This window comes from Corallincola spongiicola (assembly GCF_004284785.1).
Taxonomy (GTDB): domain Bacteria; phylum Pseudomonadota; class Gammaproteobacteria; order Enterobacterales; family Neiellaceae; genus Corallincola; species Corallincola holothuriorum.
This window is the reverse complement of sequence record NZ_SHLY01000002.1, coordinates 346,030-403,700: the sequence shown is the minus strand read 5'-3', so window position 1 is coordinate 403,700 and position 57,671 is coordinate 346,030. Positions and strand designations below refer to the sequence as shown.

Sequence of the window (57,671 nt, the reverse complement as noted above, 5' to 3'; positions counted from 1 at the left end):
ATTCGCCGACACGCCCGCCTGAACCGGTGCATGCACTGCACTCAACTCTTTCGCCAGCACGTCAACCAGCTCATTCCGCCAAGTCTCAGCTGCAGCCTCAAAATCAACATCGCAGTCTACGCGGTCAAGTAAGCGAGAGCCGCCTTGCTTGGCGATGCGCTCGTCAAAATCTTTACCTGTCTGGCAATAGAACTCGTAGCTGGAGTCGCCCAGCGCCAAAACAGAAAACTTCAAGCCATCCAGTTTCGGAGCACGTTTAGAGCCTAACAACGCGTGCAGCTCTTCCGCTTCATCCGGTGGATCGCCTTCGCCATGGGTACTCACCACGATGGCCAGGTGGGTCTCTTTCTTCAGCTGTTTCACTGGGAAGTCAGCCATGGAGACCAATTTTGTAGGTAACCCCTTGGCTTCGGCTTGCGCCTGCAGCTGACTCGCCACTGCTTTGCCGTTACCACTTTGGGTGCCATAAAGAATGGTGAGAGCGCCGCCGGCAGCAGGCGCATCAGCAGTGACCGCAGTGCCTGCGGTTGCTTGCACGCCGCCCGCATTAGCTAAGCCAGCCAAGTAGCCACTGACCCAGGTCAGTTGTGCCGGATTGAAGTCGCCTACCGCTTGTTGCAGGCGTTGCTGTTGCTCAGTACTGAGCAGTGCAGAAAGCAAATTATCCTTAGAAGCCATCGCTGGTATTTTTCCCAAAATAACAATTGGGCATAGCTTAAGCAGTCACAACGATAACTCGAAATAATAAAAACAGATTTTTTATAACCAAATGTAATAACAAATCGATTTTTAACACATTGGGGTTCTAAGCAGCTCAGGCGGCTTATCTGTAGGAAGGAAGGGCAACAAACAAAAACGGCACCAACAAAGGTGCCGTTCGCAATATCAACTCACTTTAGAAGTGCGCTTGCACACCAATAAAGCCGCCATCAAAATCGACATCAGCATAAATGTCGCTAAGGTCGTCGACGTTAAAGTGCAGTTTGCGGTAACCCAGTTGGATTTCAGCATCTATCGCCGGATTATCGAGAAACTTCCAGCTCACTCCGCCTTGCACGTCATACAGGTAGTTAGAGTCGTAGCCGATCCAGTTGGCTTCACCAAACAGCCCCAGCCCAGTAAAGGGGAATCCGACACCGCCAGCGCCATACAACATCGGGATCACGCCGTTGTATTTTTCACTGGTTGAAGTGGATACCGTCCCGCCAGCACCATCATCAATCTCGCCAGTCACTGCAACCTTGTAATCACCGTATTTGAGGTTTAACCCCAGATCCAGCCATACAGTATCGTTGTCGAGGATCTCGTAGTACATGATGATATCGAGATGATCCAGATCCAGATCGGTGGTCGCTAAACCATTGTAGGTTTCACCGCCAAACTCAAAATCAGTCACATCGGCTTCACCATCAGTGTCTAGCTGATTGTACCGAAGTTTCAGATTTGGCAACAAAGGTACCGGGTGCTCCAGCGCCAGCCAAACCGCGCCCTTGTCGTCATCGGAGAGATTGAAATCTTCCATCGTTGTATCTGAACCAACGGAGCCATCCGCACTCATATGCCAATACTGCGCACCGACATAGAGCCCGGCAATGGTGTCTGCCATCGCTGCCGGCGCAGCAATCAGTGCCCCGCCAGTCAAAAGTGTTGCGAAAATTTTATTATATCTGTGCATTGGTTGTGCCTACCCCTGCGAAAGCAGTCTGTTTAAGTCAATCACGGCGGCATTTGCGCGGGAAATATAGTTCGCCATCACTAAAGAATGGTTAGCTACCACGCCAAATCCGCCGCCATTGAGGATAATAGGGCTCCAGACGGTCTCTTGGGTACCCTCTAGTTCACGAATTATCTGTTTTAGGCTCACGGTTGCGTTCTTTTTCGCCAAAACGTCGGCGAAATCAACTTCTGCGGCATGTAAAAACTGCAGCAATGCCCAACAAGCTCCACGAGACTCATAGAACACATCATCAATTTTCCACCAACTGGTCTTGATCTGTTGGTAGTCAGGGATCGCTGTCGCACTCTTGGCATCAGGTTGGCCAGCAAGATCAATATTTAACCGTTCCCGTCCGACAGATGCTGAAAGCTGTTGTGACATGCTACCTAGACGTTTCTGCACCTCCTGTAACCACGCCTGCAGATTATCTGCCCGGGTATAGAACTGGGCACTGTAGTCGGCTGGATCGGCCAAACGACTACGGTAGCGATAAAGTGCTTCTATCCCTTTACGATACTCACCCTCGGCGCTGGGGAAGGCCCAACGGGTATGGTCAGTATTAAACTGCGGCTGAGCCACGGTCAGGTCCTGATCTTCCTGAGACTGAGTCTGTGAGCGACTGAAGTCACGACGCATCACCAATGCCAAGTCTCGGATCTGCTCCAGTACACCAAACTCCCAAGCAGGCATATTATCCATCAACACAGAGGGAGGCATCACATCATTGGCCAGATAGCCACCACTCTTGTCGAGCATGGTTTCACTGACAGCAATCAGAGCTGTCGTCGTGGTATAGCCAACCACAGGCTTTTCTGCAGCAGCCTCGGCATCGATGGTCACCCGCTCGGAGAGATCAATACTCCCCGGCTCAACGCTCCAATACACCGCAATGGCGTAATTAACGATGAGAAAAATAAAAACTACAGGCCAGATCCAACGCTTAAAACTCGTCATTGGTGAAACTCCCCTCAATGATGCTCATGGTGGTGATGTTGTTCGCGGAGGTCTCTCACCTCGGCCATCACTGTTATTTTTGTATCATCAGCAAATATAAGTGTTATCGGGATCTGCTGGCCCACTTGCGGTGAGTTTTTAATATCAAACAACATGATATGTAACCCCCCCGGTTGCAAAGTTACTTTCGATTTCGCTGGCACTTCAATCGAGTCAACCTGGCGCATCTTCATCACCCCATCTTCACTCAAATGATTGTGCAACTCTGCACGCGCTGCGATCTCTGTTTCCGCCCCCAGCAAAACGACCGATTCGGACATCGGATTCTCGATCACCAGGAATGCGGCGCTGTTCGGAACCCCGGGCGGTAGCGCCCTGATGTACGGCTTAACAATATTTGGCTGTGCTGCCACGGCGAGATTAAAAATCATGCTGCTTAGCACGATAATCACTGAAACAAAGGGTCGTATCACAATTCAGCTCCCTGCAGTTGAGGTTGTCTCATTTTAGCCTAATCTGGTTAGACCACTGTAACCCATTATAGATAAACGTGATCATGTCTAAACATATTACACAACAAGTCACTAAGGGTGTTCTCATCCTGACAATAAATAGGCCTGAAAAACGTAACGCGCTGACTCAGGATATGTATCAGGCGTTAACCGATGGCTTGGAACAAGCCAGCAAACACGATGATGTCAGAGCCGTACTTATCCAGGGAAGCAACAGTTGTTTCACTGCCGGTAATGACTTAAAGGATTTCCAGTCGATCGATCAACCACCAGAGAAGCTGCCCGTGGTACAGTTTCTGCGTTGCCTATTAGATTTTGATAAGCCATTGATTGCGGCTGCCGCTGGCGCAGCGGTAGGCATTGGTACCACGTTACTGCTGCATTGCGATCTGGTTTATGCTGGGGAAGATACGCGCTTTCAATTACCCTTTACCCATCTTGGCTTGGTACCCGAAGCAGGTTCCAGTTTGCTGTTACCACAATTAGTTGGCTACCCTCGTGCTGCAGAACTGCTCCTGTTAGGCGACGCGTTCGATGCCAAAACCGCCAAACAGATGGGTATGATCAATCAGGTTCTGACGAGCAAAGAGCTGCTCCCTTTTGCCAAGCAACAAGCACAGCGAATTGCCGCTCTTCCCACTGAAGCCATTGACGCCAGCCGTAAGCTGCTCCGCCAGCCCCGTCGTAAAGCGCTGCGCCGTACACTGGAAGCTGAACTCACCTGCTTCTTTAACGCGTTAAGCAGTAAAGAGAGTAAACGAGCGATTAAAGCCGCTTTGAAGCGTGTGAGTGGGGATTAGCCCAACGCATCGCAGCGTACGCAGCAATATAAACGCTCCCTGCCAAAAGTGGATTGGCGGCAAACAGTAGTACCGCCAGTCCTCGCATCACCCACACCGGACGCTGATATTTATCAGCCAACGCAGAAAACAGACCAAACACCCAACCATCATTTTGCTTAACCATCTTCATCAACGACTCCAAATGCAAAGATATCCGCTATCTAGATTCACCAGCCTGCCAACTGAAACACTACAAGTGTCAGGACAAGTCCCAGCAGCGGCAGCATCATCATTAAAAACAGAGGCAGAAACATGGCTTATTCTCCGCGCGCTAAACTAGCGAGATCTTCTGGCAACAATGAAGCCAGTGACGCCGCTAACGATTCCGCTATCTGCACCTGCAGCTCTGCCACGACCTGCTCGGTTTGAGCGACCACTTGCGCTTCCAGCGATTGCTCAACCACAGGTTGCAGCGCATCGGTGTCGAGCTCATTAGCGCTGACGCTCATACTGCTAACCAATAACGCCGAGCCTACGAAAAGTGTCTTAGTGATGTTTGAAATAGTCATGTCAGTTCCTTTGGTGTTGAGTATCAGTAAAATTCGCTTTGATACTTAATGACTATTCAACCTACGTGCCAACTTCAAAAATTATTTTTTAAACATTTAAAATCAATAGGTTAAATTAAAACCCAATTATTTCCAACGCTCCAGCGACCGGCCGACAACATTGGAAAAAACTAATTATTGGTTAATTTAGCCAACTCTATTTTGACAAAATTATTCACGCTCGCTTTAAAGCGAAGATGGCAAATAGAACACTAAGTTGAAGATGGTTCGACGCAACCGCGACAGAGGCGGCCAACAAGGCGACGAGCGTTAAACAAAGAGTGAGCGCAAGCAAACCAAAGCACACACAGCGAAGCTGCAGTCCTCGCCAAGCCAGAATGCAAAAAGAATACGGTAGGTTTATCTAAGCAACTGAAACACACTCATGATAGGTGGGTGATAAAAGAGGGAGAATAATCAATAAGGGAATGATACTGCGTGAATCGCTCTATTCCGTCGCGGAACAGTCATCATTCACATTCAATCCCTTTAATCTTACGTAGCCTTGCGGCACTGATACTGAGATACGTCATGGTCTGGTATCCATCTGGCTTACATCAACATCTACAAATAGCCACATAGAGAAACCTAGCGACCCGCGATTAGCACAGACTCATCTGGGTTTTGCGCTTCTCGCTCCGCCAAATCAGCTTGGTTCGCAATCGCAATGTCAGCAGGTGCCAACTCAGCCATAGATGCAGCGACAAGTGCAGCCGCTGACTGTTGTAACTCATCACCCAACTCAACAACCACACGCTGGGTTTGTTCGGCAACTTGTACAGCAAGGTAGTCGGTCACATCGTTGCTGGTATCAGCCTGAGCGGAGAAACCAGTAAATACCAGAGTGATAGCGGCGGCAGTGTTAAGTATGTTCATCATCGTCTTCCTGAAAATTGATTAAGTGACGAACTAACTGTTTCAATTGCCGTGCCAGATCAAAGAAATAAAATTATTTCTTTAAATATCAGCATATTGAAGTGAAACATAAAAGCGAGAATAACAAGAGAACAAAAGTGAAATGGTGAAATTAACCAGCGAGATAGTTAATCTCACCATGTAGTTGGTAAATATGAGTAGGTGATCAACTGAGTGCTCTGCTAGTTAAAGGCTAATCACAATTGACCTGTTGTAACGCCGCCTCAACCACTTCAACACCAGAGCCTGGTTTATGAGCATTTTCGCTCAGATAGCGCCGCCAACGACGGGCACCCGGCATTCCCTGAAATATCCCCAGCATATGTCGACTGATATGGTTGAGATAGCCGCCCCCATCCAGATGGGCCTGAATGTAGGGGTACATGGCTTCAACCACCTCACGCCTGGTTCTTGCTGGTGCGCTATCACCGAACAATAGGCGGTCGACCTCTGCCATCATATATGGATTCTGATACGCCTCTCGCCCCACCATTACGCCATCCACATGCTGCAGATGCTGCTGACACTCATCGAGAGTCTTGATACCGCCATTGATGACGATCTCTAACTCAGGATAGTCACGCTTTAGCTGGTAGACCCGTGGATAATCCAGTGGCGGGATCTCGCGATTCTCTTTGGGACTCAACCCCTGTAACCAAGCTTTGCGCGCATGAATGGTAAAGCTATCACAACCGGCACTTTTCACGGTATCAATCAACTGGGTCAGAAATTCATAGCTGTCCTGCTCATCAATACCGATGCGCGTTTTTACCGTGATCGGCAAATCAGACGCTACACGCATCTGTTCCACACATTGGGCGACCAACGCAGGCTCCGCCATCAAGCAGGCACCAAAGCGACCATTTTGCACACGATCCGAGGGGCAGCCGACATTCAGGTTCACCTCATCATAGCCCCGCTCCGCCGCCAGCTTGGCACACTTAGCGAGCGCTTCCGGATCACTCCCCCCCAGCTGCAACGCTATGGGATGCTCAGACTCATTAAATGCCAGAAAATCACCGCGTCCATGCAGGATAGCCCCCGTGGTTACCATCTCGGTGTAAAGCAGCGTGTTATTGCTGATCAAGCGCATAAAGTGGCGACAATGGCGATCGGTCCAATCGAGCATCGGGGCAACGGAGAACTTACGAGAGAATGGCTTACTAAGAGTCACGGGCACTAAAAGATCACAGTTTGGAATAAACCGCCATTGTATCACCCTCCTAACTCAAGACGTAATCAGAGCGAATAAGCGGTACGACCAAGCGCTTCTGACACACCAGCACAGGATGTGGAATCATTAGTTGACGGTCAGAAGTCGCAAAAAGCGGTTATAAAAAGTTCATATCAGCGTCATCAAATTGATCTATGTCATCTATTTGTTAGTGTAAACACTCTAATGAATAGGTGTTATTAGGAAGAACAGATGATTCAGGGTCGTATTTCAGCCATTTTATTAGCCATCACTTGTCTATTTCTCTCCAGTAAGGCGATCGCTCTCGATATCAAGGCAGCCGAGAGCTTGTGTCATGCCATCGCCAAAGATGACGCAGTAAAAGTGAAAAAAACGCTGAGAAAGCAAAGAGTGAAGCTCAAACGCATCTACCAAGATGTGATGTGCAATGGCAGAAGCTTGCTAAAGTTTGCCTTGGAACGCAGTGCAAACGAGGTCGGCCAATACTTGGTGGAGCAACTCCCGGATAAGATGCTCAATGATGCCGGCCCAGATGGTTACATGGTACTAAGTTGGGGAGAGCATAACGGCTATGAAGCCTCACCGATCATTAAGGCGATCCGCCAACGCATCTAAAACCAGCACAACAGGCAGGGGCGCTTTGTGGCAAATCGGCTACAAAGTGTCCTCTCGCCATTATTTTGCTTAGAAATATCTGAAACAAAGCCAACCCAGTGCACATTCTTCCCCGATAAGCCCTTTTCCCGCTATTGCCAAGTTGCGCCAACGCATTTAGCAGATAGAATAAAAGTAATTATCGCCAGCTATTTAGTAGCTTCAGTGAACGCTAAGGAGCAACAAGGCCTCACTTATGAATGTAGAATTTATTAATCCTTTCCTCGAGTCGCTAAATAACGTGCTCGGCACCATGGCATCTCTTGAACTTAAAGCTGGGAAGCCAAGACTTAAAAAAGATGAAAAGGCGCAGGGCGATGTCAGCGGATTAATCGGTATGGTAGGCCCACAAACCAAAGGCTCTCTCTCCATTACCTTTGAGGGCACCCTTGCCTTGGAAATCATGCAGCGGATGTTGGGTGAACGTCCCACCGAAATTAACGAAGAAGTGACCGACATGGTGGGTGAAATTACCAATATGGTCACCGGCGGCGCCAAGAACATTTTGGGTGACAAAGGCTACGACTTCGATATGGCGACTCCTGTCGTGGTTTCAGGCATGGGTCACACCATCAGTCATAAATCCGATGGACCGAAGATCCTGATCCCATTCGGCTCAGAATATGGCAATGCCAATATAGAAATCTGCTTCGACAAGTAACCATGTGGCAGCAAATATTAATTAGATTGAAGCCGCGTTGTCGCGGCTTTCATCTAATCAGCGATGAAGTGATTAGCCAACTACCACAACTGCAACAATATCAAATCGGCTTAGCTCATCTGTTTATTCAGCACACCTCCGCCTCTCTCACCATCAATGAAAATGCCGATCCCACGGTACGCTCCGATATGGAATCCCACTTCAATCATTTCGTACCAGAGCGAGCCAGCTACTATCAGCATACCTATGAAGGGGATGATGATATGCCAGCCCACATCAAGGCGAGCCTGCTGGGTAGTAGTGTTATGCTGCCCATTCGTCAGGGGCATTTAGCAATGGGCACCTGGCAGGGAATCTATTTAGGTGAACATAGGGATCAAGGTGGTAGTCGCAAGATACTGGTCACGTTACAGGGTTCAAAATGATCGCTCTGGGGAGCAAATAGCGTATCTAGAGGTCAGAGCCTCTAATCACCTTTAAACGTTGGAGAGAAAATGCCCCACCGTGTATCCAATAAACCTCGTGAAGCCCTCAGAGTTTTACTATTGCAGATCCGCAACGACAGCGTCACGCGATTAGAGGAACTCACCAGTTTCGCCACGTTTTGTGGCCTGAACGAGGAACAGTTTTCAGTACTTAACGTCTTTGATCAGCCACATTTCGAACCGGAAGTTATCGACAAATTTGACGCCGTGTTAGTTGGCGGCTCATCCGATGCCTCTGTTTTAGAGCCCATCGATTACCCATTTGTACCAGATGCAGTGGCACTGCTACGTTACTGTATCGATATCAAGATGCCCACTTTTTGCAGTTGTTTCGGTCATCAGTTAGCCGTAGTCGCACTCGGTGGTGAAGTGATCAGAGATGAAACAGATTACGAAATGGGCACGATACCCATTAGCCTCACCGCTGCCGCGCAAACCGATCCACTCTTTCACGACACAACGAACCCGTTTTATGCCGTGTCAGTGCATCGAGAAAGAGCGCCCCAGATCCCAGAAAATTGCACACTGCTCGCAGAGACCGCCCCTTGCAGTCATAGTTTCAAGGTTAACAACACGCCGTTCTGGACCACACAATTTCACCCAGAGGTGGATCGTCAGGTGCTTATCGACCGACTCAGTCTCTATGCCCATAAATACACGCAAAACTCGGCTCAACTGCTCGCGGTGTTATCGTCAGCGGTAGAAACCCCTGAATCGAACGCACTACTACGCAAGTTTATCGATCGCGTGGTTTTGGCTGCGCCGGCGGACGCGTAATGAACGACACCGGCAGTGCGAGCGTCATCGGCAGTCGCATCGGCCGATTACTGGCAGTGGCTATAATTGGTTTATCTTTTAGTTTATTCGCCGCAGCAAACAGTCAGCCGATCACGGTACCCGGAGGAGCGCTTTCACTGGCGTTAGATCCGGCATTGAGCCCTAGCCAACAAGAAAAGGTGCGACGCTGGCTACAAGAGACTGCGCTTGTCGTCAGTAAGATCTCCGGCCAATTTCCTATTCCCATCGCTCATATTGAAGTTAAAGTAGCCAGCTATGGTCAAGGCCCCGTACCTTGGGGGCAGATAACCCGTGGCACACCGAATGGCATCACCTTTTATGTCAATCCCGAACAGTCCCTACGGCAATTCCAACAAGACTGGACAGGGGTTCACGAATTCAGCCACCTACTGATCCCCTTCCCTGGTAGCGCAGATATCTGGTTATCTGAAGGGCTGGCCAGTTACTACCAGAACATACTTAGAGGCACTCAAGGCATACTGACCGAAGAGCAAGTTTGGCAAGAGATGCACGCTGGATTCTTACGGGGTCAAAAAGATGCGATCCAGAAAGATAGACCATTAAGAGAACTCAGCGGCAGCATGTGGTCTACCGGCAGTTACAAACGGGTGTATTGGTCTGGCGCCGCCTACTTTCTTCTGGCAGATGTCAGACTGCAAAAGCTGGGCAGCCCGCACTCTATGGCATCAGTAATGGCAGGCTTTCAAGCTTGCTGTCGAATGCTGCCACGAGAGTGGAACGGCCCCGAGATGATCCTGCGCTTTGACCAACTCAGCGAAAGCGATGTGTTCAGTACCCTGTATGGCGAGATCATCGACCAAGCAGTGTTTCCCGATCTCACGGAGGCATATACCTGGTTAGGCTTAGACTTGATGGGGGGCCGCTTGGAGCCAGACTCCGCGACTGAGTTCAAACAGCGGCGATTAAAACTGATCTATCCCCACAGAAACCAGTGAAATCCAATACATTGATGGTGTGGCAATTATCAGCTGTGCTTTAATCTATTCGGTAGGCCTATTCATTCAAGCCAAACAGTTCCAATGAGAGAGAAGTATTTAGATGTTCCTCAATAGCATTAACCAATTTCGCGGCATGGCTATCCTGTTTATCGTATTTGCCCATGTCTATCGCATGGCGGGGTGGCAAACAGACGGGTTTGTCAATGGCACCCTGTTTAACCTGATGATGAACGGCACCGTGTTTTTCGTGTTTATCTCCGGCTTTCTGTTCCATCATGTTTTCCATCATCGCCGCGGCTTCGCTAAGTATTTTGGCAACAAGTGTAAGTTTGTTCTGCTGCCTTACCTGCTGCTATCTCTGCCGTGGATCATATGGCATCTAACCAGTGCTGCCAGCCCACAGTTCCACCTTGAAGCGGGTATCGATAACCCAGCGCTGGCGGCTAGCTGGTATGTGATCACTGGGCGTACACTCACTGCATACTGGTATATCCCCATGGGTATGATGCTGTTTGCTTTGTGTCCGGTATTTAAGTGGCTGACCAATAAAGGCTGGGTCATGTACATGGCGATCCCACTGCTGCTGATTGCCGTTTATGTCCATCGCCCTATTGGCAACCTAAATGCACTGCAATCACTGGTCTATTTTATCCCTATCTACCTGATCGGTATCTGGGTCTCTGCCCACCGTGATATCGCGTTCCCGTGGATGGACAAATATTGGTGGTTACTACTGGTTATCGCCGTGTCATTGGCGATGATCCAAACCTACTTCTTTGAAGCGGGTCCAATGAACAAAGCCCCCTTTGAACCAGGCGCACCTGACTTGATGTTATTGCAAAAATTAGCGCTGGCTCTGATGTTTATGGCGTTGTTCAACAAACTAGGCGATCGCCAAATACCGTTGATGCCGCAATTGGCGGATACCAGTTTTGCCATCTATTTTATCCATCCATGGATCACCACCCCTTGGTGGATGATTTTTGGCGAACCGGATCTGTTCGGTATGCAGGAATACGGTAATTGGTTTACCGCGATTATCATGACCCTAGCCATCACCCTGATTAGCATGCTGATCGCGATGGGGATTAAAAAGCTACTGGATAAACGCAGTCGCTATCTAATTGGCTGGTAATAAGAGAATGATTTCAGCGGCTTTGCTAAAACAGCAAGGCCGCTGCTAACAAACTAAGCAAATACTGGCGCGTCATACCCCTCAGGCTCATCGCTGTAAACACAGACGTTGTAGTCTTCCACTAACCCGGTTTCGGCAACACACTGCGCCTCAAAAAATTCACTGATCTCTTTACGCTGACAGTGCGCTTCAAAACTGGCGCGGTCCCGCCATATTTCTTGAAACGCAATAGGAAAACTGCTTCCCGTGGCAAATGGGTTTTCAATATGGCGAGTCACCAAATACTGAATACAACCATCTTCTCGCTGGGTGTTGGGCTCTAACGCCTGTAGTACCTTAAATAGTTCATTCAACTTGCCAGGTTTAGGTTTAAACAGCGCGATACAGTAGATCTTGCTCGACATAGCGACGACTCTCCATCATCAATAATTAAAACCAATGAGATAAGCTCAAACAGCCCTGATAGTGACTTCGCCAACGTATGCAACAAACAGTTACCAGGGAATAAGCAAAACGCTAGTATGTACCAATAAACGGCCTACTGCCGCTATGATCTCGGATGATTTTTCAAAGGAATGCGTAATGCAACAGCTGCAAGTCAACGAACTCACTCCGTACCTGCAGGACTTAGTCGCACTGTTAATTGACTGTGTGGATGGCGGTGCATCGATTGGCTTTATTCCTCCCCTTGCCCGCGATGAGGCGTTACAGTATTGGCAAGCTGTTGAGCAATCTTTGGCAACGCCTGAACGCGTGATGCTAATCGCCTTAGACGACCAACAGCAGCTACTCGGCACAATACAGCTGTCGATGACTACCAAGCCCAATGGCCACCATCGTGCAGAAGTGGAAAAGCTAATGGTGCATAGCCGTGCCAGAGGGCAAGGCATAGGCAAGGCTTTGATCTTGGCAGCAGAACATCTGGCGGTTAAACATGGCCGCCATCTAATGGTACTCGATACCCGTCTCGGCGATGTCGCTTCAGCGCTGTACCGCCGAGTCGGCTACCAAGAAGCGGGACAGATCCCCGGTTTCGCCCTCAATGGCGAAGGGACTTATGATGCAACCGTGTACTTCTATAAACACTTATCGACCGCTTCTAAGGAGGCCTAATGGCAAAGATCAAGTTGCCTAATGACCAGCGCACCCCACTGCTGGACAAGCTGCAGCGCTATATCGCTGAGGAACTGGATTACGAGTTAGGCCAATTTGAAGCCGAATTCATGCTGGACTTTATCGTCGATAACCTGGGGCCTCATTTCTATAATCAGGGGCTACGGGATGCGCAGGCGGTGGTTGCTGATAGATTGGAATTAGTAACCGAAGCGATTGATGAATTAGAGCAGTAACTGTCTGCAGCAATCGGATTGCCAAGCGCAAAAGTGAGCATACATAGGCATTTATCGCCATCATAAAAACAAACGAAAACTTAATCTCTGATCACTAACGACTGACAATCTCGTCGCAGAAAAAAGCCGCTCAAATAAGCGGCTTCTGATTGACGATGCAAGCAGCTTTTACTGTTTCGGTAACTCGGTTTGTCCACAAGCGGCAGCACTAAACACCACATCAGTTGAGCTATTAAGGGCGGTCTCAGCTGAATCCTGTACCACACCAATAATAAAGCCCACCGCAACCACTTGCATGGCCACATCGTTAGAGATACCGAATAAGCTACAGGCCAATGGGATCAGCAGCAACGACCCTCCAGCCACTCCCGATGCACCACAAGCCGAGACGGCAGCGACAACACTCAGTAACAGCGCTGTTGCGATATCCACTTCAACACCAACAGTATGTACTGCAGCCAGCGTCAACACGGTGATGGTGATCGCCGCACCCGCCATATTGATGGTCGCTCCCAAGGGAATAGAAACTGAATAGGTATCTTCATGGAGCTTAAGACGCTCACACAATGCCAGATTCACCGGCACGTTGGCCGCCGAACTGCGGGTGAAGAAGGCGGTGACGCCACTTTCCCGTAAACAGAGCAACACCAGCGGATAAGGGTTCTTGCGAGTTCTGACAAACACAATCAATGGATTAACCACTAAAGCGATAAACAACATTGAGCCCAACAGCACGGCGAGTAGCTTGCCGTAGCCCGCCAACGCAACAAAGCCGGTTTCAGCGACGGTTTGCGCCACCAAGCCAAAAATACCGATCGGAGCAAAGCGGATCACCATTCTTACGATCAAAGTGACGCTCTCTGATACATCATGGAACATCTGCTTGGTCGATTTAGAGGCCTTATGCAGCGCTAAACCTAACGCCACACCCCAAGCCAGAATGCCGATAAAGTTACCCGTCATCAGCGCATTAACCGGATTGTCCACCACCTTAAACAGCAAGGTATTAAGTACCTCGCCAATGCCGCCCGGCGGTGCCATTGCCGCTTCTGGTGCCGTTAATACCAGCGTCGTGGGGAATAAAAAGCTCATACTGACGGCCACCAGCGCCGACGCCAATGTACCGATCACATAGAGCAGGAGAATCGGGCGCACATGGGTATGTTCACCTTTCTTCTGATTGGCGATAGAGGACGCCACCAAAATAAATACCAGTACAGGAGCCACCGCTTTTAACGCCGAAACAAATAGCGAGCCCAAAAAAGCAATGCTTTTTGCCGTTGACGGTGACACGCTGGCCAACACGACCCCAGCGATAATCCCGATCAGAATCTGCAAAACCAGACTGCCACTAGTCAGTCGCTTAATAAGTGAGGGCTGAGTCGTCATAAACACCTTGCTGCGGCCAACATGTGGCAACGTAAATTTTCAAGGTGCAGGTTTTAGCAACTCTTAACTAACTGTGTCCAGTGTTAAGGAGTACTAACTTGATCTCCATTCAACCAAGAGTGTAAAGCGGGGCTAGGCGTAACAAGCGCATTACAAAAGCTGCACACGAAATAAACCTAGTATAGGAATGGTTCAAGATACCCCTCACCCAATCCTCTCAACTTGGAGAGGGCTTTTTAAAAGCGTTAGAGCTTGAACCGAATGACCACCAGGGATGGCGGGAAATGTCGGAAACGGGTGGCGCAATTCTCGACCCTACGTCCTGCACACAGCGTGCCCGCGCAGCGTTTTGGGTATCGCCGCTCTTGTGCATTAGCACAACCCGCGAAGTGTATTGGGTGCCATGCACCTGCGGCAAAGCTCACCCCGCGTAGCGTAGTGGGTGTACGACCACCAGGGATGGCGGGAATGTCGGAAATGAAGGGAGCAATTTTCGACCGTACATCCTGTACACAGCGTGCCCCGCGCAGCGTTTTGGGTATAAAAAAGGTCTGCATTCTTGCTATGAAAGAATGCAGACCTTGAAGGTTACCGACAACGGTCGGCGTCTAGCCACTTAAAAACGGATCCTTAGGGCAAGGTGATCAACACCTCATCCTGTACTTTGGGATCACTCGGCTCTCCCCCGCCATACTCCCATTGACTGCCGTCAACGGAGATAGCGCGATAGCCATCGGATAAGCCATCGATATCCCAAGTGGTGACATAAATCTTCACCCCTGCAAGGCTCAGCGGGTTGCCAAGCAACTGGCTGCTGAACTGGAAGGTAACAGTGCCCGCATCTAGGTCGGTAACAACCGCTGGCGCAGGCGTCACCGGATCGCCCCACTCATCAGCGCTAGCACCATTGGCACTGTACGCCGCATTGTTCCAGCCATAAGTACGGGTCATCACTTGCCATTGCATATCTGCCGGCACGCTGCCATTCATCTTCGGCATCACAGTGGCGCCCTCACCTTCACCTAAATCGATAAAGATAGTGAAACCCACGTGATCAAAGCCGTTGCTTGGATTCCAGGTGTCAGTCACTTCAGCCATCTTCAAAGTTAGGCTGATATTGCTACCATTGGCAGTGGCACTGGCTTGCAAGATATCTTGTTGCGAGCCAAAACTTTCATCCAGCGGATAAGCGTAGGCCTCGTCATTGGCGGCGTCATCAACTCGCACACCAGCAAACGGCACTGTGATAGGAGTAATGTCATCCATGATTTTCGCCTCTGTCGTGTCGCCACCACTATATTCCCACTGACCACCGTCAGCGCTCAGTGCCCGCGGCGCATCTGATAAACCATCGATATCCCAGGTCGATGCATAGACTTTAGTGTCAGTCCAATCAGAGACCCCCAGTGCCTGGCCATCATAATTAAAGGTGATAGTCCGGGCATCGGCATCCACTTCCACGGTGGGCGCAAAACCTAAATTCTCACCGCGGGTATCGGCATCGGCACCCGTGGTGGAGTACATCAGGTTGTTCCAACCAAAGACGCGATGAGCAAGGTTCCAATCGAAGTCTGTCGGTGTCGCCGAATTCAGCTCCGGCAATACGGTCAAGCCCTCTTCGCCCGGTAGATCGAAGAACAGATGCAGGGACGCATGATCAAATCCGTTGGTCGGATTCCAAGTTTGGGTAATTTCGCGCATGGTCAGAGTTACCGCCAGATTGCTGCCGGAAGCGAGCAACTTGACGCTCTCAATGTCCTGTTGGCGGCTAAAACTGGCATCCTGTGGATAGCCATAGTTACCACTCGGTCCATTATCATCATCCAGCACATCATCTTGGGTGATTTCAACACCGGTCGGAGCGACATCAGCAGTGAAGCTCAACTGACTGCTGGCCACATTAAGAGCAACCGCAAACACTTCAACGCTGTGCTGACTCTCTCCGGCGGCAAAGCTCTCCACTGGCAATACCGTTTGCCAACCACCCTCGCTGTCCGCAGTAAAGCTGATAGCGGCGGTGAGGTTACCATCTATCACCAGCTGCAACGGCGCAAAGGCTTCCGTTACTGAGCCCGTCAACAGGATGTTTTCACTCAGCGTTTGCCCCTGAATATCCTCATTAATCAGGATCTGTTCATCACCGGCATCAATATCGCCGGTTTCTGGCGATTGCATCAGGACTAATGTTGCTCGGGGGGCCAACGGCATGGTCAACTTGCCCTCAAAGCCGACGGTGACATCTTCACTGTATTCTTCGCCCATCAGCAGGGTCAGCACAGTACCGTTAGGCAAGCCGGTGTCTAAACCATTAAGCAGGGTCTCATTGTCTGCGGAGTTAAAGATGACAAATGCATTGTTGCCTTCGTAGCTCCGCTGGAACGCCAAAACGCCAGGAGCGGCAATGTTGTCTGCCAACAGGGTCATATCACCACGGGTAAAAATTGGATTGCTGGTACGGATCTGCGACAGTTCGGCGATAAAGGTAAACATCTCCGATTCGGTATTGAACTGATCTTCTTCACTGAGATAACCACCAGCAAACATCGCCTGGCGCGGCTCAGTCAAAGCCTGCTCTGTACCTTGCCAAATCACCGGTATACCGGGGATAGTCAGGATCGTCGTTAACGCCTGCTTCAAGCCAGGTAACGATCCTTTCGAGAGAAAACGCGCCACATCATGGTTGTCAACGAAGTTCGGCACGATCCACGGGTTCTGGTACTGACTCATATGTTGCTGCAAGCGATAGCTTAGATATTGGCTAGGCTGACCTTCAGCAAAAACTCGACTCAGTTCAGAATACAGCGGGAAACCAATGAGTGATTTGAACTCTGGCTTATCAGGCGTGCCTTCATAACTTGCAAGCTTCTGCTCGCCATTGTTCATCAATGGTTCAGAAGCTTCAAACACTTCACCGAAGTAGAGAAAATCACTACGCCCGGTCGCCATTGCAGCCGCTTCAATGCCGTCGGCATCATGAAAGAACTTGTTCCAGAAATCATGATCAACAAACTTGGCAGTATCGACGCGGAATGCATCAACGCCCACTTCAGAGATCCAGTAGTTGTAACTCTGTTTGAGCGCAGCCAGGACGGCAGGATTTTCGGTGTTTAAGTCATCCAGACCGGACAGTTGGTAACCCAACTCCTGAGCGGGATCCTGATAGTCATTAATATCCGGTGTCCAGTGGTAAATGTCCGCAGCCACATGATCGGCATTGTTACGATCATTCTGGTCAAAAGGGGCTTGAATCGGCGCAGTCACCGGCACATTGTCCGGAATAATAAGGAAGTTCTCCGCCGTATCGTCAGGATTGTAAGCACCGTCATAACGGAAGAAGTTACCGGTATGGTTTGCCACGATATCCTGGATCAAATACATGCCATTTTCATGCAGCGCATGGGAGAGGTTTTTATAGTGTTCGAGATCACCATAATGCTCATCGACAGCCATAAAGTCCCGCGCCCAATAGCCGTGATAACCGGAGAACTGATTGAACGGGTCCCACCACTGGTTGGCAACTGGCGGAGTGATCCAGATAGAGGTCATGCCTAGGGCTTGAACATAATCCAGTTGCGCCTGGATCCCCTCCAGATCGCCCCCACTATAGTGACTTTCCAGCGCCGGATTATAATAGCCAGCCTGATCGTTATTTGTACTGTCACCGTCATTGAAGCGGTCAATCATTAAAAAGTAGATAATCTGATCACGCCAGTCAGGTGAAGCCACATGCAGATTTCGCCCTTCTACACATTCACTTTCGTCAGCGTTAGCCACCATAGGCCAATCACATACCAGCGGCGTATCATCATCGTCATCGGAACAACCAGACAGCAAAACTGCCGACACGGAGAGTGCAATCAAACTGGGCTTCAACCAGCGTCTATTGATAATCATTATGCTCATCCTAGCAAAGTTATTGATAGACTCCTTGTCCGTACCGGCCGACTAGCGCACAAGGAAGTATTTATTAGCAGGATGGAGAGTAAAGCAAATATGGGTCAAAACGTTGTCATATTGCGACAAAGCTGCTGTCTTTTTGCGCAACATGAAATCGCGCGTGATGAAGTTAACAATTTCGTGGACGGTAGCCCTCGCCAGCATTGTCATCCACCTCAACCCCCAACTGGCTATGGTGTTCAAACCGCACCCAAGGTGCCGCCCCCGTTGGCAGTGATAGGGTAAATTGCCAGCCAATCGCATCCGATGCTTCAAGGGGAAAGGTATCTGCACGCTGGGTATGACCGCTGATCCAATCATGACTACTGACCACTAGATGCAATTCATCGTCACCATAGCGTGGCGTTAATGCCCGTCCGGTCAATAGCTGCTGACCATCGGCCAAAGTAAACAGCTCCAACGACAATACCGCCAGTTCATGGTCACCCAGCAGGTACCGCTGAGTGGCGCTCACGGTGTAACCACTGCCATCGTTATCATCGATATAAAGCCGGTTGCCAGAGCGAAACTGCAAGCGAAACCGCAGCGGGTCAAACACCGAAATATTCACACTGCTCCAAAGCTCTCGCCCTGGTCCTAGCCAACGCTCAAAACTGGCTGGATAACCACGCCAGATGCCATCAAGATCTTCACACATCACCGAAACATCTTTAGTGAAGGTGATATTACGTACCTCCATCCACACCCGCGCCCCCCGACGACTATTACGCCAGTCGGTCTGCAACAGATTTTCCGCATAGAGAAAACGGATCGGCAGATGATCTGGCGCCACCTGATGCTGCTTGACCTGCTGGCGATAGTCACTGGGCGAACAGCCTTCAAACTGGCGAAACGCACGAATAAAGTTACTCGGCTCGGAGAAACCTAACTCCAGTGCCAGCCGCCGTACCGAGATGTTGGTATCGGCTAGCTTGGCTCGCGCTTGGCTTTGCCGTACCTCAGTCAACAAGCTGCTATAAGAGACCCCTGCCAGCTTAAGCTGGCGCTGTAAACTACGCCCAGAGATCCCCAACTCGCTAGCCAAACTGTCCACCTGCAATACGCTAGGTAATGCTCTAGACATCAAGCGCTTACACCGCTCAACCAAGTTTAACGAAGGGCCCGGATCTTTCAGTAATTGGCGACGGTAGTAATCCAGTAGGTTAGGTACGCGAGGCAGCACATCAGGGTACGCTTGCAGTTTTAATTGATGGCAGATCACCAACTGATTGTGAACGCCCCGTTCACAGCGAGTGATCCCCAAACCTTGCGCCTCCTGCCAACAGTTTCTCAGCACCCAATCCCAGTGCCAAGGATGTTGCTCAGACGATGGAAGGGTGGCAGCGAAGCGCTGCAGTCGCAGATCGACTGCCCGCAACATATGCAGTAACCACAGCGGTAAAGGACTATCACTTTCCAGCCGCATCACCATGCCGCTACCATGGGGGCGAATAGAGATAATGATGCCACTGGCTAGCAGGGTAAACAGACGAGCCCAAGAGTGCAGTCCATGCTCAAGATCTTTCCAGGCCAGCAACTGGTAGTCAGCATGTTGAAGCAAGTTATCCAGCGTGTAGCGCCCATGAGTCAGCTCCATCGAGCGCATCGGCAGATGTTGAAAAGCCAACCCTAACTGCTGCTCAACCTCACGCTCTAATCTGTCGTTTTGCTGTTCCCCGCCCACCGTTTTCTCCCGGCCTGTTAACTAAAACTTATTGATTGTTAAGGCAGTTCCTTTGCAGTTGCTAACAGAGGCTTTATAGTGGAAAAGCGATCCCACGGACAGGAACTTAACTCATGATTGTGACCTCGCTACTGCTGGCCAGTCTGATTTCGCCACAACATGCGGCGACACCACAACTAGCTTTGGTGTATGCGGCGCTGGAACGCACGCAACATCAAGTACGCTACGATGGCAGCTATATCGCCATCGACTACCCCAACGGCGATGTACCAGACAACATTGGCGTGTGTACGGATGTGGTGATTCGCGCTTATCGGGCGCTGGATATCGACCTACAACAGCGGGTTCATGAAGATATGCAGGCAGAGTTCTCTGCGTATCCATCGAAACGGATCTGGGGGCTGAACAAACCGGACAGTAATATCGACCATCGACGAGTGCCCAATCTACAAACCTTTTTCAACCGTCACGGCGAAGTTCTGAGCGTCACAGCCGATGCTGGCGATTATAACACCGGCGATCTGGTCACCTGGATGCTGCCTGGCAACCTGCCCCATATTGGTATCGTCAGTGATCAGCGCAGCGCCAACGGCCACCCTCTCATCATCCACAACATCGGCCGCGGCCCCGAAGTTGAAGATATGTTGTTTGACTACCCAATCAGTGGCCATTATCGCTATTAAACTGCGGTACAAGGAATATCAAAATCAACATGGTAGTGCTCATCATGCCTGACCCATGAACGTTTCTTGGAAAATTCAATATGGTTTGATAAATAGGCGCCGTAGGAAGTCTGGAATAGATGAGGTTGCAGTTCGGGCGCAAAAATGACGCGCCACAACCCATATCCAAGTGCGTTTGCTGCTTTATCTAAAGCCACGATATGTGCCGCCAGAGCCTCATAATCGATAACCATACCGTCATAGACTCCCAGCTGGTCGAACTCGATATTGTAGCCAAATTTATTAAACAGATTGGTTGGTAGATGCACCGAACGTCCTTCGCTATCTCGCACCGGTGTCATAAAGTCGACCGAGAGGCCGTTCATATGGGTCTTATGTGGTCGAAAGCGTCCCCCCGATGCAAAACCTGTCTCAGCATATTTGTAAACCTTACTTGGTTGCTCTGTCTCCAACATACGATAAGCAGCAACGACAATATCCCGCACCGCAGAATGAACGTAGCTCCGCCCTGCCAGCCTCGCAATGTTGCTATAAGTGACATAGTTACTTCCTTCAGCCGGAAGTTCCACACCGTTTTCTAGATAGCCATTTGCAGTGGTACCGAAGCAAACGCTCTCAGCTCCCTGCGCAGCAGAAGCGCTCAGGCAACTAACCAAGAGTAACAATCTAAGCATTCCATGCTCCATAAATAAGCAAGACTGAATCGTCTAATCTTCCCCCAAATTAACAGTGTCAGCGAGCAAGGCAACTGCCATTTAGAAGGTCAGTACTTTATCGGCTTGCATTGTCCATTGAGATAGCTCAATCAAGGTGCCGATAGCGACCCCTTCGATCAGTGGCAACTCGCTAATACCACGGGCATCGGTGCAGGTTTTGCACAATTTCACCTCTGCACCTTGCTGCACCAGGATCTCCAACGTCTGTTGTATATCATAACCTTCTACCGGTTGCTGTTTGGGCAAAGCCGCGGTCACCGCATCAGACATCATGAACAGACGAACCATCACATCTTCATCGAACTGCTCTTTTAGATTCAGTGCCAAACGCAACGCGTTAAAACACTTTTCCGATCCGTAAGGTGCATCATTAAGGATAAACAGTAGATTTTGCATACTCGTCCCAGTAATTCGATTTGATAGTCAGAATTAAACGTCAGCGCTGCCGATCCGGTCAATGAGAGTGGAGATCTCAGATCAACTGTTCCCAGAATATTGTTATGGCAGCAACATTGACCTGCTTCGCATCGCGATTACACTATTTCACCAAATACTCCTTTTCCAAATTTATTTTTGCAGGTATTGCAATGAAAGCACGCTCCGATGATCTACAACTGCTGCTTAGTGTGGTTGATTGCGGTGGTTTCTCTGCCGCTGCAGAAGCTCTGGATCTGCAGGTTGCCAAAGTCTCCCGAGCGATCAGCCGGCTGGAAAAGCAGCTAAACGTGACGTTACTCAATCGCACCACCCGTCGTGTCGAACTCACGGAGGAGGGGCGACGCTTTATCGCGATTGTGCGCAAAGGGTTGGAGCAACTGCAGATGGCTGAAGAGGAGTTGGTCACCGGCGAACAAACCCCGAAAGGTAAGCTGCGGGTAGACGCGGCCAGTCCATTTACCCTTCATCAACTGGTGCCTTTAGTTAACGCCTTTAGCCTCGCCTATCCGGAGATTGAACTGGAGCTGACCTCCCATGAGGGCTACATCGATCTGTTAGAAAATCGCACTGACTTAGCGATCCGCGTAGGTAAATTGAAAGATTCAAGCCTCCATGCCCGACACTTAGGTGACAGTCCCCTGTTTATCGTTGCTTCGCCAGACTACCTTGCCAATCATGGCACACCCAAAACCATTGCCGAGCTGAGCGAACACCAAACTCTCGGCTTTGTTGCGCCTAAAGTACTGAACCACTGGCCACTAGGAGTTGGCGTCGATATCTCGCCCAGCATTACCGCAAGCAATGGCGAGATCGTCCGGCAACTGGTGTTAGCCAGCAACGGTATAGCCTGCCTGTCACGATTTATGGTGGGGGAAGATATTGCCGCGGGGCGACTAGTGTCTCTGCTGGAGAATGAACGGATCAAGGATCACAACCGTGAGCCTATTAACGCCGTGTTTTACAAGACGTCAGCCGTGTCGAGGCGGATCTCAGTATTTCTCGATTATATTCAGCCTAGATTGACTTTATAGCTCAATCACTCAGAGCTATGAATTTTGTATAAAACAGGGCATAAAACCAATTACCAGCCCTCGCTCAAATAAAGTGAGTGTTTTTTATCCAAACTTGTTTTCTATCAATAAATTACCAAATCATAAATGTCAGTTATATTTACAAAAAACCAAAACACTCCCACCTCTGCTTTTATATCCCTTTGTAAAAAATAGAAAAAAATAAATCGGCTTGTTTTTTGCATTATTAGCAGCCAACTTTTTGCATAAAAAAATGCAAAACAATAAAACTCCAAAATAGAACATAAGGATTTGATAAAGATGAAGAAGTTCTTTGTAGCACCAGCCCTTTTGTTGGCATCACTTAGCTGCCAAGCGGAGCTTATCGGCTTCGAAGATGGTTTATCACCATTGTTTACCTACTCAGATATAACCTACTCGTCTGACTACTATGGTTACGCTGGCGAAGATGATACCGGCTATAACTCAGTGATCGATTTCACCGAAAGTAAAGCCCACGTTTACAATGGCTACGCAGCCTCGCCATCTGATTTTATCTGGTCCGATGTAGATGGCAGCTTTGATTTAGGTTCGTTTGTCATCGCTGGCGCTTGGGGCAACCAAACTCTGACCATCGAAGGTTTCAATGATGGAGCGCTACTCTACTCTGAGCTTTTGGATGTTACCCGTGAAGCATTTGAAGCGATCTTTAACTGGAGCGGTATCGATCAGTTCCGAATCAACATCGATCCTAATGGTTATGTACATACAGCAAAAGCATCTGGCAGTGGTCAGCATTGGGCACTGGACAACATCAAGGTAAATGAGTTCGTTTCTAAAGATGTACCAGCGCCAGCAGCCATTTTTCTGGCCATGCTAGCAGGTATCGGATTGCTGTCAGCTCGTCGCCGCTAGGCTAACCAGCGCCAACAGCAAAAAAGGCACCTTAACGGTGCCTTTTTTAATTAGCCATCAGCAGTCATCATATAAGACTCAAACTACTTCAGCTCAATCTTAATAGTCACAGGGCCAATAATACTTAAGTCGACCTTCTGCCCCTCCATCACAGCAGAGGTTTCCAGCTTCATGGTACCGGAAAATTCAACCATCAGATCAACATAGCGAGACAGAGAACGAAATACCCGCCCCTCACCGCCAAAACTTAATTGCATCTCATTGCCGTCGGCATCGAGCGTCGTGCCCGTCATTTCCAGTCGCTGCAGCGCAATTAAAGCAGCTTGCTCATTTTGATAATCCACCACATCTAAAAACTTCATCGTGGCACTGCCGTTAGCAGAGAGATAGCTACCGAATCCCATTAACTCTGCCAGTTCTCCGCCCGCAAATTGCCAACTGTCACCAATAGCTAGCAACCCCTCAGGATAGCTGCCAAAACCATCGGTATAGGGCAGCGCTAACTCTTTACTTTGCGCTTCATTCGGCTCCGCGCCCAGCAGCTGCTTATGCCATCGCCCCTGTTTATATTGGATTAACAGGCTGTGGCCATGAAACACGCCGTACTCTGTTGTTATTTCCTGCTCTTCGCCCAAAGATATCTCTGTTTCCACCATATCTTTTTCGACGCTGAGCTTTAGCACCGTAGGCCGCCCTTTCTCTTCGGCCAATACCTCCAACTGTGCGATCTCAACCGATTTTATCGTTGCCAAGCCATTCAGATATTGGCCATCCACATGCAACTTCAGCTGGCCATCGGCAAGGTGCACACGGGTCTCTGTTGGGATCAGCAGCCCCTCTTCAACACGATCGGCACGTAGGCGGTACTTTTCTTGCGCCGTCGTCGGGCTTACTGACGACGGCTCACCGTGCTTAGTTTTGTCCACGGCTGCGGTTAACGGCTCAGGTCTATCGGCAAAATAGAGCCCAATACCACAGATTAGTAATACACCGCCCAAACCACCTGCCACCGCACGTTTCACCTTTATCGCCGACAGGTGCGCGCCGAGTTGGCCACCAACACTAATAAACAGAAAGATGATCCCCGCCACCACGAGGATGGTGGGGAGCGGTGTTGAAGAGAGAGAGGCGAGTATTTCAGCCATCATGCAGCTCCTTTGCCAAATCAAATCGGTATCACTTTTTATTTGAAGTTAGCGGAGTTTTTCACTTGTTCAACTTTTGCCACTCGTTAGCCAGAAAGTTTATTGCTGTAATGGCAAAAATGAGTTGTGACTATCGCCCTTAATCAACAGAAATTAGTCTCTACACTGTCAGCTTCCTATTCCGCTGGAGTGACGCCGATGACCACCGCCCTTTTTAACGCTATTTCGCTGGGAAAACACAACCTCAGCAATCGCATAGTGATGCCGCCAATGACTCGCTCTCGCGCATCCCAACCCGGTGACGTCGCCAATGATTTAATGGCGCAGTACTACGGCCAGCGCGCCACGGCCGGACTGATTATCAGTGAGGGCACCCAGGTATCGGAAATGGGCAAAGGCTATGCCTGGACTCCCGGTATTTATAGCCAGGAACAGATCGCCGGTTGGCACAAGGTCACCGATGCCGTGCATCAGGCCAACGGGGTTATCTTTGCCCAATTGTGGCATGTAGGCCGTGTCACCCATCCAGATAATATCGCCGGACAACAGCCGATCTCATCATCGGCAATGAAAGCGGAAAACGTGAAAGTGTTTATCGACAATGGTACCGATGAACCAGGCTTTGTTGATGTCGTTGAACCCCGAGCAATGAGTATCGATGAGATCCAACAGGTTATCGCTCAGTTCAAACAAGCGGCACTGAACGCAATGGCTGCGGGCTTCGATGGCATTGAGTTGCATGCAGCCAATGGTTATTTGATCAATCAATTTATCGATTCTGAATCTAACCAGCGCAGCGACCAATATGGTGGCAGTTTGGAGAATCGTCTACGCTTTCTCGACGAAGTGGTCGCGGCGATGGTGGATGCCATTGGCGCCGACAAGGTCGGTGTGCGACTGGCACCGTTGACGACACTCAATGGCACCGTTGACGCTGATCCAGAACAGACTTACACGGCGGCTGCCAAGCTATTGAACGAACATGGCATCGTCTATCTGCACATTGCAGAAGCCGATTGGGAGGATGCACCAGAGATGTCATCCGGCTTCAAACAAGCACTACGCGATGCCTTTAGCGGGGTACTTATCTATGCCGGCAAATACTCACCGGAGCGGGCAGAGGATGCGATAGAGAATGGCCTTGCCGATATGATTGCTTTTGGTCGACCGTTTGTCGCCAACCCTGACCTGCCAAACCGCATTAGGCTTGGTCAACCATGGAATAAGCACAACCCCGACACCCTGTTTGGTGGCGGTGCCAAAGGCTTTACCGATTACCCGCGTTTTAGCGAATAAGCCGAAAAAAAGCGCTGCAATAATCACTGCAGCGCTTAGTCGTGCATTCTTTAAAGTGCCGTAGTTGCTCAAGGTCAGCAGTTTAGGCTAGTCTCGCCTTTCCACCCGCCAAGGCGGATTTAGGCGATTTTCATCGGCCCAATACAGTTTGATTTTGTTGCCGGAGGGATCATGCAGGATCGCCTCACGCCAGAGATAACGCTGGTCGGTGGGCAGCTGTTCAAACTCAATCCCTTTGGCCTGCAACCTTGTCACCCACTCATCTAACGCTTCATGCTCAAAGTAGATAACAGCGCCACTATTAAACTCTGCTGACTCCAAAGCCAATGAAAAAGTTGCGCCGCCCTGTGGGCACTCAAATCGAGCGTAGTGCGGCGTGTCGACAATTTGGGTAAATCCCAAAGTACGGTAAAACTGTGTCGCCATATCCATATCAGACACAGGCAAGGTCACCTGATTTAAATTCATGGCTACACCTTCGCTGCTGACCCGTCTATGACGACGACCTTAATCCCAAGCGATCAATGCGATTTCGCCAGCACCGAGGTATTCGAAAGTAACATTCACCAAGCCACCACTATTGTTCATATCGACCAGTCCATCGCAGTCCACATCGGTAGCGCACTCAAATGGCTGACCAAGAAAGTAGTAAATATCATTATCGACGGTAAAGGTGGACTCTAACAACTCCACCTCTTCATATGCATATTCAGTGGCTATTTCATCTTCAACACGACTCAACACCTCATCCAGCGAGTAACTGACATCAGAACCATCCTCGGCGGGCTCATCTAGCTTTGTTACCAAAACAGATAGCTCATAGGTATGGCCCCACACATGATTAAAGTCTTCAATCTCTTCGTAAAACAACTCTTCATCACCAAACTCCAACCGCACCAGACAGAGTCGCTGCGACTCGCCATAACAGGGGGATTGGTAGGAAGCGATAGTGATCTCTTCTCTGGTTGAGTCAAGCGAACTGCCACTGCCGCCACAAGCAACGACTAAAAAACTGAAAAATGCGATGAATAACATCCGTATCGACATAAAAAAATCCCTTGGTTTAACCATAAGTTTAAGTGAGAGCCAAGCGTTCGCTCGGCTAAAGGTAATGAATTAACTATTTTTGCTTATTTTTCCAATTCGCCCAAGGATCGTATTTACCGTCGGCGGTTGTGCTTTCGTTCGCAGATGATCTGCCCTCAGTATCGCGGCCTCGGGAGTGTCGGGCATTCCCGCCACGCCCTTGTGCACGGCCTCTGCCACCACCGGCTCGGCTACCTCGCTCCATGCGCCGCTCTTCGGCCCTTTTTGCTCGCCGTTCATGCATACGCTGGGCGTCCTCAAAGCTAAGAGCTTTCGGCTCTCTTGGTGTTTGTCCTTCTGGCACAATCCGCTCTCGCGGCGGCAAGGCAAACTGCTCATCCGATGCCCGAGGTAGATTCTTAAATTCATACAGATAAAAGGCTTCAACTTTTTGCCGCGCCCACTCTGTCTTCTTTAAAAATTTTTCGCAGGATTCAATGCTGGGATTAGTCTTAAAACAGTTGATGTTGAGGTAGGCATTGATGAGCTGAAAGCCATACTGGTCAACGATCTCCGTCAACAGGGTTTTTAAACCGACGCCATGGAGAGGGTTATTGGTGTAGTTGACGTTATCGCTCATGTTGGCTCTCGGAAAAATTCGCTAATCTCGACATAATACATTCACCCGCCGAATAGGTCGCGTCTTCTGCTTATCTGATACGTTTTTTTTACGCCTCTCGCTTATTCGCTCAGTAATTCGCGTCCCCCAAAGAACAACTTCACGACCAACGATTCATTCTATGCTCCTTGGCCAGCTGACTTATATCTGCCTTCACGCGCGTCACTCTTGCGCTGCCGATGGTAAAACAGGCAAAGCCAATCTGAAGATTATCCATCTTACCCCAGCCAGAACGCCAACCATCAGCGATTGTGACTTCGGCTCAAATGGCGCTCTTTACTGTTGTACTTTGCGACAAGCAACAAAGATATTCATCCAATGCGTCTTGCGTTTGCGATAACACGCTACTTGCGGTCAATGTCAGCGTCGTACGGATCGGCACCCCCGCCTGATCAAGCATTCTCGCCACCCAGCTATTGCAGGTGTTAGTCATGTAGTAACTGCCTTCGCCGATATAAAACCAACTGCAGCCATAGAGGCCAGGGCGGGTTTTAGTTGGAGCGCCATGCTTATTTTTAGCAAAACTGGCAGCGATACCATCCAGCAGATGCTCAATAGCCTGGTGCGAGAGTTTCAGTTCAATCACTTCACTCTGGGAAAAATAACTCGCTGGCTCGGTTGGCAACGACACCACATGCATCACGCTCTCGGTAGGCCAGAAAATGGCCTGCACAGTAAGGCCGGAAGTGATCTCCTCCGCCTGATAGAAACCTTTATCACCCCAGCCAAATTCAAAATAATTCGCATTGGGCAATTGTTGTTGCAGAAAGTCGAATTTAGCACCAAGCAGATGGCTAGGCACAACAATCCCGGTATGCCAACCATGGCCAACCACATAAATCGATGTGGGGATCTCATCATGTTCCGGCAGATAGCGCCACGAGTTAGCGGTACAGCCACCAATAAACAGTGTGAGTAACAAAACGAGTTGCAGGCGTATACCTTCACCAAGATAAGACAACAACGGCTGCTCTCCTTGCAAGCAGTTAAAAATTTCAGGCTCGACAGCCCGGCGATACTCAGTAGTAACGCAGCAAACCGCTAGATGGGGCTAATGAGTCACCTTTACTAAAGTACGCTATTGAACACAATCTTACGAAATTGAGCCGCCCAAAGGAGGATGGTAAGTGCAAAAGAGTTAGCCGATAGCTGGGGCGCAACACAGGAGTCATTGTCTTGGGGTGCCATACTCATCATCCGCTAAAGCGAACTGGCGATATCCCCCAGCAAGTCGCTCAGCCCGTTCTATGCAGTGCCATTCTGATAGTGATACACCACCCGCGAGGTAACATTGCACAGCAGCTCATAGCCTAGGGTGCCAGACAGCGCGGCGATCTCATCTACTGACAGTTCGCTGCCCCACAATACCACTTCATCACCTTCGCGAATCTCTGCATCACCGATATCAACGGTGATCATATCCATAGAGACTCGACCCACGATCGGGTAACGCACGCCGTTAATTAATACCGGAGTTTGGTTAGGGACATGGCGGGGATAACCATCACCATAACCCATGGCGACAACGGCCAAGCGCGTGTCTTGCTCTGCTGTCCAGCTGGCACCATAGCCGACCGCACCACCGGCTTTTAGATCTCGCACAGCGATCACCCGTGATTTAAGAGTCATTGCCGGTTTTAGACCTAACGAGGCAGCACTGCGCCCTGCAAAGGGGCTGGCACCATACAACATAATGCCGGGGCGTACCCAGTCACGTTGCGCTAGCGGTTCATTGATAATGGCAGCGGAATTAGCCAGAGAGCATAAAGGTTGTTTGGATAGACCTTGGCAACACCGTTGAAACTCAGCTAGCTGTGCTTGGGTTTGACCGGTTTCAGGCTCATCGGCACTGGCGAAATGGCTCATCAAAACGATCTCGTTAACCGATGGCGTTTGCAGCAGACGCTGATAAAAATGCTGAAACTGCTCCGGCTCCACACCTAAGCGGTGCATCCCGGTATCAACTTTCAGCCAAACAGTGACCGGCTGATGTAGATGCGCCCGTTCCAAGGCTTCAAGTTGTGACAAACTATGGACACCGAGCTGACAGCCGTGGGCAGCAGCCACCCCCAATTCACCGGGATCAAACACTCCTTCAAGCAACACGATAGGCAGTTCAATACCGCCCTTGCGCAGTTTCAACGCTTCTTCTAATCGTGCCACAGCAAAGGCGTCGGCCTGTTCCGCCAAGGCTTCCGCCACAGCCAATGCACCGTGGCCGTAACCATTGGCCTTGATAACCGCCAATACCTGACTATGGGGAGCATACCTACGCACCTGCGCCATATTGTGGCGCAAGGCATCGAGATCAATAACAGCGTGGGCGGTGAGCAAGTGTTACAGCTCCTCTGGCTGAGGGCCTGCGTAATTGTCGAAGCGCGAAAAGTGGCCTTGGAAAGTAAGCCGCACACGACCAATAGGGCCATTACGCTGCTTACCAATGATGATCTCTGCGGTCCCTTTATCAGGACTGTCATCGTTGTACACTTCATCACGATAGATAAACATAATCAGATCGGCATCCTGCTCAATCGCACCCGATTCACGCAAGTCGGAGTTCACCGGCCGTTTGTCGGCCCGTTGCTCCAATGAACGGTTTAACTGAGACAGCGCGATCACTGGCACGTTCAACTCTTTCGCCAGCGCCTTCAAAGAGCGCGAGATCTCCGCGATCTCCAAGGTTCGGTTTTCACTCATGCCCGGCACCTGCATAAGCTGCAGGTAATCGATCATGATCATACTTAAACCACCGTGCTCGCGGGCAATACGCCGCGCTCGGGAGCGCACTTCGGTGGGCGATAAACCGGAAGAGTCATCGATATACATCTTCCCCTGTTCCATCATCATCCCCATGGTCGAGGAGATGCGCGCCCAATCTTCATCTTCCAACTGCCCCGTACGCACTCGGGTCTGATCGACGCGACTAAGGGAGGCTAACATACGCATCATGATCTGGTCTGAGGGCATCTCTAACGAGAAGATCAGCACCGGCTTATCATTCATCAATGAGGCGTTTTCACACAGGTTCATCGCAAACGTGGTTTTACCCATGGAGGGACGGGCAGCAACAATAATCAGATCAGAGCCTTGGAAGCCACTGGTCATTTTATCCAGATCAGAGAAGCCCGATGACACACCGGTAATACCGTCGTGGGGGTTATTAAACAGCTCTTCGATTTTGGAGACAGTTTTGCCCAAAATCGAGTTCAGATCCTGCGGCCCCTCGTCACCCTTATTGGCACGACGTTCAGCAATGGCAAACACCTTCGACTCTGCCAAGTTCAACAGTTCGGCGCTATCGCGACCTTCGGTGTCAAAACCCGCTTCGGCGATCTCATTCGCCACGCTGATCATTTCGCGGACCACTGCACGCTCACGAACAATCTCGGCGTAGGCATTAATATTGGCGGCACTGGGAGTGTTCTTGGCCATCTCTCCCAGATAGGCAAAACCACCCGCTTCTTCCAGCAGGGTTTCGTTTTCCAGCGTTTCGGAGATGGTCAACAGGTCAATGGGCTGGCCGGTTTCCACCAGACGCGCCATCGCTTCAAAGATAAGGCGGTGCGAACGCTGATAAAAGTCAGCAGAGCCAACGCGCTCGGAAACACGATCCCACGCTTCATTGTCCAGCATCAGGCCGCCGAGGACAGACTGCTCTGCTTCCAGCGAGTGCGGCGGCACTTTCAGTGCCTCTACTTGCCGGTCACGTTTGAAGTCTTTACGAAAGTCGCCTTTCATCGCCGACGTCGGTTTCATCGCCATGTGCTTTACAACCTGCTTTTATGGGGTCGGCTATTATCACCCATAGTGGGGGGCGAGATAAAGCAGGTATATCTAATCTGGATCACGGGAGGTTTTAAAAGCCGATTATTCACCTTATTAACTACGGTATACTTCCCGTCAGGCTGTGACTTAGCCACTCCAGAGAGAAAACTAAAAAAAAGATAGGATCCAAGATGAATAAGGGCGTGATTATCGGTTTGAGCATAGTGCTGTCAGCCTGTGCATCTACCACCCCCGAGTCAGATAGCAGCAATACGCTCGCTCCACCGAGCAAGGTGACCCAAGCGGCACCGCCAACACTGTCCTCCGGCGCACCATTGACATTAGAGCAGATCATGGCGCATCCAGACTGGATGGGAAACAGCCCGGTATCACCACACTGGGACAGCAACAGCAAGCAGATCTATTACCAACAGAAGATCGCCGGTAGCGAACAGTACCAATTGTTGCAGCACTCGCTGACCGAGACTGGCAATGGCCAGATGATTCCGCTAGGCGAACAATACAAGGTGGGTCATAGCACCGGGGTAACCAATGCAGATAACAGCCACCGCGCCTATATCTGGCAAGGTAATCTGCTGCTGGAAACTCTGAGCGATGGCAAGATAACCGTGCTAACCCAGAGCAGTGAACAAGATGCAGCACCACAGTGGTTAAACAGTGGCTTGTTAGCATTCCAACGTGGTAGTAACTACTTTTTTGTAGATACTCACACTGGCCATATTCGTCAATTAACGGATCTGCGTTTAGAGGAACAACCCGAAGCGGTGCCTGAGCCAGCCGATCATATTGCGCGTGAACAGCACAAGCTGATCGCTTATGTGGCTTTGAAGCAGCAGCGCGCCGCGGAAAAAGAAGCTCACCAAAAAGCTCGGCAGGCAGCCGATCCAACCAGCAGCGTGTCACCCGTTTATCTGGGTAAAGATCAACGTATCGTTGCCAGCAGCCTCTCTCCTAACGGTGACAAAATCATTCTGGTGCTGCAAGCCGTACAGTCACCGATGGAAGGCAATATCATGCCTAACTACATCACAGACGATGGTCGCATTGAGAGCGTCAAGGTGCGCGCCCGCGTACATGACGAAGTGGCTCCCCAAAACCAGTTTGTATTGCTTGACCTCAGCAACAACGAAATCGAAAAACTGGATACCAGCCTGCTACCTGGATTGGGAGATGACGTACTCGCTGCCGTACGCAAAGAAAACCAGCAACGCTATGGCGATGATTATCAGCCACCAGAAGAAGATAAGGGACGCAACTTGTCATTGATCGACGACTGGTACTGGTCGCAGTCTGCCATTCAGTGGAATAACTCAGGTTCTGAAGTGGCACTGATGCTCACCACATGGGATAACAAAGACCGTTGGTTAACCCGTCTGGATTGGCAAAAAAAGCGCTTAGACAGTGTCCATCACCTCCGCGATGAAGCCTGGATTAATTATAAGTTCAATAGCTTTGGCTGGCTCAACACCCGCGACGATCTTTACTTTTTGTCGGAACAGAGTGGCTATTCACAACTCTATCTTGTTACCCCAGGTAAGCGGGCAAAAGCACTAACCAAAGGTGAATTTGAGGTTGATGAAATCACCCTCACTAAAGACGATGGCTACATCTACTTTCAAGCCAACGTTAAGCATCCAGGAATTTACGAGATATACCGCGTCGCTCTGACTAATGGCAAGGTGGAGGCGCTGACCAATTTGGCAGGCAATACTCACTACTTGCTAAGCCCGGACGAGTCACAGTTATTACTGACTCATTCAAAGTTGTCGCAACCTAATGAGCTTTATCTGCAAGCCGCAAAAGCGGGTGCCAAAGCGAGACGACTCACCCATACGGTCAGCAAAGCATTCAGTGACTACCCATGGACCATCCCCGATGTGGTGGCCGTGCCTTCCAACCATACTGAGCAGCCGATTTATGCCAAGGTGTATTACCCCAAGGGCTACGATGCCAGTAAAGCGAACAAGTACCCTGCGGTGATCTTTAATCATGGCGCTGGTTACCTGCAAAACAGTGATCTCGGCTTCTCCGGCTACTTCCGAGAGTTCATGTTTCACAGCATGTTAGCGCAACAGGGCTACGTGGTGATGGATATGGATTATCGCGCTTCTGCCGGTTATGGCCGCGACTGGCGTACGGCGATCTATCGCGATATGGGGCGTCCAGAAACTGAAGATCTGGCCGATGGGGTGGCGTGGATGACAACCCATGCCAATGTCGACAAGCAACGTGTAGGTACTTATGGCGGCAGCTACGGCGGCTTTATGACCTTTATGGCGCTGTTCACTCAACCGGATCTGTTCCAGTGTGGTTCAGCGTTGCGTCCCGTCAGCGACTGGGCTCACTACAACTACGGCTATACCTCAAACATCCTGAATACGCCGCAGATTGATCCATTAGCATACGAGCGCAGCAGCCCAATATACTACGCCGAAGGCCTGACTAAACCCTTATTGATTAACGCACCCATGGTGGATGACAACGTATTCTTTCAGGATGTGGTTAGGTTAGTGCAACGACTCATTGAGCTTGAGAAAGAGGATTTTGAAACCGCCATCTACCCGGTAGAGCCACACGGTTTCCGTCAACCTTCCAGCTGGCTGAATGAGTATCGCCGGATCTATCACCTGTTTGGCGAATGCTTAGCCACTAAGTAGTCATTATCGCATTAGCAAAAGCCACCGTCTTCGGTGGCTTTTTCGTCGTATGCCATACATCAGTGATTGAGACTGACCAAGGCGAACAGGCGCTCTATCGCACCTATTTTCGCGACTGTTGCAACGCCTCTATTTCGCCCCACAGTGTCTCGGCCTCAGCACTGATCATCGAATAGCTCATGATGTCGCCGCGACGCTGTGCCAACATTGCTGACTCCAACATGCTGTTGTAGCGCTTTTTCATTCGTTTAACGGGGTCTGGTCGTAAAAAATTAAGCATAACGGGCTCCTCGCTTGGTCATGACTTGATATACGCAAGCAAACCCGTTCTGGTTCATTGCGGTCAAAACATGAGCCTAATACAGAAGGATGACGTTTTTGTTACGCTGCAGATATGTTCAGGGGGGAGAGTAAGTCACAGCGCGGGAGCGAATTCATAACCAAGAATCCACTCCAACGCGAGACAAAAGCGGCTAACTAACGAACCAGGTAAGCGTAAGCCGCAGCAAAGGCATGCTCTTGGAACTGCTTCAATCCGGTCGCTTTAAAATCGACTGGCATCGGATGACGCTTAATGGTTTCTTTAATCTCGGTTGCTGAGATCAGATCAACGCCGAGGCTTTCAATTAACTGGATAGTCGCTTCCAATTTAAAACTAACTGCGCCACCGGCGAATTTACCTTTAGTGATGCGCTCCTTAATCACCACATGGCTGACTTTGTAGTCTTCCATCAGCTTGGCAAAAGCAAACTGAAACTTTCGCACCTCTTCGGTGGTGGTGGATTTGGAGATAGCTAAACGGGTAGTGCGGCAATCAGGGATCTCAAATAACCCTTGCTCCAAAGACATCAAACACAAAATGGCTTCGCTGCCCTTCAACTCAACACCGCATACTTTCATCTGACACCTCAATTCAACTTCAACGAGCAAAGGAGTGTAAATACACGCCTTTAATGCCGCATAGTGTATGTGAATTTGAGGCGTTACGCAGAATTTTAGCGATAGTCGTAAAGATATTTCAGGTCGCGCTTACTTCCAGCCGTTTTGCCACCGGCGATTATCGTAAAGCTCCTGCCAATCAACGCTGACCTCATGATGAGAACCAACCTCTTCCATGGTGCAAAATTCAATGGCTCCCGCTTCATCCATCACCACATCTGTCACCACGTAATGATTTCGGCGCCGTCCGGAGCCAACCGCGGTCCATTTGGTCATACGTAACTTTTCAGGGTCAAAGCTGTTCATCAAAAGATCCTCCCCTACATATATTAGCTCAAGCTGACATAACTCGATGGCTGTCATACCTGCTAATTAAACGTACAGTGAGATCATCTGGATCAATTTAACCAAACGCGTTTGGCGGGAATCGGAACGGGAAACAAAAATCAGCGCAGTGAGTCAGCCGCTCAGCCAGAATGCCGCTTAAACAGCGAACGTTTCTGCCAGTGGGTGCCATCATAATCCCGGGTGGTGGTCGCCCCTTGGTTGATCCACAAGGTATGGCGATTAAACATCAGATCGGGTGCGTAATGGTTGGCTAGAATCGCTTTCGGGTAGTGGCGCCATGCTGCATGCTTACGTTTGTCGGTCGCTTCCAATAGAAAGGCCTCACCCTCGTTAAAAGCAACCACCCAAGCATGTCCCTCATTGCGGTATTTACCCATCACGACGCGGGCATCGATACCACTTTCAATCAACCAATCGGCCAACAGCAACGCATGATCTTCGCAATCACCACGAGTATATAGATAGGCCTGTGCCGAATTCTGCCATAGATCTTGTTTACGATACTGTTGGCTATCTAACTGATAAGTTTTACGACTGGCCACGGTATACAACGGCACCCATAACTTATCCGTCACAAACGGCGCATACCCCACCAGATAGCTGTTCACAAAATGATGCCGATTGTCTAATCCCTGCGCCGTGGCGGTGCTGTAGCCGTCAGCTTCAAAACGCCAGAGATAAGTGGCCTCTGCGCTATTTCCCGCTTGCCGCATTTGTGCGCTGATATCATCCTCGTAGATCCGCCGACCATTGCTTAACACCTGCACCTCTCCGCGCTGACGACGGCTATCGAGCAGATCTGGTGGGATAGTGCTGACAGCCAGCTCCATCTGTTGTCCCAACTGACGGACGAAATGGCTATCCAGACTAGTAGCGCCGTTTGGCTGCCACCAGACAATGCCGCAACAGATCAACAGCAGCGCTAGCAATGGCCAATAATCTTTCATCGAACGAACTGTGTCATTAGCCTACGATTTCAATCCAAATGAGATGATCAAAGCAACAAACAGCAGAATAGTCGAAGCAAAAATAGCTACCGCGACATTCCCCTCCTTCAACTCCTGCTCAATATCGATGTTTTTGAGCAACTTACTGTCGATAAAACGCAGCGCCATCACCCCCACCAGTAAAGAGACCAAGGTGTAGATCAGATTAATCGCCAGATTAAAAAATGTCGCTGCCAGAAATTCACCACCCATTACCACTCCTTAGTTTACAACTGGACTTCCCAGCTAACGCATTGAATATCCATTGTAATTATCATTGGGGCATTTCGAAGCTGTTCATTAAACCTTACCGGCAGCCATACACCAAGCGTTAAGCTCACACTTCATTCAGTGCGAAATAGAAAACACGCTGATAGTACAAAATAACAACCATTTACAATTTGTTAACTTGTTATCGGTTTTGTCGCGTTATTATGTAAGGGACTTAATTTGGACGATACTGGCTTATGAACAAGAAATGGTTGAAATGGGTGGTTCCGCTGGCAGTACTTGGTGCAGGTGCAGCAGGTATGATGGCAATCGGTGCCACAGCGCAGAAATCGGAAGAAACGGCCGCAGTAGACACTCGCCCCACGGTCAGCATTCAAACCCTAGAAGCTATCGACTTCCAAGTGAAAATAGCCAGTTACGGTGAAGTGAAGCCATTAGAAAGCACCATGCTTGCTGCACAGGTTTCTGGCGAAGTAGTCAATTGGAATCCAAATTTCACTGCTGGCGGCTTGGTAAAACGCAACGACATCCTGTTCAGTATTGAGAAAGATAACTACGAGGTAGCCGTGCTGCAAGCCGAGGCTAATTTGAGCCGTGCCCGCGCCGCACTGATCGAAGAGCAAGCCAAGTCTCAAGTGGCACAAACCGAAGCGAGCCGGATGAAAGACCGTAAGGTCTCCGACCTTTACCTGCGTAAACCGCAAGTGATGAGTGCCAAAGCCGATGTACAATCCGCCGAAGCTGCGCTAAAGCTAGCCCGCCGCGATCTGGAGAACTGCGAAGTTCGAGCGCCTTATGATGCCTTGGTGATCGAACGGGATCTGGGTGCTGGCCAATTCGTCAATGTTGGCGACAAGGTTGGCGAGTTAAGCAGCATCGAAAGCGCCGAAGTGGTGTTCCCTATTCCCGGCTTTGACAGTGCTTTCCTACCTAACGAACTGACAGGCCGCATCGCCACAGTGATGACCAAAGGACGTTTGCCGGTTGTTCGCCAAGCCACCATTGATCGCGACCTCGGCATTGTCGATAACGCCACCCGCATGGGGCACCTTGTCGCCCGTATCGATGATCCATACAGCCTCAACAGTGACGCTCCGAAGCTGAAGTTTGGCAGCTATGTTGAAGTGGGCTTCGATGGCATCGTGCTATCAGGGGTTTATCAGGTATCACAAGATCTGATCAGCAACCGTACTGCTTGGCTACTCGACGCAGAGAATAAATTGCAGCCGGTGCAGGTCGATGTACTCAGAGAAGAAGGCGAAACCTTCCTCGTTAGCGCCGGACTCAAGGATGGCGACAAACTGGTACTGACACTACCCGAATATCCCCAAAAAGGGATGGAAGTGAAGCTCAGCGAGACCGCAGTAGCTGCGGTTGCCAAGGCGGAATAAAGGGGCGAAAGCGATGTCTGCAACACAACAAGAGCCCAAGCAAACCGGCTTAATCGCCTATTTTGCCAACAATTCTGTCGCCGCCAACCTGATGATGTTTTTTATCCTCATCATGGGGGTAATCAGCTATTTCACGATTCAACGGCAGATGTTTCCCAACATTGAGATCAACTATATCCGTGTGACGGCAGACTATTTGGGTGCTTCACCACAGGAGATCGAAGAGAACATCCTGATCAAGATTGAAGAATCGCTGAAGGATGTCACCGAGATCAAGCGCAGTATCTCCCGTGCCCACCGCAATGAGGGCACTGTTACCTTAGAGATCTATCCTGATGAAGAGCTGACCGATGTGCTGGATAAGGTCAAACTACGGATAGACAGTATTGCCACTTTTCCTGCCGAAATGGAGCCGGTCACCATTTCACAGATCGAGTTCCGTCAGGACATTATCGAAATGTCACTGGTGGGTGATTACCCGCTCACAGAGTTGAAACCGGTGGCCCGAGAAATTAAAAATGAACTGCTGCAGCTAAGTAACGTGTCGCTGGTTGATTTCAGTGCACCGGAAGATGAGATCGCCATCGAGATCCAACCAGAAGTACTGCGTAAATACGATCTGACCCTGCGTCAGGTCAGTGATGCCATTAGCCGTTACTCGGCAAACTTCTCCGCAGGTCAACTGCGTACAGATTCAGGCATTGTATCGGTACGTATCGAAAACCAGTTTTACAGTGGTGAAGAGTTCCGCAATATCCCAATTAAGATCGGCGCCAACGGTGCCAAAGTGTTACTCAAGGATATCGCCACCATTAAAGATCAGTTCACCGAAGGAGAGCGCTACTTCAAGTACTCAGGTGAAAACGCGATATTTATGTCGGTCAACGCCACCAAAGATCAGAACATGGTGCCGGTCGCCGAGTCAGTCAAAAGCTTTATTGAAGCGCGCAACAAAACCCTGCCACCAGGTATGGAGATCAAGATACTCGTCGACATGACTTACTACTTGAATGCCCGTCTCGATATGATGTTGAAGAACCTGTTGCAAGGTTCGCTGCTGGTCGCGCTGATGTTAACCATCTTCCTGCGCTTTCGTTTGGCGTTCTGGGTCATGGTTGGTTTACCGCTCTGCTTTCTCGGCGCGATGATGCTGATGCCAGTGTTTGGCGTCAGTATTAATATTCTTTCGTTGTTCGCCTTTATCATGGTATTGGGGATCGTCGTCGACGATGCCATTGTGATAGGAGAAAGCGCCTACTCCGAAGTAGAAAAACATGGCGGCGGCGTCGAGAACGTCGTGCGCGGAGCGCGCAAGGTAGCAACCCCGGCCACCTTTGGCGTACTGACCACCATCGCGGTGTTTGCGCCGTTCGTGATGGCGAGTGGTCCAGAAGGGGCATTCTTTTACAACATCGCCGTCGTGGTGATCTTGTGCCTGATATTTAGCTTAATCGAGTCCAAACTGATCCTACCGGCACACATTGCCCACACCCATTTTGCGCCAGTGGATGAGAACAGTTGGCGTGCGCGCTTTAATCGTCGCTTTTTTGGTTTTGTAAATGGCCCCTATCGCCGCTTTGTAGTGCAATGTACCGAGTGGCGCTGGGCGGTGTTTTGCGGCTTTATCGCCCTGCTAGTCATCAGCTTTGGCTTGGTGCAAGCCAATCACGTGCGCTTTGTGCCCAGTCCGAAAGTACCTCACGATTTTCCCAGCATCTCCATTGAGATGAATGAGAACGTCTCAGATCAACAGACAATTGACGCCCTGCGCACCATAGAATCTGCGATTCTGGCAATCGAAGCGCAAACCGAAGCCGATTACGGCCAAGGCATGATCCGCGATATTTTGGCCTTTAATGAAAGCCGTTCAGAAGCACGAATAGTGGTACCTCTGGTGGATGAGGAGCTGCGCCCTTATGACACCTTTGAGCTGGCCCGACAGTGGCGCGATGCGATCCCGTCGATACCCGGAATGAAATCCTTCGTCGTGCAGGATGACGTTAACGGCGGCAATGATGATGGCGAATTTGGTTACCTACTCTACGGTTCCGATATCGCCACACTCAATGCAGCTGGCCGTGAATTTATCGCCATGTTGCAGTTGCAAGAAGGCTTATTTGATATCAGCTCCACCATCGATCCGGCAAGTAAAGAGGTGCAGCTCAGTATGCGCCCGGTCGCTTACGACTTAGGATTAGATCTAGTCTCTATCGCCAGTCAGGTGGGTGCCGGATTCTATGGTGGTGAAGCTCAGCGCGTACTGCGTCACGGTGAAGAGGTCAAAGTGATGGTGCGCTATCCGAAACTGACCCGCGAAAAGTTTGCCGAGCTGAAATACGCAGTGATCACCACGCCGTCGGGTGAAGAGGTGATGCTAGGTGACGTCGTCGAACTGACGGAAAAACCTGGTATCAGCTACATCCGTCGAGAAGGGGGTTTCCGCAGTGTTTATATCTGGGGCAACATCGATGAAGAGGTGGTTGAACCCAACGAGGTGGTAGCCACCATCGACGACAACCTGATGCCGGAACTGCAAGCCGCCTTCCCTAGTATCAAAACCGAACTCGGTGGCTCGGTAGAAGAGCAGCAGGCGCAACAAAGTGAACAGATCCTGTTTTTTATCGCCGGTATGTTACTGGTGTATGTGCTACTTGCTGTGCCACTGAAAAGCTATGCCCAGCCACTGATCATTATGTCGGTGATCCCGTTCAGTTTAACAGGGGCGATCTGGGGGCATTTTTGGTTTGGTATTGATCTGAGCATGATGTCGACCTTCGGCCTGATCGCTGCTGCAGGTGTCGTGATCAACGACAGCCTGGTGATGACAGATTACGTCAATCAACGTCGTCGAGCTGGCGCAAAAATCAGAGAAGCGGTTATTGAAGCTGGGTGTGCGCGCTTCCGCGCCATCACACTGACCTCTATCACCACTTTTGCCGGTGTATTACCGATTATGTTCGAAACCAGCCTGCAAGCCCGTTTCGTTATTCCGATGGCGGTAGCGCTGGGCTTCGCCGTGATGTTCGCCACCATCATCACCCTGATACTGGTACCTTGCATGTACCTGATGCTGGATGATTTGGCGGCTATATTCCGCGGCATATTTAGAAAGCTAGGCTGGAAACGACGCGGTGCGCAAATCGAGGAGATGTTAGAGCCAGTCGAGGAACTGTTAGAGCAAAAGTAGAAACAGCTCGCCAAAGATAGTCATTCAAAGGCCCTGCACTTAGCTGTGCAGGGCCTTTTTTGCAGTGAAAAAACGTCCGCTTACCCCTTGGAGAGGCGGTTATTGCTCCACATTCCTCAATATAGTCACGACAACAAAGCAATCGGTCCAGGCATAAAACTACGAAAAATGCACCCCAGAAATTCGTAGCCAAGGCAATGACAGTGCGCCGGTATCCAGCGTCTCCTGACTGACAGCAACAATATCCCGCAGCATATTAGCGACGTTACCCGCGATCATCACTTCCGACAGCCCATGTTGTTGTCTACCCTGCTCGATGAGAAAGCTGTTTTTAATCACTGCGGAAAAATCACCGTTTTTTGCAGGGTCACCCATCGATAATCGGTTAACTATGGCACCACGCTCAACCCCGGCAATCATCTCTGCTCGTTTAGTTTGTCCCGGTTTAATCACCCAGCCGTTGCCCGTCGGCAAGTGAGGCAACTTCAATTTATTGCTGGCATAAAAGCTAGGTAAAAGGTGCTGTAGCTTGCCATCCACCAGCAGCTCTATTTCAGGGATCACAAAACCTTCCTCGTTGAACGGCAAACAATCGACCGCACGGTGACGGTTAGTGATGCTTAACAGCGGAGAAGTAATAACCTTGTTCAGCTCCTGTTGATACAGCGAACTGCCGCTTAGCAGGCATTCATCGGACAGCTGTGCCAACAACCAGTAAAGTAAATCTTCTACCGCTTGCGGCGCCAGGATCACCTCGCCAACAAACTTCTCCCGCAATGACTGGGTAACGATCAACTGTTCCTGCGTCTGCATCATCTCACCGATGCCAAACCACTCATTAGCGGGCGCTAGAGACAGCTCAGCACAATTACCACCAGCTGAATTAGATGAGCTATTCTGCTGCTCTTGCTTGGCACAACCACAAACAGACAGCTCGAAATACCCTACGCTTGCACTCAAGTCTGTGCCCTTAGATGTCAGCAGGCATACAGTTCTACAGGTGTAGCTAGCAAGCCCCTCCTGTATCTGCATCGCTGGTGCTTGGGCCTGCCGGAAGGTCAGGATCTCCTGCGCCTTGCTGGCCAACAACTCAGGATCGGAATGCAGGGGGCCTTGCTGATGATCGATTTGCTGGGCAGATGACACTTGATTCGCCTCATCTGCAGGCGCCCTCTCCGCAGCGGCGAGCAAGTCATTGACAGCAGCCGTTAACGCCTGCTCATCAAGCTGCGTAACTGTGATACTGGCTTTACGCCCAGCAATGATCCCCTCCATCAGCAAGCTGATTTCTTCGGTACTTCGAAACAAACTCGCTTGATTGTGGTTAATATTGATCTCATCCATCTGCCGCTTGCTGGTTCGTACCAAAGCCTGATCAAAGCCAGCATGTTGTAGCCGTTGCAGTGCATTCTGTGCCAGAGATCTAAGTTCCATCTGCTACTCTCCTCCTAAATGAGCGGTAGCCCGTATAGCTGGGCCGCCCGCCGACACAACGATCCACTGCTTCTTGCCACAGTGTCCTTTACATTCCCATGTCATCTCATCAGACACAGCATCAACACTTTTAAGCACTTCGATGGCGCTCCCTGACACCGTGGTATCTTTAATCGCCCGTCCCAGTTTACCGTTCTTGATCTCGTAGCCAAGGCAGATGCCAAACATAAACTCCGACGTCGAGTCGGCTTGGCCGTTGGCGGAGTCCAGCAGCAGGTAACCCGATTCAATCTCGGAGATCATCTGCGCATACTTATCTTTGCCCGGCAAGATCGCGGTATTTCGCATGCGGATAAGCGGTTCATCACTGCAATTGGCTGCACGAGCGTTACCTGTAGCGGCCATATCCATTTGGGCTGATGATTCACGGCTATGCATGTAGCCAGTCAGCACACCTTGATCAATCAATATCGCATCTGTTGCGGGCGTGCCCTCATCATCGGCATACACAGGCACCAGCGTTTCCTGCCCCGCATAACTGTGGGCAAAATCCACCATGGTGATCAATTCACTGGCCACCGGTTGTTGCAACAGTTCGCTGGTGATCGCGCCACCCAATACAATATCAGCCTCGCAGGGATGTCCCATGGCTTCATGGGCAAGCAGACCAGTAAGCTCGGAGGCCATGACCACAGTATGTTTGCCGCCAGCCACGGGCACCGCATCGCATTTCGCCATCAAATGCTGGTACAACTGCTCAAAGCGCTGCTCCATGGTGGCCATACTCATATCGAGATCAGCAAAGCCCCCTTTGCCCGAAATCCAGTCATGCAGTTCAATCGGCTGACCATCCTTACCTTCCGCCGTGAACACCGTAATGCACTCAGCCCGATGCATACTGGAATGGATCTGACTGCCAACACTGTTACTAAGAAACTTACGGTGATACTCATCGCCTAGCATAAATTGACTGGAGACCAATTTCGGATAGCGTTTGGCACAAAGCTGATGCATTTCGTTGAGCCACTCGCTACGCTCTTGGCGACTCAGTTCGGTTTTACCCATCACATGATGTTCACCTTGATAGCTAGATTGCGGCAAACTCAACGAGGGGCGGTCACCAAATATTGATAAGGCTTTAGCGTTGGCGAAAGCCTTGTTAGTCAATCGCTCCGCGGTCGCCGCGCCCAAGTCCGCCGCAGAAGCAAATCCCCAATAACCTTGCTGAAAAACGCGCGCCGATAAACCGGCGTCATGCTGAGTTTTGTTTTCTATAAGGTTGCCATCCACCAGCATCATGAATGAGTTTCGTGACTCATGCTGTCGCAGTTCAATATAGTCAGAGGAGGAAGCTAAAGAGAGGTGTTCGAAACTCACGCGATATCCTTTTGGTGAATTTTAATCAACAACCGAGTTAACATGATACCCGCTTGTTTCACAAGCAATAATCTTAAAGATATGCAGTCTGAAACGACAACAGTCAAACAGATTGGCTGCTATCTCGGCCTCCCTATGATCTCGATCAGTCTCACATTTTTACTGCTAAATTAGCTATAGACAGGGCTAAATGTTAACCGTATGTTAGATCACACTTTTTATCCAATGGAGGCAATTTCACTTATTAGTCCTTTAGCTTGACCCTACTGAAAACTAATAACGATCAGCAAGTTAAACTGCTGGCAGATAAAAGAAATAAGGATATTTATGACATCAATGGCATCGACCCTCGGTCGCTATCGTTCCCCTAAAAAGCCTCTTTCCAGTCTGCTTACTCGTGTCACCTTTATCATTCTATTCGTTATCTTATTTGCGCTATTCAGCATGGGCTTAGTACGGCTGTATGCGTTAGGCGAATACGCCGTTGCAATCGTTTGTCTCATTGTTGGCCTATCAGCTAGTTATATAACCCTGAATAAACGCCTGGTGGCGTGGCGCTTTCTATACCCTGCACTGCTGCTCATCTTTCTGATGATGCTATTCCCCATCGTTTATTCCGTGGCCATCGGTTTTACTAACTACAGCAGCAAAAACCTACTGACTTACGAAAGGGTTGTGAATTACCACTTAGAACAAACCTACGCAGAGAAGAAGCAACGATTCAAATTCCAGCTCTATCAAGCTGATAACCAGTACCAAATCACACTCAATGATGGCAGCGGGCTTTGGTTGCAAACGCCATTTCTAACGCTTAATCAGCCCCTTGATAAAGCCACAGAAGCAGGGCCTAAACGAGCCATTCCGCTGGCCGTTATATCCGCCGCGCCATCTGGCGAGCCTTTGGCTATGCGTGACGTCATCAAGCTCAAAGCCCAGCTAAAAACGTTAGCTCTCACCCGTGACAATGAACCTGATCTGATGATGTATGGTTTCCGCGAGTTTCTGCCGCTGCTACCACGCTATGAAATCAAGCAGCCCGACAACTTACCCATGGCTGAACGTCCCAACGAATTTTTGTATGACAATCAGGACAAGCGCTATCTGCAAGCAGACTTCAATAATGGCTTCTATACCTACCTGAATGACGCGGGTGAAATGACAGAAAAGACCTTGAGTCCTGGCTTTGTTACCCATGTCGGTTGGAAAAATTATCACACAATCTTTGCCATGGATGAGGACAGAAAAAACCTTGCCAAAGTGGCATTGTGGACCGTCAGCTTTGCCCTATTGACCGTATTGATGCAGTTCAGCCTAGGTATGCTTTTGGCCTCACTGCTAAATTGGCATCGCGTTAAAGGCCAACGTATCTTTCGCACCTTGTTGTTAATTCCGTTCGCCGTGCCTGCATTTATCTCCATCATGATTTTTCGCGCCATGTTCAATAGTGAATTTGGCGATGTAAATGCATTACTAGAGTTCCTGTTCGGCATGCGCTTTGAGTGGTATTTCAATCCTTGGTTAGCCAAACTACAGGTACTGCTAGTGAACCTCTGGTTGGGGTTCCCCTACTTTATGCTGCTGGCAATGGGGATGTTGAAATCTATCCCGAGCGATCTTTATGAAGCCGCCAATATGGATGGCGCCGGCACCTGGTATAAATTCCGCTTTATCACCCTGCCAATGATCATTAAGTCCTTAACGCCACTGCTGATCATGTCTTTCACTTTTAATTTCAATAATTTTCTTGTCATCGCTTTGCTCACCAGAGGTGGCCCGCGAATGGATGATGCCACGGTGCTCATCGGTGAAACCCAGTTACTGATCAACTATATCTATGATCTCGCCAATGGTTCGGTGCTGGGTTATCAGGCCTATGGCCTCGCCAGCGCACTCTCAGGGTTCCTATTTCTTGTCATTGCCAGCATCAGTCTGTGGCAATTCTGGCTCACCCGCGAAAAGTCCCCCCGTTCAGAGCTACAGGAGCATTAATCATGGCGATAGTTGAAGCAAAAAATACACGTTACCGCGTCTGGCTTACCTACCTGTTCCTAGCGCTATTTATTGCCGGCATGATGTACCCGCTACTGGCGATGATTTCAATCTCCTTTAGAACAGGGAACCTGCTGAATGGTTCGCTGATCCCGGACAACCCCAGCCTGGAACATTGGCGGCTGGTATTCGGCATCGGTTCGGAGGAAGAACAAAAATGGTTTAAGAATTTTCCCGTACTGCTTTGGACGTGGAACTCAATTAAGATCGCTTTTATCACCTCTGCCATCAGTATTGTATTTTCATCCATGGCGGCGTATGCCTTTGCTCGAATGAAATTTATAGGCAGTAAGTGGTTACTGACATCACTGCTAATTATCGGGCTATTTCCAGCGCTAACCGGCATGGTGGCAATCCGTATCATGCTAGAAAAGATAGGCTACTTTATTCCGGCTCTCGGCTTTGATACCCATGGTGGCTTGATGTTGCTGTACCTAAGCGCCGTACTCGGCGAAATTTGGCTAATCAAGGGTTACATCCAATCACTGGATCCGGCGCTGGAAGAAGCGGCCACTATGGATGGCGCTAGCCGCTGGCAAACCCTGCGCTATATAGTATTACCGCTGTGTCTACCTATTCTGGTGGTCACTTTTATTCTCAGCTTTATCGCAGCTTTTGGTGAATATGCTTTTGCCAATATGATGCTTTCTGATCCTGACAAATTTACCCTAGCACTAGGGATGCAGAGCTTCCTCAATCAAACCTATGCCCCCCTGTGGGGAGATTTTGCTGCGACAGCGATCTTTGCCGCACTGCCTATCACACTAGTCTTTTTAATTGGCCAAAAATGGCTGATCGGTGGGCTAACCTCGGGGAGTGTTAAGGGTTAAGTTGTATCAATACGTACATCAAAAGTGCGCGAGAAATTGGGGAGCGGTTAATTCAACGCTCCCCCTTATCCCCCCTAGAAGGGAGAAAAGTACCAAGATAAATCAGGTATCTAACGCCAATACCACTTCTGACACCGCCACGCAGCAGCAGGGCAACACTTCACCTGGATTGACCCAGGCCAGTGGCGCCGAGGTATACGCCACTTCACCCGAGACTTTTTTAGTACGGCAACGTCCACAATAACCTTCGCGACATTGGTACGGTACCTCGACGCCCTCCGCTTCCAGCTGCTCTAACAGGGTATAACCCTCAGCAGCTTGGGTAACGGAGATCTCTGGGCTTTCCAGCTGAACAGCGTTATCACGCTGGGCGTTACTGGGCAGGCAGGATACCAGCCCTTTATCTACAAGCTTATTACCAGTGAGTTCGCTCATAGCTCAAAACCCGCTAACGCATTGGTATCCACGTCACTGTCGATGGCACCGACTAGGTAAGAACTAATTTCAGCTTCTTGTGGCGCGACTTGTACGTTATCACTCACTAACCAGCTATCCATCCACGGTAGCGGGTTGGGACGCTGCGGGAAACAAGGTTCGAAGCCTATCGCCTGCAATCTTTGATTGGTAATGTAGTCAACATACTGACTGAGAATGTCGGTATTCAAGCCGATCATCGACCCATCTTTAAACAGATATTCCGCCCACTCTTTTTCCTGCTGTGCGGCGTCCTTAAATATTTGGATCACTTCCGGTTTAAGCTCTGCAGCAATCTCGGCCATCTCTGGATCATCCTGTCCACTGGCCAGAATATTCAACATATGTTGAGTGCCTGTCAGGTGCAGTGCTTCATCACGGGCGATCAGCTTGATAATTTTGGCGTTGCCTTCCATGGTGGCACGTTCGGCAAAAGCAAAGCTGCAGGCAAAGCTGACATAAAAGCGGATCGCTTCCAACACGTTCACCGACACTAACGTCAGATACAGTTTGCGTTTCAGGGCTGGCAAGCTCACCTGTACGGGGATATCACTACCACTGATCCGATATTCACCTTCACCGCCGGTAGCATACAGCTGGGCGTGTAAGATCAAATCATCGTAATAATGAGAAACCGCTTCTGCGCGAGCAATGATCTGTTCATTGTTGATGATGTCATCAAACACATCTCCCGGCTCTGCCAAGATATTGCGGATAATATGGGTATACGAACGTGAATGAATCGTTTCGCTGAATGCCCAGGTTTCGATCCAGGTTTCGATTTCTGGCAGTGACACCAGTGGCAGTAGAGCCATATTGGGTGAACGCCCCTGCACACTATCAAGCAGAGTTTGGTACTTCAGATTACTAAGAAAAATATGCTGTTCATGGGCGGGTAACTCGGCAAAATCTTTACGATCAGTAGAAAGATCTACCTCTTCCGGACGCCAGAAAAATGAAAGCTGCTTTTCAATGAGCTGCTCGAATACCGGGTATTTTTGCCGGTCATAACGGGAGACATTCACGTTCTCACCAAAGAACATATCCTGCTTGAACGTCTCAAATTTGTTTTGATTAAAGCTTTTATAAGCCATTAGTTTGTTCCGCTTTTATTGTTCTGTTTGCGATTCATTTAAATACCCCTCACCCCAGCCCTCTCCCCTTGGAGAGGGAGCAAAAGTGCAAGCTCGTTGCCGTCCGCTTTTTCTGTCACCTTCTTCCTTGGGAAGAAAGGCGAAGTGGAGGTCTATTTTCTTAAATACCCCTCACCCCTGCCCTCTCCCTTTGAGAGGAAGCAACGGCACCAGCGCACTGCTGCCAACTTTTTCTGTCTCCTTCTTCCTTGGGAAGAAAGGCGAAGTGGAGGTCTATTTTCTTAAATACCCCTCACCCCTGCCCTCTCCCTTTGAGAGGAAGCAACCGCACCAGCGCACTGCTGCCAGCTTTTTCTGTCTCCTTCTCCCTTGGGGAGAAAGGCGAAGTGGAGGCCTATTTTCTTAAATACCCCTCACCCCAGCCCTCTCCCCTTGGAGAGGGGGCAAAAGTGCAAGCTCGTTGCCGTCCGCTTTTATTTTCTCCTTCTCCCTTGGGGAGAAAGGCGAAGTGGAGGTTTATTTTCTTAAAACCCCTCACCCCAGCCCTCTCCCCTTGGAGAGGGGGCAAAAAGTGCAAGCTCGTTGCCGTCCGCTTTTCTTGTCTCCTTCTCCCTTGGGAAGAAAGGCGAAGTGGAGGTTTATTTTCTTAAATACCCCTCACCCCAGCCCTCTCCCTTGGAGAGGGAGCAAAAGTGCAAGCTCGTTGCCGTCCGCTTTTCTTGTCTCCTTCTCCCTTGGGGAGAAGGGCGGGATGAGGGGGCTTTTTATCCTTTAAAAAATCCGCTCAGGCTAAATCTTACAAGCGCCGCCTTCACAGCCGTCGTCATCGTTTTCTACAACGGTCGTTTCAGCTGGGCGAGCCTCCCCCATTACTGGCGACTCGTTGGATAAATGCTTGTCCGTCGCACCGTCGCGAGTGTTGTGGTAATAAAGCGTTTTCAGGCCGCACTTATAAGCACTAAGTAGGTCTTGCATCAGCAATTGCATCGGCACTTTGCCTTCGCCAAATCGCGCGGGGTCATAGTTGGTGTTGGCAGAAATAGCTTGGTCGACGAACTTTTGCATCACTCCGACCAACTGCAAATAGCCGGTGTTACTTGGGATATTCCATAGCAGTTCGTAGCTATCACGGAGTGTTTCTAACTCCGGAACCACCTGTTTCAAGATCCCGTCTTTCGATGCTTTAACACTGACAAAGCCTCGTGGTGGTTCAATACCGTTGGTGGCATTACTGATCTGAGAAGAGGTTTCAGAGGGCATCAATGCAGTGAGGGTCGAGTTGCGTAGCCCATCACGTAGAATATCAGCGCGTAGCCCTTCCCAATCACAATGCAGCGGTTCATCGCAGTAGCCATCCACATCTTTTTTGTAGTGATCTATCGGCAGTTTGCCTTGGGCATAGGTGGTATCAGTAAAGGCATCACAAGCGCCCTGTTCACGCGCTAATTGGTTAGATGCTTGCAGCAGATGATACTGGATCGCTTCAAAGGTACGGTGGGTCAAACCCAGCGCTGAACCATCAGAATACTTCACGCCGTTTTTGGCCAAATAGTAGGCATAGTTGATCACGCCTACCCCCAGAGTACGCCGCTTCAGCGAGCCTTGCTGCGCCGCAGGCACGGGATAGTTCTGATAGGTCAATAAGCTGTCTAATGCGCGCACTAATAGATCAGCAAGTGGGGCCAATTCATCTAACGACTTAAGCGCACCCAAGTTAAATGCCGCCAACGTACAAAGCGCGATCTCACCCTCTTTGTCATTAATATCCTGCAGTGGCGTTGTAGGTAGCGCGATCTCAAGACAAAGGTTAGATTGACGTATCGGCGCTTTAGCCGGGTCAAACGGACTATGGGTATTACAGTGGTCAACATTCTGAATATAGATACGGCCCGTTGACGCTCGCTCTTGTAATAAGCGCGAAAACAGCTCAACGGCTTTAATGGTTTTCTTGCGAACGTTGGTGTCTTGCTCGTATTGCTGATAGAGCTTTTCGAACTCATCCTGATCAGCAAAAAACGCCTCATATAACCCCGGCACATCTGACGGACTGAACAGTGAAATATCCGCATTTTTTAGCAGACGTTGGTACATCAGCCGATTAAGCTGTACCCCATAATCCAGATGCCGAACCCGATTCTCTTCCACACCGCGGTTGTTTTTAAGTACCAGTAACTCTTCTGTTTCTAAATGCCAAAGCGGGTAAAACAGCGTCGCAGCACCGCCACGAACACCACCCTGAGAGCAGCATTTCACCGCCGTTTGGAAGTGCTTAAAGAATGGAATACAACCGGTATGATTAGCCTCCCCCCCTCGGATAGATGAACCGAGCGCGCGAATACGTCCGGCATTAATACCAATACCCGCACGCTGACTGACATAGCGCACAATCGCAGAGGTGGTGGCGTTAATGGAATCCAGCGAATCACCGCATTCAATCAACACGCAAGAGCTGAACTGGCGAGTTGGCGTACGCACGCCCGCCATAATCGGCGTTGGCAAAGAGATTTTGAACGTAGACACCGCATCATAAAAGCGACGGACATAATCCAGACGAATGGACCTGTCGTAGTTAGCAAACAAACACGCACCGATCAGCAGATAGAGAAACTGCGGGCTTTCGTAGAACTCTCCTTTCACCCTGTCCTGAACCAGGTATTTACCTTCCAGCTGCTTCACGGCAGCGTAAGCAAAGTCCAAGTCCCGTTGGTGGTCGATAAAACCATCCATCAGGGCGAACTCTTCCATGCTGTAATCCGTTAGTAGCTGGGCATCGTAACGTTGCAGATCCACCAACCGACCCACGTGCTGGTATAGCGAAGGCGGCGTGTATTGGCCATAGGCTTTTTTACGCAGATGAAAGATGTTCAGCCGGGCAGCCAGATATTGATAATCAGGAGTCTCTTCCGAGATCAGATCCGCCGCAGACTTAATCAATGTTTCATGAATATCTGACGTGGTAATTCCGTCGTGAAATTGCAGATGTGCTCTAAGCTCGACTTGAGATACAGAGACAGTATCAAGCCCTTCTGCCGCCCAGGTGAGTACCTTATGGATCTTATCCAGATCGAGCGGTTCATGGCGGCCATCACGTTTGGCAATTGAGATATTTTTGTTATTCACCTTGTCGAACTCCGTAGCGACAAGGCAGGGGAAGGTATGACGCCAGCCATGCTAGCGTTCAGGCGAACAGCCGGGCATGGTCGAGCCACACACCGGATCACCCCGCCCGATGTTTGACGAATCAGTTAATTGGTGCGAAAAACACACCGCGACGGCAGGTCTCCTGGCTTGTGCGTCTTCGCCTTGACTCGCCTTCCCGGAATCTCATTCCAGTGGCTATTGAGCGTGGCTCTGCACTTACAGTTGCGGGGGCAGCTGCGGAATTATTAGCGGAAAAAACACCACTAATTCACCGCATTCCCTATTAATCCGTGGGCATTCTATTGAAGACGCCCTTGGGAACCGTTCGGCACATATAGTGGTTCAAGAATTGATTTACGTCAACATATAGTGTTTAAAAGGTGATTTGATATACAGAAGTTAAATAAAAAATGAGCATTACAAATGCAAAAATTAGATTTGCTCAATGCTCTCCATTCGGAGAGCATCAACTCACGCTAGGTGTTGACCCCAATATCCCCGGCGGCGCAAGGTTTACAGGGTAACCTTCAAAAACTAATCTTTCTTACCCGTGATAGCGCGGAATACGCCACCAATGGCAACTAAAGCCAGCCACCAAAACTTTTTCAACAGCAGCAAAAAACCGGCAATAGCACCCGTTTTTGCCGCCAGTTTGCCGGCAACAAGCGCACCTAAGCCATAAGCTGCTACCTCATCATAGGAGGGGTCAAAATCTTCGTAACGATGACCATCAACGAAGTTCACCATCGCCAGTACGCTATCTAAACTGCCATTGATCTGATCAAGTTGGTTCATACCAGCAACAAAATTCATCTCCAGCACGCCTTTGCGACCTAAGCTGCGGATGCTGTAGTTCAGGGTATGATTGGGATCGTGGTCAAACTCCAGCTCTTTCGCCCAATAGAGTTGATGACGACTTTTGTCGTAGTAAGGCCGAGCAGCCCAACCGACTAAATCAATTGAGCCATAACCTGCTGCTTCGCGCTCACCGCTCTCTGACCGGGTATCCGCCTGCATCTCTTCTAACAGTTCGTCATAATCAATGTTGTAGGCATCTTCATCAGAAACGTAACCATCTTCTTCAAATGAGATGACAACCGCCCAGGAATCCTCGTCCAGCGGAGTCTGCCCAGCAGGCAACAACATCCCCAAAGCGCCAGTGCCTGGCGGGTTTCCCCAAGCCTCGCTGAGCACACGCTCGGCGTCTTGCGGATCGAGATAATAGAAATCATCCGACACATGAAGTCGAGCCATGCTGCCCGGCAACAGAATCTCGCCGGTTTGCGGATCCAGCGATGATAAGAACTCCGAAGACCATGCCAGATAAGCCTGATCTTCAGCACTCAACATCTCATCTTGAGCAAGCAAAGTGCAGGGTAAAACAGATGCAATAAAACAGAGGGCGGGTATCAATCTCATTTTCAATTCCTTTTTAAAACAGCGAGACAGAAATAGGGTGCCTAAACCCTTAAGTGGATGTTCTGACTAAACAAAAAGCGATGAAAGTTAGCCACCTGCAGTCGTTTATACAGCGCAAAACAGGTTAAATTTACCGCAAGAACATGCTAATTAATCTGATTAAAGATAAGAAGTGGGTGTTTTAAGCCTGTTTTTCTAGCAAGAGAACCGGCAAGTGCGATAAATAGAGGGAGAAACCTCCCTCTGCAAGATAGATAAGGCGGGAAAGCCTACTGCAAATGCTCTTTGGCATAGGCATCAAACTCGGTAAAGCCACCAACATGTTCCTGATCGATAAAGATCTGCGGCACCGTTTCTACCGGCTTACCAACCGTTTTTTCTAGATCGGCCTTACTGATCCCCTCTTCATGAATATCGATGTAACGGAACTTAAAGTCGTCACGATCCTCAGTTAACTTCTCCGCTAACTCTTTTGCCCGCACACAGAAAGGACAGCCTGAACGTCCAAAAATCACCACAAACATAATCGTTCCTCGCAATTAACCAATATATATCCAATGACCGCAGCACCCTGTCGGCAATATGTTAACGGCCGTCCTGATCATCGAGAAAATTAGAGAACTCTTTTTCGTATAGATGAAACAGCACCAAGGTAATAGAAAAGATCAGTGGCCCATATAATAGCCCAATCAAACCAAATACCTGTAAGCCACCGAGCAAGGAAAAGAACACCACTACGGTACTCATCGATGCCCCTTGCATAAACAAAGGCCGCAGGAAGTTGTCAATAGAACCAACGACGACAACGCCCCACACCACCATAAAGATGCCCCAGCCAGTCTCCCCTGTGACAAACAGGTAAATCGCGGCTGGTACCCAAATTAAGGCGGTACCGACAAAGGGGATCAACGACGCAAATGCCATCATCGTCCCCCAGAACAGCGCTGGAAAACCTGCCATCCATAGACCTATGCCACCAACAAAGCCTTGAGTGATGGCAGTCAACAATGAGCCCAGTAAGGCTGACTTGCTGACCTTTTTAATATCAGCCAACAACGCATCTTCCTGACTACGCGACAAAGGTAAGGCGTGGCGAAAAAATCGGATCAACTTCTCATGATCTCGCAGCACAAAAAACAGTACGAACAGCATCAGGGTAAAGTTCAGAAAAAACGTGGTGATACTGCCCAGCATGGCGGTAGAGATGCCGACAAACTGTTTACCCATACCACTGCCAACATCTAATACTTTAGCCTTGATGGTTTCGGGATGCAGGGCGTCTTCAGGCAGTAGCTGGCCAAGTAGTTGCTTTATCTTGATCACCCAAGGGTGACCCAATAGCTGGTGGACATTGCCACCGTCAGCCCACTCTCGCACGGTACTGGAATAACTGACGCCCTGTTTAAGGATCGCTATCATCACCAAAATCGACGGAATAAGCAGCACTAAAGAGAGCAACAGACAACTGACAATGGCTGCACTGTTCTTGCGGCCATTGAACTTTACGACCAGCCAATCATGGGCAGGAACGGTGAGCATACCGATCAATAAAGCCAAAATAATCGGCTGTATATAGGGTTGGATCAGCGCATAACTCGCATACAAGGCAACCGCTAAAAATATCAACAGCACCAAGCGATTAGAGCGCCCTTCAAATAGGTTTGTCACAGCAACATCCCTGTGAGGAATCAGATAAGTAAAACCACTATAGCGAGCGACCCAATTCGTCACAATGAGTTAGCCAAGAAGATGGGGCAAAGGTCTCACCCCTTGAGCAAGCTCGAGGTGCAAGTGCACGGAGAACAAAAGAGGGCTTTCAGTATGGCGGAGGAAAAGATAAAGCATTCAGCGGAGCGCAGGAGCGGGAGTGATAAAACGATATTAAGCCGCACTGACAAACAAGGAGTCATCGATTTCAGCCAAAGCCACTTGGATCACCTGCTTGGCTTTACAAGCACAGTTGCCACATTGACTGGCAACGCCCATCGAACGTTTCACATCAGCCAAACGTTGAGCACCGTTTGCCACGGCTTCTTTCAGCTGAGTATCAGTAATGCCATGACAGATGCAAACAAACATAAACGCCTCCAAACTTCGATGAAGGCAAATGTAATCTAAATGCGAATCGTTATCAATGCCATTTTGTTGATTTAGATCAGTCATTGGTTATAAGTCCTGCAAGCAAAAAAGGCAGGGAAGAGCTCCCTGCCTTGTCATCTTCGCAGAAGTTCAACTAGAACTGATAACGGATCACTGCGCGAATATCTTGCGCATTTTTTACCGGTGGCGGCATCCCCATCATCTGGGCCATCTGCCAAGCATCGTCAATACGCATTGGCGTGCCGGTGGCATTGCCAAAGAAACCGTTACTGCCGGTATAGTCGTAATCGATGTAGGTATAACGCAGTTGCAGTGTCAGCGCCTTATCCACCAGCGGTAGATTGTAGTAGGCCTCGTAGGCATCGCCACGTGCGGCGATCTTGGAGCCTATCATGGTGTCTTCACCATAGGTGAACGAGCGCCAGTATTTGGAACCGTGATTGAACTCAAAACCAAACGAGTCATCGTCGAAGAAGCCCGGTACATTGACCCCTAACCAATAGGAATAGCCACGCTCATCTTCTGTTGATCCCAACATCGCCATATCACTGTTGGGATCGGTCTGCGACATAGAAACAGAGGCAAACAGACGGGTGCCGTCGAGGAAATCATTAATAAACTCCCCCACCCCGTTCATCTCGGCTGACAAGGTAACGTTATTCAGATCACCGAAATCATAGAAGGTCTGCTCACCTGTCATCATGATGTCATTCATATCGAGACCAATCATGTTGTTGGCATGATATGCCTGCAGTTTCACATCGTATTGACCGTCGTTATAGGGGGTAAAGATAATGCCCACCATATCAATGTCGTCGGTTTTGTCTGGATCTTTGGCGTAATCGGTTCCCGCTGGACTGAAACGGGAAGTAGCATTGCTCAATCCCCGTCCCGCACAAAATTTCAGAGCATTACCTGTGAGTCCAGTCAGCTCTTCCAACCGCAGATTCAAGCTCAGGCCATCAAACTCGACGTTGATTGAGTGACCCAGCGGTGAGTTGGCTTTGTCGAACCCTTCGCGGTGATTAGCGAGAAAGCCAGTGGTCGAAGGACGCCGACCCAAACTGAATGTCCATGGCAGCTGCTCATTACCGAAGAAGGCATCCCCCAAATAGAGGAAATAGGCTTGTTTCACCTTAATGGTGTTGTCGTCTAAGTTTTCACTCACCACCCAATCAAAATCCGCATAGCCTGATTCGTTACGTTGGTTATGCATGGCGGTATCGCCAAAGGCTTTGTTGTAAGCCAACTGTCCACGAAACAGCAGCTTTTCGTTATACTGATAGCCCATATTCAACCACAAACGATTAGCCAGTAAGTCATCGTTTGAGGCGGTCGAACCATCCGCCAACTCATACTCAATGTTGTCCATCGACACACGATAATCGACACTGAAGTTAAGATGATTTCCGCCAGTTTTTTTCTGTAACTCGCGCACCTGTTGCTTGAGTGCTTCAACATCATCGTTCAGATCCGCCATCGCGGGCATAGAAAGCCCTAACAGCACGGCGGCAGCCACACCAGTTAATCTCTTCATTGGAAAACTCTCTTATTGTTTTTATAGGCCGGCTAGTTGCAGTCAGCTAATTCACCACTGTCAGCCGCATACTTGATGGCAAAATCAGCGACATCCGGGGCGATCTTTTGAAAGGTGTCACTTTCCAAAAACTCTTGTGCTTGCGGGTACTGCTTGGAGAATTTCTTGATGAACTTCTTACCGTCATTTTTAAAGAAGCGCTTCCACTCGACTTTCAGATGTTCTGACGCAAACTCCTGACCATTGATTTCAAAATAGGGACGCAAATACTTGAGGTAATACTTTTTACCTTTATCAGCATCAGCGTGGGCACTGAACGACAGCATCACGGCAATCATTACTAAGACTATTTTTTTCATCTCTTTAACCTCTTAACCAATCACAAATGTATGTTCTATTTCCGGTTCTCAAACACTGCTAAACCTCTTCCTTACCGGTGATCATCGCCCGCAGATGGGAGGAGATCCTTTTACCGAAGGTGATCATGTACAGGTGGATCACCAGAAAACTGAGCAAGGAATAGGCATTAAAGGTGTGTAGCCATGCCACCCAATCAATGCTCTGCAACCAACCGGCCGCGCGTAATTCAGGGAAGAAGAAGTAAAGGCAGCCGGTGGCAACTTGTAACGGCAACAACCCGAACACGATCCCCAGATAACCAGCTCCCTGCAGCGGATTGAACTTCTGTGCCGGTGTCATGTCATGGGGATGTGACTCACCCTTGAATACGCCAAGCAGATAGAAACGCACGGTGGCGCCAAGTCCCTCCAGTCGCGGCAGATACTGACGCCACTCCCCGGAAGTGAAAATCCAGGTGAATGCCAACACAAGTAACACCGCCCACGAGAAGCCAGCCCAATCATGCAATGACACGGCATCAGCAAAACCAAACAAGCGGAAAAAACCGTGCAGCTCAAATCCGGTCACGATCAGCAGCAACACCATCGCCGCCTGCGCCCAATGCCAGAAACGTTCAAATCTCTTAAAAATGACAACCACAGCACTCATGTTGTTTTCCTGACTCAAGAAGTTTTGGCATTATTAACGGCA

The 57,671-nt window shown here is 49.7% G+C and carries 57 protein-coding genes and 1 riboswitch (2 of these 58 only partly in view); of the genes, 18 read left to right on the top strand and 39 right to left on the bottom strand.

What is annotated here, in order from left to right; genetic code table 11:
• The 4 genes from EXY25_RS07550 to EXY25_RS07535 form a co-directional block, all read right to left on the bottom strand.
• Window positions 1–678, bottom strand: partial view of an assimilatory sulfite reductase (NADPH) flavoprotein subunit gene (locus tag EXY25_RS07550; protein ID WP_130566303.1) — the 5' end (the start) only. Its footprint begins 1,137 nt before the window's first position; only the first 678 of its 1,815 coding nucleotides appear in the window; it begins with the start codon at window positions 676–678; the stop codon falls past the left edge of the window.
• Window positions 679–895: 217 nt separating this feature from the next.
• The gene (locus tag EXY25_RS07545) at window positions 896–1,675 is read right to left on the bottom strand and encodes a TIGR04219 family outer membrane beta-barrel protein (protein WP_114337018.1); all 780 of its coding nucleotides are present in this window, start codon (window positions 1,673–1,675) and stop codon (window positions 896–898) included.
• Window positions 1,676–1,684: 9 nt separating this feature from the next.
• Entirely contained in the window at window positions 1,685–2,671 is a 987-nt protein-coding gene (locus EXY25_RS07540; RefSeq protein WP_130566302.1) for a DUF2333 family protein, read from the bottom strand.
• 14 nt (window positions 2,672–2,685) lie between these two features.
• Window positions 2,686–3,144 (bottom strand): copper chaperone PCu(A)C, encoded by a 459-nt coding sequence (locus EXY25_RS07535; RefSeq protein ID WP_130566301.1) that lies wholly within the window; start codon window positions 3,142–3,144, stop codon window positions 2,686–2,688.
• An 83-nt stretch (window positions 3,145–3,227) separates the two neighbouring features.
• Here EXY25_RS07535 and EXY25_RS07530 point away from each other — a divergent pair, with 83 nt between their 5' ends.
• Window positions 3,228–3,983, top strand: coding sequence for an enoyl-CoA hydratase-related protein (locus tag EXY25_RS07530; RefSeq protein WP_130566300.1), 756 nt, complete (start codon window positions 3,228–3,230; stop codon window positions 3,981–3,983).
• On the opposite strand, the gene EXY25_RS07525 is transcribed toward EXY25_RS07530, so the two are convergent.
• From EXY25_RS07525 to dusA, 4 genes are all read right to left on the bottom strand, one after another.
• Window positions 3,949–4,155 carry a PspC domain-containing protein gene (locus EXY25_RS07525; RefSeq protein ID WP_130566299.1) on the bottom strand — a complete coding sequence of 69 codons (207 nt, stop codon included), beginning with the start codon at window positions 4,153–4,155 and terminating at the stop codon, window positions 3,949–3,951. The genes EXY25_RS07530 and EXY25_RS07525 overlap by 35 nt on opposite strands.
• A 127-nt stretch (window positions 4,156–4,282) precedes the next feature.
• Window positions 4,283–4,534 (bottom strand): hypothetical protein, encoded by a 252-nt coding sequence (locus EXY25_RS07520; protein ID WP_130566298.1) that lies wholly within the window; start codon window positions 4,532–4,534, stop codon window positions 4,283–4,285.
• A gap of 627 nt (window positions 4,535–5,161) precedes the next feature.
• On the bottom strand, window positions 5,162–5,449 hold the full coding sequence (locus EXY25_RS07515) for a hypothetical protein (protein ID WP_114337012.1): 288 nt from the start codon (window positions 5,447–5,449) through the stop codon (window positions 5,162–5,164).
• A gap of 232 nt (window positions 5,450–5,681) precedes the next feature.
• The gene (dusA, locus tag EXY25_RS07510) at window positions 5,682–6,668 is read right to left on the bottom strand and encodes a tRNA dihydrouridine(20/20a) synthase DusA (protein ID WP_281275300.1); all 987 of its coding nucleotides are present in this window, start codon (window positions 6,666–6,668) and stop codon (window positions 5,682–5,684) included.
• 246 nt (window positions 6,669–6,914) lie between these two features.
• Here dusA and EXY25_RS07505 point away from each other — a divergent pair, with 246 nt between their 5' ends.
• The 6 genes from EXY25_RS07505 to EXY25_RS07480 all read left to right on the top strand — a co-directional run bounded on the left by EXY25_RS07505 (window position 6,915) and on the right by EXY25_RS07480 (window position 11,375).
• Window positions 6,915–7,298 carry a DUF3718 domain-containing protein gene (locus EXY25_RS07505; RefSeq protein ID WP_130566296.1) on the top strand — a complete coding sequence of 128 codons (384 nt, stop codon included), beginning with the start codon at window positions 6,915–6,917 and terminating at the stop codon, window positions 7,296–7,298.
• Between the two features lie 235 nt (window positions 7,299–7,533).
• Window positions 7,534–7,998, top strand: a complete 465-nt coding sequence (locus tag EXY25_RS07500) for a chemotaxis protein CheX (RefSeq protein WP_114337009.1) — start codon at window positions 7,534–7,536, stop codon at window positions 7,996–7,998.
• Window positions 7,999–8,000: 2 nt separating this feature from the next.
• Complete coding sequence (locus EXY25_RS07495; protein ID WP_114337008.1) at window positions 8,001–8,423, top strand: secondary thiamine-phosphate synthase enzyme YjbQ; 423 nt, start codon at window positions 8,001–8,003, stop codon at window positions 8,421–8,423.
• A gap of 69 nt (window positions 8,424–8,492) precedes the next feature.
• A complete protein-coding gene (locus EXY25_RS07490; RefSeq protein WP_130566295.1) occupies window positions 8,493–9,260 on the top strand; it encodes a type 1 glutamine amidotransferase in 768 nt (255 codons plus the stop codon).
• Complete coding sequence (locus tag EXY25_RS07485) at window positions 9,260–10,237, top strand: M61 family metallopeptidase (RefSeq protein ID WP_130566294.1); 978 nt, start codon at window positions 9,260–9,262, stop codon at window positions 10,235–10,237. Before EXY25_RS07490 ends, EXY25_RS07485 begins: the two co-directional genes overlap by 1 nt.
• A gap of 103 nt (window positions 10,238–10,340) precedes the next feature.
• Window positions 10,341–11,375: an acyltransferase family protein gene (locus EXY25_RS07480; protein ID WP_130566293.1), complete on the top strand. Its 1,035-nt coding sequence runs from the start codon at window positions 10,341–10,343 to the stop codon at window positions 11,373–11,375.
• 53 nt (window positions 11,376–11,428) lie between these two features.
• Here the strand turns inward: EXY25_RS07480 and EXY25_RS07475 are convergent, their stop codons facing one another.
• Window positions 11,429–11,779, bottom strand: a complete 351-nt coding sequence (locus EXY25_RS07475; RefSeq protein WP_114337004.1) for a putative quinol monooxygenase — start codon at window positions 11,777–11,779, stop codon at window positions 11,429–11,431.
• Window positions 11,780–11,957: 178 nt separating this feature from the next.
• On the opposite strand from EXY25_RS07475, the gene EXY25_RS07470 reads away from it, so the two are divergent.
• On the top strand, window positions 11,958–12,488 hold the full coding sequence (locus EXY25_RS07470; protein WP_130566292.1) for a GNAT family N-acetyltransferase: 531 nt from the start codon (window positions 11,958–11,960) through the stop codon (window positions 12,486–12,488).
• Window positions 12,488–12,724: a DUF2164 domain-containing protein gene (locus EXY25_RS07465; protein ID WP_130566291.1), complete on the top strand. Its 237-nt coding sequence runs from the start codon at window positions 12,488–12,490 to the stop codon at window positions 12,722–12,724. The genes EXY25_RS07470 and EXY25_RS07465 overlap by 1 nt, the downstream gene beginning before the upstream one ends.
• 168 nt (window positions 12,725–12,892) lie before the next feature.
• Here EXY25_RS07465 and sstT read toward each other — a convergent pair whose 3' ends face one another.
• From sstT to EXY25_RS07450, 3 genes are all read right to left on the bottom strand, one after another.
• Window positions 12,893–14,113: a serine/threonine transporter SstT gene (gene sstT / locus EXY25_RS07460; RefSeq protein ID WP_130566290.1), complete on the bottom strand. Its 1,221-nt coding sequence runs from the start codon at window positions 14,111–14,113 to the stop codon at window positions 12,893–12,895.
• A gap of 630 nt (window positions 14,114–14,743) precedes the next feature.
• Window positions 14,744–18,007: an alpha-amylase family glycosyl hydrolase gene (locus EXY25_RS07455; RefSeq protein WP_165419298.1), complete on the bottom strand. Its 3,264-nt coding sequence runs from the start codon at window positions 18,005–18,007 to the stop codon at window positions 14,744–14,746.
• A gap of 172 nt (window positions 18,008–18,179) precedes the next feature.
• Window positions 18,180–19,733 (bottom strand): helix-turn-helix transcriptional regulator, encoded by a 1,554-nt coding sequence (locus tag EXY25_RS07450; RefSeq protein WP_114336999.1) that lies wholly within the window; start codon window positions 19,731–19,733, stop codon window positions 18,180–18,182.
• Window positions 19,734–19,846: 113 nt separating this feature from the next.
• Between EXY25_RS07450 and EXY25_RS07445 the strand changes: the two genes are divergently transcribed.
• A complete protein-coding gene (locus tag EXY25_RS07445) occupies window positions 19,847–20,416 on the top strand; it encodes a DUF1287 domain-containing protein (RefSeq protein ID WP_130566288.1) in 570 nt (189 codons plus the stop codon).
• On the opposite strand, the gene EXY25_RS07440 is transcribed toward EXY25_RS07445, so the two are convergent.
• Both EXY25_RS07440 and EXY25_RS07435 read right to left on the bottom strand, forming a co-directional pair.
• Window positions 20,413–21,090 (bottom strand): penicillin-insensitive murein endopeptidase, encoded by a 678-nt coding sequence (locus tag EXY25_RS07440; RefSeq protein WP_246019522.1) that lies wholly within the window; start codon window positions 21,088–21,090, stop codon window positions 20,413–20,415. The two genes, EXY25_RS07445 and EXY25_RS07440, sit on opposite strands and share 4 nt — an antisense overlap.
• A gap of 81 nt (window positions 21,091–21,171) precedes the next feature.
• On the bottom strand, window positions 21,172–21,528 hold the full coding sequence (locus EXY25_RS07435) for a DsrE/DsrF/TusD sulfur relay family protein (RefSeq protein ID WP_130566286.1): 357 nt from the start codon (window positions 21,526–21,528) through the stop codon (window positions 21,172–21,174).
• 191 nt (window positions 21,529–21,719) lie between these two features.
• Between EXY25_RS07435 and EXY25_RS07430 the strand changes: the two genes are divergently transcribed.
• Window positions 21,720–22,601, top strand: a complete 882-nt coding sequence (locus EXY25_RS07430) for a LysR family transcriptional regulator (protein WP_130566285.1) — start codon at window positions 21,720–21,722, stop codon at window positions 22,599–22,601.
• 300 nt (window positions 22,602–22,901) lie between these two features.
• Window positions 22,902–23,495, top strand: coding sequence for a hypothetical protein (locus EXY25_RS07425; protein ID WP_130566284.1), 594 nt, complete (start codon window positions 22,902–22,904; stop codon window positions 23,493–23,495).
• A gap of 83 nt (window positions 23,496–23,578) precedes the next feature.
• Here EXY25_RS07425 and EXY25_RS07420 read toward each other — a convergent pair whose 3' ends face one another.
• Window positions 23,579–24,640: an MntP/YtaF family protein gene (locus tag EXY25_RS07420; RefSeq protein WP_130566283.1), complete on the bottom strand. Its 1,062-nt coding sequence runs from the start codon at window positions 24,638–24,640 to the stop codon at window positions 23,579–23,581.
• 198 nt (window positions 24,641–24,838) lie between these two features.
• On the opposite strand from EXY25_RS07420, the gene EXY25_RS07415 reads away from it, so the two are divergent.
• Window positions 24,839–25,936, top strand: coding sequence for an alkene reductase (locus EXY25_RS07415; protein WP_130566282.1), 1,098 nt, complete (start codon window positions 24,839–24,841; stop codon window positions 25,934–25,936).
• An 87-nt stretch (window positions 25,937–26,023) separates the two neighbouring features.
• Here the strand turns inward: EXY25_RS07415 and EXY25_RS07410 are convergent, their stop codons facing one another.
• The 6 genes from EXY25_RS07410 to dnaB form a co-directional block, all read right to left on the bottom strand.
• Entirely contained in the window at window positions 26,024–26,404 is a 381-nt protein-coding gene (locus tag EXY25_RS07410) for a VOC family protein (RefSeq protein ID WP_130566281.1), read from the bottom strand.
• A gap of 39 nt (window positions 26,405–26,443) precedes the next feature.
• Window positions 26,444–26,983, bottom strand: coding sequence for a DUF4377 domain-containing protein (locus EXY25_RS07405; protein ID WP_165419297.1), 540 nt, complete (start codon window positions 26,981–26,983; stop codon window positions 26,444–26,446).
• A gap of 73 nt (window positions 26,984–27,056) precedes the next feature.
• A complete protein-coding gene (locus tag EXY25_RS07400) occupies window positions 27,057–27,602 on the bottom strand; it encodes a VF530 family protein (RefSeq protein WP_130566279.1) in 546 nt (181 codons plus the stop codon).
• A gap of 301 nt (window positions 27,603–27,903) precedes the next feature.
• Complete coding sequence (locus EXY25_RS07395) at window positions 27,904–28,605, bottom strand: TIGR02117 family protein (protein WP_165419296.1); 702 nt, start codon at window positions 28,603–28,605, stop codon at window positions 27,904–27,906.
• Window positions 28,606–28,886: 281 nt separating this feature from the next.
• A complete protein-coding gene (alr, locus tag EXY25_RS07390) occupies window positions 28,887–29,975 on the bottom strand; it encodes an alanine racemase (RefSeq protein ID WP_130566277.1) in 1,089 nt (362 codons plus the stop codon).
• A gap of 3 nt (window positions 29,976–29,978) precedes the next feature.
• Complete coding sequence (gene dnaB, locus EXY25_RS07385) at window positions 29,979–31,379, bottom strand: replicative DNA helicase (protein ID WP_114337375.1); 1,401 nt, start codon at window positions 31,377–31,379, stop codon at window positions 29,979–29,981.
• Window positions 31,380–31,597: 218 nt separating this feature from the next.
• Here dnaB and EXY25_RS07380 point away from each other — a divergent pair, with 218 nt between their 5' ends.
• Window positions 31,598–34,084, top strand: a complete 2,487-nt coding sequence (locus EXY25_RS07380) for a S9 family peptidase (protein ID WP_130566276.1) — start codon at window positions 31,598–31,600, stop codon at window positions 34,082–34,084.
• 103 nt (window positions 34,085–34,187) lie between these two features.
• On the opposite strand, the gene EXY25_RS07375 is transcribed toward EXY25_RS07380, so the two are convergent.
• The 5 genes from EXY25_RS07375 to EXY25_RS07355 all read right to left on the bottom strand — a co-directional run bounded on the left by EXY25_RS07375 (window position 34,188) and on the right by EXY25_RS07355 (window position 36,570).
• Window positions 34,188–34,364: a DUF6435 family protein gene (locus EXY25_RS07375; RefSeq protein WP_114336985.1), complete on the bottom strand. Its 177-nt coding sequence runs from the start codon at window positions 34,362–34,364 to the stop codon at window positions 34,188–34,190.
• Between the two features lie 197 nt (window positions 34,365–34,561).
• Window positions 34,562–34,984 (bottom strand): DUF3010 family protein, encoded by a 423-nt coding sequence (locus EXY25_RS07370; protein WP_114336984.1) that lies wholly within the window; start codon window positions 34,982–34,984, stop codon window positions 34,562–34,564.
• A 129-nt stretch (window positions 34,985–35,113) separates the two neighbouring features.
• Window positions 35,114–35,329, bottom strand: coding sequence for a TIGR02450 family Trp-rich protein (locus EXY25_RS07365; RefSeq protein WP_158537949.1), 216 nt, complete (start codon window positions 35,327–35,329; stop codon window positions 35,114–35,116).
• A 161-nt stretch (window positions 35,330–35,490) separates the two neighbouring features.
• Window positions 35,491–36,318: a transglutaminase domain-containing protein gene (locus EXY25_RS07360; RefSeq protein ID WP_130566274.1), complete on the bottom strand. Its 828-nt coding sequence runs from the start codon at window positions 36,316–36,318 to the stop codon at window positions 35,491–35,493.
• Window positions 36,319–36,339: 21 nt separating this feature from the next.
• A complete protein-coding gene (locus tag EXY25_RS07355; RefSeq protein ID WP_114336981.1) occupies window positions 36,340–36,570 on the bottom strand; it encodes a DUF350 domain-containing protein in 231 nt (76 codons plus the stop codon).
• Between the two features lie 254 nt (window positions 36,571–36,824).
• Between EXY25_RS07355 and EXY25_RS07350 the strand changes: the two genes are divergently transcribed.
• On the top strand, window positions 36,825–37,979 hold the full coding sequence (locus EXY25_RS07350; protein WP_130566273.1) for an efflux RND transporter periplasmic adaptor subunit: 1,155 nt from the start codon (window positions 36,825–36,827) through the stop codon (window positions 37,977–37,979).
• Between the two features lie 13 nt (window positions 37,980–37,992).
• Window positions 37,993–41,166 (top strand): efflux RND transporter permease subunit, encoded by a 3,174-nt coding sequence (locus EXY25_RS07345; protein WP_130566272.1) that lies wholly within the window; start codon window positions 37,993–37,995, stop codon window positions 41,164–41,166.
• Window positions 41,167–41,325: 159 nt separating this feature from the next.
• Here EXY25_RS07345 and EXY25_RS07340 read toward each other — a convergent pair whose 3' ends face one another.
• Together EXY25_RS07340 and EXY25_RS07335 are read right to left on the bottom strand one after the other, a co-directional pair.
• Window positions 41,326–42,600, bottom strand: a complete 1,275-nt coding sequence (locus EXY25_RS07340; protein ID WP_130566271.1) for a metallopeptidase TldD-related protein — start codon at window positions 42,598–42,600, stop codon at window positions 41,326–41,328.
• A gap of 3 nt (window positions 42,601–42,603) precedes the next feature.
• On the bottom strand, window positions 42,604–43,977 hold the full coding sequence (locus EXY25_RS07335; RefSeq protein WP_130566270.1) for a TldD/PmbA family protein: 1,374 nt from the start codon (window positions 43,975–43,977) through the stop codon (window positions 42,604–42,606).
• A 336-nt stretch (window positions 43,978–44,313) separates the two neighbouring features.
• Here EXY25_RS07335 and malF point away from each other — a divergent pair, with 336 nt between their 5' ends.
• Both malF and malG read left to right on the top strand, forming a co-directional pair.
• The gene (malF, locus tag EXY25_RS07330; RefSeq protein WP_165419295.1) at window positions 44,314–45,966 is read left to right on the top strand and encodes a maltose ABC transporter permease MalF; all 1,653 of its coding nucleotides are present in this window, start codon (window positions 44,314–44,316) and stop codon (window positions 45,964–45,966) included.
• Between the two features lie 2 nt (window positions 45,967–45,968).
• On the top strand, window positions 45,969–46,856 hold the full coding sequence (gene malG / locus EXY25_RS07325; RefSeq protein WP_130566268.1) for a maltose ABC transporter permease MalG: 888 nt from the start codon (window positions 45,969–45,971) through the stop codon (window positions 46,854–46,856).
• Between the two features lie 102 nt (window positions 46,857–46,958).
• Here malG and yfaE read toward each other — a convergent pair whose 3' ends face one another.
• The 11 genes from yfaE to EXY25_RS07270 all read right to left on the bottom strand — a co-directional run.
• Window positions 46,959–47,291, bottom strand: a complete 333-nt coding sequence (gene yfaE, locus EXY25_RS07320; RefSeq protein WP_130566267.1) for a class I ribonucleotide reductase maintenance protein YfaE — start codon at window positions 47,289–47,291, stop codon at window positions 46,959–46,961.
• Window positions 47,288–48,424, bottom strand: a complete 1,137-nt coding sequence (gene nrdB, locus EXY25_RS07315; protein ID WP_130566266.1) for a class Ia ribonucleoside-diphosphate reductase subunit beta — start codon at window positions 48,422–48,424, stop codon at window positions 47,288–47,290. Before nrdB ends, yfaE begins: the two co-directional genes overlap by 4 nt.
• Before the next feature lie 789 nt (window positions 48,425–49,213).
• Window positions 49,214–51,544 carry a class 1a ribonucleoside-diphosphate reductase subunit alpha gene (nrdA, locus tag EXY25_RS07310; protein WP_130566265.1) on the bottom strand — a complete coding sequence of 777 codons (2,331 nt, stop codon included), beginning with the start codon at window positions 51,542–51,544 and terminating at the stop codon, window positions 49,214–49,216.
• A gap of 136 nt (window positions 51,545–51,680) precedes the next feature.
• Window positions 51,681–51,907: riboswitch (cobalamin riboswitch) on the bottom strand.
• 192 nt (window positions 51,908–52,099) lie between these two features.
• The gene (locus tag EXY25_RS07305) at window positions 52,100–52,984 is read right to left on the bottom strand and encodes a DUF2167 domain-containing protein (RefSeq protein ID WP_130566264.1); all 885 of its coding nucleotides are present in this window, start codon (window positions 52,982–52,984) and stop codon (window positions 52,100–52,102) included.
• Window positions 52,985–53,253: 269 nt separating this feature from the next.
• Window positions 53,254–53,508, bottom strand: coding sequence for a GrxA family glutaredoxin (locus EXY25_RS07300; protein WP_114336971.1), 255 nt, complete (start codon window positions 53,506–53,508; stop codon window positions 53,254–53,256).
• 61 nt (window positions 53,509–53,569) lie between these two features.
• Entirely contained in the window at window positions 53,570–54,652 is a 1,083-nt protein-coding gene (locus tag EXY25_RS07295) for an AI-2E family transporter (RefSeq protein WP_114336970.1), read from the bottom strand.
• Window positions 54,653–54,865: 213 nt separating this feature from the next.
• Window positions 54,866–55,063 carry a (2Fe-2S)-binding protein gene (locus EXY25_RS07290; RefSeq protein ID WP_114337373.1) on the bottom strand — a complete coding sequence of 66 codons (198 nt, stop codon included), beginning with the start codon at window positions 55,061–55,063 and terminating at the stop codon, window positions 54,866–54,868.
• Window positions 55,064–55,217: 154 nt separating this feature from the next.
• Entirely contained in the window at window positions 55,218–56,621 is a 1,404-nt protein-coding gene (locus EXY25_RS07285; protein WP_114336969.1) for a DUF3373 family protein, read from the bottom strand.
• A 32-nt stretch (window positions 56,622–56,653) separates the two neighbouring features.
• Complete coding sequence (locus EXY25_RS07280; protein WP_114336968.1) at window positions 56,654–56,980, bottom strand: hypothetical protein; 327 nt, start codon at window positions 56,978–56,980, stop codon at window positions 56,654–56,656.
• 58 nt (window positions 56,981–57,038) lie between these two features.
• Window positions 57,039–57,629, bottom strand: coding sequence for a cytochrome b/b6 domain-containing protein (locus tag EXY25_RS07275; protein WP_130566263.1), 591 nt, complete (start codon window positions 57,627–57,629; stop codon window positions 57,039–57,041).
• A gap of 14 nt (window positions 57,630–57,643) precedes the next feature.
• Window positions 57,644–57,671: the end of a tetrathionate reductase family octaheme c-type cytochrome gene (locus EXY25_RS07270; RefSeq protein WP_130566262.1), read on the bottom strand. It continues 1,589 nt past the right edge of the window; only the last 28 of its 1,617 coding nucleotides appear in the window; its start codon lies beyond the right edge, outside the window; the stop codon is at window positions 57,644–57,646.

Excerpts from the sequence above, each read along its gene's own strand:
- dnaB (WP_114337375.1), bottom strand. The coding sequence starts at position 31,379 with ATGAAAGGCGACTTTCGTAAAGACTTCAAACGTGACCGGCAAGTAGAG.
- EXY25_RS07530 (WP_130566300.1), top strand. The coding sequence starts at position 3,228 with ATGTCTAAACATATTACACAACAAGTCACTAAGGGTGTTCTCATCCTG.
- EXY25_RS07525 (WP_130566299.1), bottom strand. The coding sequence starts at position 4,155 with ATGAAGATGGTTAAGCAAAATGATGGTTGGGTGTTTGGTCTGTTTTCT.
- EXY25_RS07375 (WP_114336985.1), bottom strand. The coding sequence starts at position 34,364 with ATGCTTAATTTTTTACGACCAGACCCCGTTAAACGAATGAAAAAGCGC.
- nrdB (WP_130566266.1), bottom strand. The coding sequence starts at position 48,424 with ATGGCTTATAAAAGCTTTAATCAAAACAAATTTGAGACGTTCAAGCAG.
- EXY25_RS07400 (WP_130566279.1), bottom strand. The coding sequence starts at position 27,602 with ATGAGCGATAACGTCAACTACACCAATAACCCTCTCCATGGCGTCGGT.
- EXY25_RS07415 (WP_130566282.1), top strand. The coding sequence starts at position 24,839 with ATGACCACCGCCCTTTTTAACGCTATTTCGCTGGGAAAACACAACCTC.
- sstT (WP_130566290.1), bottom strand. The coding sequence starts at position 14,113 with ATGACGACTCAGCCCTCACTTATTAAGCGACTGACTAGTGGCAGTCTG.
- EXY25_RS07365 (WP_158537949.1), bottom strand. The coding sequence starts at position 35,329 with ATGAACAGCTTTGACCCTGAAAAGTTACGTATGACCAAATGGACCGCG.
- EXY25_RS07505 (WP_130566296.1), top strand. The coding sequence starts at position 6,915 with ATGATTCAGGGTCGTATTTCAGCCATTTTATTAGCCATCACTTGTCTA.
- EXY25_RS07545 (WP_114337018.1), bottom strand. The coding sequence starts at position 1,675 with ATGCACAGATATAATAAAATTTTCGCAACACTTTTGACTGGCGGGGCA.
- malF (WP_165419295.1), top strand. The coding sequence starts at position 44,314 with ATGGCATCGACCCTCGGTCGCTATCGTTCCCCTAAAAAGCCTCTTTCC.
- EXY25_RS07475 (WP_114337004.1), bottom strand. The coding sequence starts at position 11,779 with ATGTCGAGCAAGATCTACTGTATCGCGCTGTTTAAACCTAAACCTGGC.
- EXY25_RS07285 (WP_114336969.1), bottom strand. The coding sequence starts at position 56,621 with ATGAAGAGATTAACTGGTGTGGCTGCCGCCGTGCTGTTAGGGCTTTCT.
- EXY25_RS07370 (WP_114336984.1), bottom strand. The coding sequence starts at position 34,984 with ATGAAAGTATGCGGTGTTGAGTTGAAGGGCAGCGAAGCCATTTTGTGT.
- EXY25_RS07465 (WP_130566291.1), top strand. The coding sequence starts at position 12,488 with ATGGCAAAGATCAAGTTGCCTAATGACCAGCGCACCCCACTGCTGGAC.
- EXY25_RS07275 (WP_130566263.1), bottom strand. The coding sequence starts at position 57,629 with ATGAGTGCTGTGGTTGTCATTTTTAAGAGATTTGAACGTTTCTGGCAT.
- EXY25_RS07485 (WP_130566294.1), top strand. The coding sequence starts at position 9,260 with ATGAACGACACCGGCAGTGCGAGCGTCATCGGCAGTCGCATCGGCCGA.
- EXY25_RS07290 (WP_114337373.1), bottom strand. The coding sequence starts at position 55,063 with ATGTTTGTTTGCATCTGTCATGGCATTACTGATACTCAGCTGAAAGAA.
- EXY25_RS07380 (WP_130566276.1), top strand. The coding sequence starts at position 31,598 with ATGAATAAGGGCGTGATTATCGGTTTGAGCATAGTGCTGTCAGCCTGT.
- EXY25_RS07410 (WP_130566281.1), bottom strand. The coding sequence starts at position 26,404 with ATGAATTTAAATCAGGTGACCTTGCCTGTGTCTGATATGGATATGGCG.
- EXY25_RS07540 (WP_130566302.1), bottom strand. The coding sequence starts at position 2,671 with ATGACGAGTTTTAAGCGTTGGATCTGGCCTGTAGTTTTTATTTTTCTC.
- malG (WP_130566268.1), top strand. The coding sequence starts at position 45,969 with ATGGCGATAGTTGAAGCAAAAAATACACGTTACCGCGTCTGGCTTACC.
- EXY25_RS07420 (WP_130566283.1), bottom strand. The coding sequence starts at position 24,640 with ATGGCTGAAATACTCGCCTCTCTCTCTTCAACACCGCTCCCCACCATC.
- EXY25_RS07515 (WP_114337012.1), bottom strand. The coding sequence starts at position 5,449 with ATGAACATACTTAACACTGCCGCCGCTATCACTCTGGTATTTACTGGT.
- EXY25_RS07520 (WP_130566298.1), bottom strand. The coding sequence starts at position 4,534 with ATGACTATTTCAAACATCACTAAGACACTTTTCGTAGGCTCGGCGTTA.
- EXY25_RS07340 (WP_130566271.1), bottom strand. The coding sequence starts at position 42,600 with ATGGAACTTAGATCTCTGGCACAGAATGCACTGCAACGGCTACAACAT.
- EXY25_RS07280 (WP_114336968.1), bottom strand. The coding sequence starts at position 56,980 with ATGAAAAAAATAGTCTTAGTAATGATTGCCGTGATGCTGTCGTTCAGT.
- EXY25_RS07430 (WP_130566285.1), top strand. The coding sequence starts at position 21,720 with ATGAAAGCACGCTCCGATGATCTACAACTGCTGCTTAGTGTGGTTGAT.
- EXY25_RS07345 (WP_130566272.1), top strand. The coding sequence starts at position 37,993 with ATGTCTGCAACACAACAAGAGCCCAAGCAAACCGGCTTAATCGCCTAT.
- EXY25_RS07355 (WP_114336981.1), bottom strand. The coding sequence starts at position 36,570 with ATGGGTGGTGAATTTCTGGCAGCGACATTTTTTAATCTGGCGATTAAT.
- yfaE (WP_130566267.1), bottom strand. The coding sequence starts at position 47,291 with ATGAGCGAACTCACTGGTAATAAGCTTGTAGATAAAGGGCTGGTATCC.
- EXY25_RS07495 (WP_114337008.1), top strand. The coding sequence starts at position 8,001 with ATGTGGCAGCAAATATTAATTAGATTGAAGCCGCGTTGTCGCGGCTTT.
- EXY25_RS07350 (WP_130566273.1), top strand. The coding sequence starts at position 36,825 with ATGAACAAGAAATGGTTGAAATGGGTGGTTCCGCTGGCAGTACTTGGT.
- EXY25_RS07470 (WP_130566292.1), top strand. The coding sequence starts at position 11,958 with ATGCAACAGCTGCAAGTCAACGAACTCACTCCGTACCTGCAGGACTTA.
- EXY25_RS07300 (WP_114336971.1), bottom strand. The coding sequence starts at position 53,508 with ATGTTTGTGGTGATTTTTGGACGTTCAGGCTGTCCTTTCTGTGTGCGG.
- EXY25_RS07500 (WP_114337009.1), top strand. The coding sequence starts at position 7,534 with ATGAATGTAGAATTTATTAATCCTTTCCTCGAGTCGCTAAATAACGTG.
- EXY25_RS07490 (WP_130566295.1), top strand. The coding sequence starts at position 8,493 with ATGCCCCACCGTGTATCCAATAAACCTCGTGAAGCCCTCAGAGTTTTA.
- EXY25_RS07305 (WP_130566264.1), bottom strand. The coding sequence starts at position 52,984 with ATGAGATTGATACCCGCCCTCTGTTTTATTGCATCTGTTTTACCCTGC.
- EXY25_RS07455 (WP_165419298.1), bottom strand. The coding sequence starts at position 18,007 with ATGATTATCAATAGACGCTGGTTGAAGCCCAGTTTGATTGCACTCTCC.
- EXY25_RS07405 (WP_165419297.1), bottom strand. The coding sequence starts at position 26,983 with ATGTCGATACGGATGTTATTCATCGCATTTTTCAGTTTTTTAGTCGTT.
- EXY25_RS07480 (WP_130566293.1), top strand. The coding sequence starts at position 10,341 with ATGTTCCTCAATAGCATTAACCAATTTCGCGGCATGGCTATCCTGTTT.
- EXY25_RS07440 (WP_246019522.1), bottom strand. The coding sequence starts at position 21,090 with ATGCTTAGATTGTTACTCTTGGTTAGTTGCCTGAGCGCTTCTGCTGCG.
- EXY25_RS07425 (WP_130566284.1), top strand. The coding sequence starts at position 22,902 with ATGAAGAAGTTCTTTGTAGCACCAGCCCTTTTGTTGGCATCACTTAGC.
- EXY25_RS07435 (WP_130566286.1), bottom strand. The coding sequence starts at position 21,528 with ATGCAAAATCTACTGTTTATCCTTAATGATGCACCTTACGGATCGGAA.
- EXY25_RS07445 (WP_130566288.1), top strand. The coding sequence starts at position 19,847 with ATGATTGTGACCTCGCTACTGCTGGCCAGTCTGATTTCGCCACAACAT.
- EXY25_RS07360 (WP_130566274.1), bottom strand. The coding sequence starts at position 36,318 with ATGAAAGATTATTGGCCATTGCTAGCGCTGCTGTTGATCTGTTGCGGC.